The sequence below is a fragment of the Agrobacterium sp. 33MFTa1.1 genome, assembly GCF_004328495.1.
Taxonomy (GTDB): Bacteria; Pseudomonadota; Alphaproteobacteria; order Rhizobiales; family Rhizobiaceae; genus Agrobacterium; species Agrobacterium pusense.
Genome location: NZ_CP036358.1, coordinates 2,140,001 through 2,197,671, shown reverse-complemented (window position 1 = coordinate 2,197,671; position 57,671 = coordinate 2,140,001). Strand labels below are relative to the sequence as shown.

Sequence of the window (57,671 nt, the reverse complement as noted above, 5' to 3'; positions counted from 1 at the left end):
CGCGCCCGGCTTTTCCTGATGCGATCGGTGTCCGGCGATTTTTGCCCGTCACCGGGCGAAAAAATAACGCCGGGCTTTTGGCCCGGCGTTCACTGAACTCCAGCATCTCCGTTGGATCACGGCATGGGGTTGGGCATGTAGCCGGTAAAGCCGCTGATCTTCCAGCGTCCTTCATGCAGCCGGCAGTAATAAAGCGTCTGCCACTTCATGACGTCGAAACCGCCATCGGCCCTGCGAATTCCGCCGTCGAATTTCTTGCGAACCAGCGCGGTTTCGCCTTCCACTTCAATTTCCTCAAGCGTGGTGGTGGTGAAGATCGCATGGCGTGGGTCTTCAGCAAATTGCTGGGTTTGGAAATCCTTCGCCTGCCGCAGCCACTCGTCGCGATAGGCGGCAAGGGAGGGGAAAGACAGGCGCCAGTTGTCAGGATTTGCATCCCGACTGGCATTGATGCCGAGGAAGCCGTCTTCAACGAAATCATCCGCTACCCTGGACCAGTCGGCTGCAAGGAAAGCGTCGATGTCCCGCGTTACCAGCATCTCCCAGATGGAATGGCGGGCGCTGTCGGTTTCGGCGAAGGGGTTTTGGAAGGGATCGCGCATGATTCTGGTCCGTTGTTGAAATTATTTTCAGGAATTGGAAATTTCCCTGGTGATTATTGTTGGCATATGCTCATCTTCCAATCAACAGAGAAAACCGTTTTCATTTTGAGGATGTCAGGCGTGTCTTCGGGAGGACGGAACAACGGCGGCTCCCGGCTTTATTCGGTTGACGGGCGGCCTGGATTAGGGTGCATCGGAAACGGGGCCAAGCCTTAAGTTTTGGCGGAACGGAGACCGGTGAGCATGGATATTTTCGCAAGAATACAGGAAGACAGGGGACAATTCTCGCAATCGGAGCGGCGGATTGCCGATATTCTGGTTTCGGATTTCGAATTCGCCGTCAATGCGTCGATCATTGAACTTGCCGCCCGCGCCGAAGTGTCTCCGCCGACGGTGACGCGGTTCTGCCGCCGGCTGGGCTGCCAGAGCTTTTCGGATTTCAAGGTCAGTCTCGCCAAGACGGCCTATGTCGGTATCCGGTACCTCACCTCCGAACCGTCCAGCACCGGCCCCTCGGACGTCGCGGAAGAGGTGCTTGCCAAGGCTCAGGAAGCACTTTTCCTGTTGCACAGGACGCTCGATCCTGCCCTTGCCGATGAAGCGGCGATCAAGATCGCCAATAGCGGCATGATCTATGCCTTCGGCGCGGGCGGCAATTCCTCAATGATCGCTTCGGAAATCCAGAACCGGCTTTTTCGCCTGGGTTTGCGTGTCTCCACCAGTGCCGATCACAGCATGCAGCTGATGATGACCGCCGCGGCCCGAAAGGAGGACGTGATTATTGGCTCCTCCTTTTCCGGCCGCAACATGGAGCTGGTGAAGTGTTTCAGGCTGGCTCGCGAGATGGGGGTTACCACCATCGCGCTTACCCAGAGCGACACGCCGCTTGCCGCGGCCGCGGATATGGTGGTGGGTGTCAACGTGCCCGAGGGTAACAATATCTTCCGCCCGACTTCATCGCGCTACGCCTATCTGGCCGCCGTTGACGTTCTGGCGACGCTTGCTGCTTATCACCACCGGCAAAGATCGATGGTGACGTTGCGTCACATCAAGCAGCAGCTCGTGGAGCATCGCGATTCGGATGACAAGCAATTGCTCGGCGACTGAAGGTGGGATGATGAAAACGTGGGCTGCTCGGCCCGAGACCCCGCAACAGGGATCGTGAAACTTCAAGGGAGTTGCAGGAGATGAAGGACAGGAAAGACCAGCTCGCCATCGTGACCGGCGCGGCAGGTGATATCGGGCGGGCGATTGCCGCGGCGCTTTCTGAAAGCCATGCGAAGGTGGTGCTGGTTGATATCGATGCTGAAGCCCTTTCCAATGCGCTTTCTCTGCTTTCCGGATCCGGTTTCGTTGCAAAAACCTGCGATGTCACCGATCCTGCAGATCTTTCGAGGCTGGCGGCTGACGTCGCGGAGCTGGGCGATGTCGCGACACTCGTCAACAATGCCGGTGCCGCGAGGGCTGTCAGTCTGCACGACACGACCGCCGAAATATGGCGGCAGGACAATGCCCTTAATCTCGAAGCACCGTTTCTCTGCTTTCGCGCTTTTGAAGACGCGCTGAAGCGGACACAGGGTTCCGTTGTCAATATTACGTCGGTCAACGGCATGTCGGTTTTTGGCCATCCAGCCTATAGTGCGGCGAAGGCCGGATTGATCCACCTGACGAAACTCATCGCCGTCGAATACGGGAAATTCGGTATCCGTTCCAACGCTGTCGCGCCGGGCACCGTGCGCACCCAGGCGTGGGAGGCGCGGGCCGCTGCCAATCCCCAGGTCTTCGAGGAGGCGAAGCGCTGGTATCCGCTGCAGCGCATCGTGAAACCCGAAGACGTGGCGAATGCGGTCGCCTTTCTGGCGGGACCGCAGGCGGCGGCCATCAGCGGCGTGTGCCTGCCGGTCGATTGCGGTCTCACGGCGGGGCAGGCGCCGCTGGCCCGCACTTTTTCGCAATCCGAACACTACTGACCGAGCCCTCTCATAGGGTCAAATGCGCAATAAAGGGGAGCATCATGGCGCTCGCAAACTATCGTCTCGAAAATTCATGGCATCCACTGGCGGAATCCGCATCCGGAGGCTTCACCTTCACGCTGATCAATCTTTCCCGAGAGCCGCTGAGGGATTTCCGTATCGTTTACACGTCGCTGACGCGGACGGTAGACAAGCCGGTTTGCGGCAATGCGGTTTATCTGCGCCGTAACGCCAATTTCCATGAATTCGCGCCGCCTGCCGGTTTCGTGCTGGAACCCGGCAAATCCTGGCGTTTCACCGTCGATGGGTTGCTGAGGCCCGCCCGGCATCGCACGGATGGTGCAAAATCCGCCTATATCAGCCTTGCCGACGGCACGCATCGCGCCGTTGATGTCGGGGACCTGATGTTGGACGGGCGTCACAGCGAGCCGGCGCCGGTGCTGCTTCCAGAAGGCAAGCTTGTTCTGCCTTTTGCCATCCAGCCCTGGCCTGCCGAAATCGATGCCGAGCCCGGCGACGGCTTTCCCGTCGCGCTCTTCCCGTCGGAAGATGCCAAGGCCGATGAAGTCCTTGCGGTGGAAACCGTGCTTTCGCTGTTCCGCAGGCTATTTACCGTCGGGCACGTGCCCTTCAGCCTCGCCCCTGTGCATGAGGGAAAGGCCCTGCACTTCAAACAGCATAGCGGACTGGAGGCGGAAGGTTATCGCCTTTCCTTTTCCTCTGACTTTGTTGTCGTGGAATACTCGGCCGCTGCCGGGCTGCAGTATGGCCTGACGGTTCTGGCGCAATTGCTGCATGGCGCGCGTCTCGATCCAAGGTTCCGTTTTCCCGCGTCCGGCACAATCAGCGATGCGCCGCGTTATAGCTGGCGCGGCTGCCACCTGGATGTCTCGCGGCAATTTTATCCGACGCAGGATGTCGTGCGGCTCATCGATATTCTTGCATGGCTGCGCATGAACCGCTTCCACTGGCATCTGACGGATGATGAGGCGTGGCGTCTTGAAATCAAGGCTTATCCGTTATTGACCACGGTCGGCGCCACACGCGGCCCGGATGCGCCGCTTCTGCCGCAGCTTGGCAACGGCGCGGAACCGGTCTCCGGTTATTATACCCAGGACGATGTGCGCATGGTCGTTGCCCATGCTGCGGCGCTGAATGTCGAAATCGTGCCGGAAGTCGATATTCCCGGCCATAGTACGGCTGCCCTCGTCGCCTATCCGGAACTGACGGACGGGCAGGAAGCCCCTGACAGCTATCGCTCCGTGCAGGGATATCCTAACAACGCGCTCAATCCGGCCATCGAACTCACTTACGAATTCCTCGGCAAGGTTTTCGACGAGATGGTGGAGCTGTTCCCGTCTCGGCTCATCCACATCGGCGGCGATGAGGTTGCGGACGGATCCTGGCTCGCCTCGCCACTCGCCAAGGAGCTGATGGAAAAGGAGGGACTGGATGGTACTTTCGGTATCCAGTCCTATTTTATGAAACGCATTCAGGCCATGTTGCACGAGCGCGGCCGTCAGCTGGCCGGCTGGGACGAGGTTTCGCACGGCGGCGGCGTCGACCCCGCGGGAACATTGCTGATGGCGTGGCAGAAGCCGGAGGTCGGCCTTGAACTCGCAAGGCAGGGTTACGATGTGGTGATGACCCCGGGGCAGGCCTATTATCTCGACATGGTTCAGGACGAAGCCTGGCAGGAGCCGGGTGCCAGCTGGGCCGGCACCGTTCCGCCTTCTCACACCTACTCTTATGAGGCGATCGGTGATTTTCCAGAGGAGTTGAAGGAGAGGATGAAGGGTGTTCAGGCCTGCATCTGGTCCGAACATTTCCTCAACCGCGCCTATTTCAACCATCTGGTCTTCCCGCGGCTACCGGCCATTGCCGAGGCGGCCTGGACACCGAAGGCGCAGAAGGACTGGTTGCGTTTTGCGGCCATCGTTCCCTTTAGTCCGGTGTATTGAGGGGAAGGCGACATGCGTATTGCCGTTGGTGGAATCCATACCGAGTGCAGCACCTACTCGCCGGTGTTGATGGGACAGGAGGATTTTCGCGTCTTTCGCGGCGCGGAGTTGCTGGAGGCCGAATATTTCAACTTTCTCGCCGAAGGCGGAGCGGAGGTGCTGCCGCTTCTGCACGCCCGGGCGGTGCCGGGCGGTCCGGTGTCGCGCCCGGCCTACGACGCTTTCAAGCGGGAATTCCTCGAGCGTCTGAAAGCCTCATTGCCCTTGGACGGACTTTATCTCGCCATGCATGGCGCGATGAATGTTGAAGGCATGGACGATGCGGAGGGCGACTGGATTTCAAGCGCCCGCACCGTGGTCGGACCGGATGTCGTCATCTCCGCGAGCTACGACCTGCACGGCAATGTCAGCCAGACGATCATCGATCAACTCGACATATTTGCCGGCTATCGAACTGCGCCGCATATCGATGTGCGGGAGACGATGGTGCGCGCCTGGACGATGTTGATCAGGGCCCTGGAGACAGGGACAAGACCCGGTATCGCATGGGCGAAAATCCCCGTTCTGCTGCCCGGCGAGAAGACTTCCACGGAAGACGAGCCGGCCAGGAGCCTTTATGCTTTCCTTCCTGATCATGACGCCCGCCCTGGCATCTGGGATGCGAATTTCATGATCGGCTACGTCTGGGCGGATGAACCGAGAGCGACCGCTTGCGCCGTGGTGACGGGAACGGATAAAGCGGCCGCACAGGCAATTGCGGCCGAGATCGCGCAATCCTACTGGGACGCCCGGCAGGATTTTCATTTCGGTCCCGTGACGGAGCCACTCGCGAAAATTCTGGATATTGCGGAAACGACGACCACCCGGCCGATCATTCTGGCGGACACGGGCGATAACCCCACTGGCGGCGGGGTGGGCGATCGCGCCGATGTTCTGGCGGCGCTGCTTGCGCGTGACTGGCAGGGGGCATTGCTGGGCGGCATTACTGACAGGCCTGCGGTGGAAGCCTGTTTTGCGGCGGGCGAAGGCGCGATCCTTTCCCTGAAGATCGGCGGAAGTCTTGATCCGAGGAGCCCGTCCGTCACCGTTGAAGCCGAGGTTGTGACACTGGACGATCCCGGTGCGGCAGATCAGCGGCAGGCTGTGATCGCCATCGGCGGAATCACGGTCATTCTGGCGGCTCGTCGCCGGCCCTATCACATGATTTCGGATTTCACCCGTCTTGGCTTCAATCCGAAGGACGTGCGGCTTCTGGTGGTGAAATCCGGTTACCTGTCGCCGGAGCTCGCGCCGATCGCCAATCCCAACCTCATGGCGTTGACGGAGGGGGTAATCAATCAGGATATTGAAAATCTTCCCAATCGCCGTCGGGAGGGCGATTTTTATCCCTGGAAGCCGCACTTCGATTATGTCCCGAATCCTGCCCTTTCGGTCCGCTGGCGATGACAACGGTCCGGTAGCTTCAATCCAGCGATCCGGCTTTGCCGGATCATCTCAGGCGAACATCCATGCCGTCGGCTCTTTCCATCGTCATCAACAATCCGTCGATCCGCATCGGGGCGCTCGCCATCCTGTTCTTCGGATTTTCGAATGCGGCGACCGCGCCCTATCAGGCGGTGATCGGCATTCGCGAAATCGGGCTCAGCAACACCGTCTATTCGCTGCTGATGCTGTTTGCCGCCGTCATCAATGTCAGCGCCAGTGTGCTGATGGGCATCGTCGCTGACAGGCTGGGTGAATATCGCAAGCCAATGCTCTATATTGCGCTGTTCGGTGTCAGCGGCTACCTGCTGGTGTATCTCGCCGGTAATGCCACTGCCTTTGTGGCCTCCAAACTCGTGCTTTTGCCAATTTTCGGCGCGATGAATTCGCTGATCTTTGCGCATGTGCGCGCCGACGCCCGCAATCTTTCGACGGGCGAGATGATCGCGGTGAATTCCATCATGCGGGCGACGATCTCGCTTTCCTGGGTGCTGGTGCCGGGGCTTGTGGGGGTGTTTCTGGTGAATTCCGGAAACATGCTGACCGCGTTCTTGTTCTCGGGCATATGCGCGCTCGTCTGTTTTCTGCTGGTGGCCTTCTGCCTGCCGCGCGCCGCCACGCCCGCCTCGGCCAATACCGAAGCGCGTTTTGGTCTGCGCGCCTCGCTTGGTGAAATCGGATCGCGTCGGGTGCTACTTCGGATCGTCGCCATCGCATTGATCTGCTCGATGCTGCATTTGAACGATTCCGTGCGCTCCCTCATCATTACCGGGCAGGCCAAGGGTACGGTGGCCGATATCGGCATCGTCGCCGGTATCGTCGCCGCGCTGGAAATCGTTTTCATCCTGCTGTGGGGCTGGATAGAAAAGAAGGTGCCCCAGACGCTGACGCTTGCCGCGGGCGCACTGCTTTACGCTGTTTACCTGATCCTGCAGGGGCTCGCATCGGCGCCGTGGCATATCTATGCCCAGACCGTCATCAGCGCACTGGGGGCGGCCGCGATCATCAGCATACCCATCACCTACCTGCAGGAACTGATCGCGGACCGGCCGGGCCTCGGCAGTTCGCTGATCGCCGTCAATATTTTTCTTGGAGCGGGTTTGGGCGCCCTGATTTTTGCCCTTGGCACGCTCGTCTCCAATTATTCGGGAACGTCGATCCTCGGGGCGATCGTCGGGATTGGCGGGGTTTATATGCTCTACGCCCTTGATGGGATCGGTCGCCGCAGGTAACCGCCATCGAATGAAAGAGGCTATGATGATTCTCGAGATTTGCGTGGACGATGTGGCCGGCCTGGAAGCCGCAGTGAGAGGCGGGGCAGACCGTATCGAACTTTGCGCGGCACTGTCCGGCGGCGGGGTCACCCCGTCTGTCGGCTTTATGCACCGCGCTGCGGCTTATGGGTTGCCCGTCAGCGTGATGATCAGGCCACGTGCCGGCGATTTCGTTTTCACGCGTGATGAAGCGGATGTGATGAAACGCGATATAGATGCGGCGCGCGCCGCGGGCCTTTCCGGCGTGGTGCTCGGTGCATCGCGCGAGGACGGCTCCCTCGATCTCCCGCTGCTCGAAGAGCTGCGTCGTCATGCCAACGGTCTGGATGTAACGCTTCACCGGGCTTTCGATGTCGTTCCCGCCATGGATGAAGCCCTCGAGGCCGCCGTTGCGCTGGGCTTTTCCAGAATTCTCACTTCCGGCGGCGCACGTTCAGCGCTGGAGGGGGTGGACACTCTGGCCCGCTTGTCGGAGGTCGCTGCCGGGCGGATCACCATCATGCCGGGTGCCGGCGTGCGTCCGCAAAGCGTGCAGACGCTGCTTGACCGGCTTCTAATCACCGAAATCCACGCATCCTGTTCCGCCGTTCCTCACTATGATCCGGAAAGCCGCGTGGCGAAGCTCGGTTTCACCGGGGCGGGGCGCAAAGTCACGGATGAGGCAGCGGTGCGTGAACTAAAGGCGATCCTTACCGCTCATCATAAAGCCGATGCAGCGTCCTAGCCGTCCCGGCGGCGCCATCGAGATTGAGGTGGACCGTACCGGGTGGCGGCAGGACGAGTGCCGCCTTGATCGCTTCGGCCATGGAGGCTGGCGAAATATCTTTCTCTTCCAGCACATGGGCAAGCCCAAGCCCGGCCAGCCGCTCCGCACGGGCGCTCTGTTCGGTTTCACCGCCGGCCGCGAAAGGGATGAGGAGCGAACGGCATTTTGCCTGAAGAATATCGCAGACGGTGTTGTAGCCGGCCTGTGATACCGAAAGGCGCGCGCCGGCGAGCAAGCTCGCGAAATCCTTGCGGAAGCGGAAAACGGAGATATTTTCCGGTGCCGCAGCCAATATCGCATCGAAATCCGCCTGTGGCATATTGGGACCGGTGACGAGACACCAGCTCTTGATACCGTCCAGCAGCAGCGCGGCCTCAAGGGCGGCCCGGACAAGGGCCGCACCGACAGCGCCGCCGCCGGCGGAGACCACAATATCGAATTTCTCGACCGGTTCCGGCGGTGGAAGCGGGGCCACCAGGCCGGTATAGACAATACGCTGACGTATCTCGCTGGCGAGGGGAAAGGTATCTTCCAGCCGGGCGAAATCCGGGTCGCCGTGCACGAGCACGGCGTCGAAATGTTTCTTTACCAGCGAGACGGTTTCTTCATCCCGGCCCGGCTTGGTTTTTTCCTGCAAAATATCTCGCAGTGACGCCATGACGAGCGGGCGCGGTTCGCTATCCTCGATCTCATCGAGAAGCGGAAGCAGTTCGAATCGCACCTGCCTGCGGCCGAAGGGAAAAGCCTCGATGATGACGATATCGGGTTTGGCGCCATGATAGGCACCGATCAGCATATCGGTCCTGAGCCTCTTGAAGTCGTCATCCACCGGTTTGCCGGAACTGTCGACCAGGCCGGTAAAACTGCCATCGCTGACGGCAATCGGCGGCAATTCGACATGACGGATGCCTTCACCCGGAAAACCCGGGACAGGCGTTCCGCCCGTCACCAGAACCACGTTGAAGCCATCCGCCTGAAGGGCATTGGCGATGCGGCTGGCGCGGGCTATATGGCCGATGCCAAGAAGATGCTGGACATAAAAGAAAACACAGGGCCGCTTTTCCATCTCGGTCATGGTGTCTTTTCCCATTCGGTCTCGAAGAGCGTCTTGAGTTCGGCAATGCTGGTGCGATGATCGAAGGCGGTGCGCACACGGTTTTCGGCGGCGCTGCCAAGTCGCTGGCGCAATTGCGGATCGGTAATAGCCAAGCGCAGGGCTTCTGCGAAGGCCGCTGGATTTTCCGGCTCTGTGAGCAGGCCGTTTTCACCACTGACGAAGAACTCCGGAATGCCCGATATGTTGGTGGAGATGCAGGTCATCGCCTGGCTCGCAGCCTCGACCAGCACGTTGGGAAGACCGTCGCGGTCGCCATCGCTGGTGATGCGGCAGGCAAGGGCAAAGAGGTCCGCTTGCCGGTAATTCTCCAGCACCTGCTTCTGGTCCATGGCTCCCGTCCAGACGACCCTGTCGGAGACGCCAAGTTCGTCCGCGAGTTTTTTCAGCGCAGCCAATTCGTCCCCGCCGCCGATATGGGTAAAGCGCCAATGGATATTGCGTGGCAGCGAGGCGAGCGCGCCCAACAGAATATCGATTCCCTTTTTCTTGACCGCACGGCCGACACTCAAAATCCTGACCGGATCCTCGGCATCTGAACCGTCTCTCGCCGGCCGCGGCGTGTCGAAATGCGGGAAACGCGTGAGATCGAGGCCATGATAACTCAGATGCACGTTCTGCCTCACCCCGGAAAGGGTCTGCAGATGCCGAAAGCCGCCGGCAGTGCAGGTCACGGCCCACCGGGCGCTTTGCAGCTTGGCGGCAAGGTCACGGTCGCTGGAGGTCCAGATGTCCTTGGCGTGGGCCGAAATCGTCCAGGGCGTGCCCGTGATGAGATGGGTATAGGCCGCGACTGAGGCGGGCGTATGAATGAAATGCACATGCAGCCACCCGGCATCCTCCGGCCATTCATTGGCCAGCACGGCCGCCTGACCGAAACGGCGAAAGCGGTTGCGGCTGAGATCATGGGGCAGGTCGCTGAGAAACTGGCGAAGCGCCTTGGTGAAGCCCGGCTTTTTGCGACATACCCACAGGGCTTTCAGCACACGCAGAGGTTCCTCATGCAGATACTCCGGCAGGTAGGTGACGGGCGCGCGGATCTCATCATGAACGGGATGGCGTTTCTTATCCGTCGGCCGGCGCATGGACATGAGTTCGAGCTTCAGCCCGGCCTTTTCAAGCCCCAGCAATTCCTGGGCGATAAAAGTCTCGGACAGGCGCGGATAGCCCTTGAGGAGCACCACGATTTTTTTTGCATCAGTCACGTTGCGCGCGTCTCTTCTGAACGTTGGTTGCCGAGGCCGGGTTACGCGCTGAGCGTGATCGGCGTCTTGTCGCCCTCGGGCGGCAGCCATTCGGCAATCCTGCGTGATATGTTTTCCAACCCGTCGAGCTTCAGCAGGCACGAATTGACGGATGGCGGCGCGCGGTGCGGCAGGGCTTTGAGGGCGGCCGCCATCTTGGCGGGGTTCTCGGCATCTTCCGGCAGGAGCATGTCGAAAAGACCCAGCTCCGATGCGCGGCTGGCGCGGATAAGCTGCTCCTCCCGCGGCACCGTGCGGGGCACGACGAGTGCGGGTTTGTCGAAGGACAATATTTCGCAGACGGTGTTATAGCCGCCCATGGAGACCACGGCCTGCGCACCAGCGACGAGATCTTCCATACGATTGTCGAATTCGATGATTTCGATGTGCGGTATATCGGCCACGCTGCTCATGAAGCGCTGGCGCTGATCCGCCGGCATATAAGGGCCGAGCACGACCAGCGCCTTGTGCGTCAGCTCCGGGTCATGTCGGTAGGCGTTGATGACGTCATCGATCAATTCACTGCCGTCGCCACCGCCGCCTGTGGTGATGAGAAGATAATCGCCTTCCGGCCGATGCGCCGCGGTCTCCGCCTGTGTCTTCGATCTCTGAAGAAAGCCCACGAAATCCATCTTGTCGCGCACCGCCTGCGGAACGTCGAGCCCTGTCAGCGGATCGTGGAAATCCGGCGGGCCATAGACCCAGACATGGTCATAGAACTGGCCGATCTTGGTCATGACGTTGTTGCGCTTCCACTCCGCCTCGAGCAGCTGCGGCGCATCCATGACATCACGCAGGCCGATGACGAGCTTGGTGCCCTGTCCCTTGAGATAAGCGAGTGTTTCCTCCACCTCGCCGCGAAGGCCCATGGGCTCCTTGTCGACGATGAAGATGTCAGGCTGGAAGCTTTCGGCGGTATGGTAGATGATGGACCGGCGCATCTTCAGCGTTTCCTGAAGATCGATATGCCTGTCCATCGAGGTGTATTCGCCATTGCGTAGCTTGATGACGCTCGGAATTTTCACGAAATCGACGCGGGCGCGATAATCGAAGGCACCGGCAATGGTAGCCCCTGAAATGATGAGGACGTTGAGACCGCGATAATCCTCCACCAGGGCATGCGCAATGGTGCGACACCGCCGCAGATGGCCGAGACCGAAGGAATCGTGGCTGTACATGAGAATGCGCGCGTCGTTCAAACGGGAGCTCATGGGCCACACCTCTTTTTGCCTTTCACGATGAAGGCGGCTTCGGAAGGGCAGTTTATCAAGGTGTATTCCATTTTATCTGAAGGGGTCCGCAGCATCACGTAGTCCGTCACCGAAGAAATTAAAGGCCAGAATGACGAGAACGACAGGGATCGTCGGAATGAGAAGCCAGGGATATAGCGCAATGACGCTGACGCTGCGCGCCTCCGTGAGCAGAATTCCCCAACTTGTGATCGGGGGGCGCAGGCCGAGGCCCAGGAAGCTGAGCGCTGTTTCGCCAAGGATCATGCCCGGTATCGTCAGGGTGGCCGAGGCGATAAGATGGGACATGAAGCCCGGAATAAGATGTCGGCCAATGATACGCGGTGTGCCCGCTCCCATCAATTGCGCAGCCAAAACATAGTCTTCCTCGCGCAACGCCAGTAGCTTTGAACGCACGGCGCGCGCTAGCCCGGTCCAGTCCAGCATGCCGAGAATGATGGTGATGCCGAGATAAACGAGGATCGGACTCCAGGTCACCGGCATGATGGCCGCGAGCGCCAGCCACAGCGGAATGCTGGGAATGGATTGCAGGACCTCGATGATGCGCTGGACAATCAGGTCAAACGTGCCGCCGCGATATCCCGCCAGGCCACCGATCACAATCCCGAGAACGAAGCTCATGGCGACGCCGAGGAGGCCGATGGTCAGTGAAATGCGCGCGCCGTAGATGATACGGGACAGCACGTCACGCCCGAGGCGGTCGGTGCCGAGAAGAAACATTTCACCGCCTTCTGCCGGGCAAACGAGATGGGTTCTGCCCTCGAACATGCCCCAGAAACGATAGGTGTCACCCTTGCAGAAGAAACGCAGCGGCTGGATATCGGTCGGCACGTCCCGGTAGACACGCCTCAGATTTTCCATGTCGAGCGTCATTTCACGGCCATACACGAAGGGGCCGACAAATTTCCCGTCATTGAAGAGGTGGATGGCCTGGGGCGGGGCGTATATGTGTTCGATATTGCGTGTGTGGAGATTATAGGGGGCGAGGAACTCGCAGATCAGAATAGAAAGGTAAAGCACCACCAGAAAGGCGCCGGACCACACCGCGATCTTGTGCTGGCGGAACTGCCACCACATGAGCTTCAACTGCGAAGCTTTGCTGAAGGCCGCCATGCCAGACGTGTTGGGTTCGATCAGCGACGGGTCGAAGGGCGCGGTCGAGACATAGTGCGGCAGGGCTTCGCCGGGATTCGGAATGGATGAAGTCATTTGACGTTACCACCTCCGAAGCGGATTCTCGGATCGAGTATGGCAAGGGCGATATCCGACACCAGAACGCCGATCACCGTCAGGAACGCAAGGAACATCAGGAACGAACCCGCCAGATACATGTCCTGGCTTTGCAACGCCCGGATGAGCATGGGGCCGGTGGTCTCGAGCGACAGGACGACGGCGGTAATTTCCGCGCCCGATATGATGGCAGGCAGGATTGAGCCGATATCCGAGATGAAAAAATTCAGGGCCATGCGCAGCGGATATTTGGTCAATACCCTGAAAGGGTGCAGGCCCTTGGCGCGGGCGGTGACCACATATTGCTTCTGTAATTCATCCAGAAGGTTGGCGCGCAGGCGGCGGATCATGCCGGCCGTGCCCGCCGTTCCGATGATGAGAACGGGAATCCAGATATGCTCAAGGATCGACTTGAACTTCGCCCAGCTCATCGCCTGGTTCAGATATTCCCGGTCCATCAGATGGCCTATGGAGATGCCGAACCATATGTTGGCGAAGTACATCAGAATCAATGCCAGCATGAAGTTGGGGATGGCGATGCCGAGCAGGCCGAGGAAGGTGAGCCCGTAATCGCCCCAGCTGTATTTATGTGTGGCGGAATAGATGCCGATTGGAAAAGCCAGCAGCCAGGTAACAATGATGGTGACGAAGGAAACCAGAACCGTCAGCCACAGGCGATCTCCCACCACGTCGCTCACGGGTAGCTGATATTCGAAGGAATAACCGAAATCGCCGACAAGCATGCCGGTCGCCCAGCGGAAATAGCGGATCGGGGCGGGCTGATCGAAGCCGTAACGGACGCGCAGTTCCTCGATTTCGGCAAGATTTGCCGTTTCGCCCATGGCGCGCAGCTCAGCGACATAGCTTTCGAAATAATCGCCCGGGGGCAGTTCGATGATGGTGAAAACCAGCATCGAGATCAGGATGAGCGTCGGGATCATGACGAGGACGCGCTTCAGAATATACCGCAGCATATCAGGCGTCTCCGTCGTACCAGAAGCTATCCGGCATGTAGACGCCGAGATAGGAAGTGGGTTCATAACCGAAAAGCGCCTTTTCCGGCACGTTCCGCATGCGCTTGACATGGACGACGGGCTGCAGCGCGCCGTTGACGATGCCGATGGAAAATACCTGCTGCGTATAGACGCCAAGCATTTCCAGCCAGATTGCCTGACGTTCTTCCTCGGTGACGCTTCGACGCCATTTTTTCAGAAGATCAAGCAAATGGGCCGCTTCCGGCAGATCGGGCTCTTTGCCTTCACGGCCGCCGGATAGATAGTGAATCCCCCAGACCGGCCATTGCAACTGGTCGTCACCGGTGGGGGCAAGGCCGGAAGGCAGCATGTCGGCCGTTGGCACGCCGTTGTCCATACCCATCCACACCGACATCAGTACTTCTCCGCCCATGGCGCGCTTGCGGAAAACATCGCGCTGGGTGGGGCGGACAGAAACGGCAATGCCGATATGTCGCCAGTGATCCGTCACCAGCTCCATCACGTCTGTTTCGAGCGTGCTTTCGCCTGTCGTCTCGACAATGATATAGGCGGGTCGACCATCAGGCAGGAGCCGAAGGCCGGCATTGTCGCGCTTGTCGAGACCCGCTTCATCGAGCAGCCTGTTGGCCGTTGCGCGATCGAAAGCGCTCCAGGCGTCCGCAAATTCCTGCCGGTAAAGCGGGCTTTCCGGCAGTACGGTATCTGCGCTTTCCTTCGCGAGCCCGTAAAAACAGACCATGTTGATTTCGTGCCGGTTGATCGCGAGCGAGAGCGCGCGGCGCACACGCACATCCTGGAAAGCGCTGCGCCAGACCGGGTCGGCGCAATTGAGATTTGGCAGCAGCGCGATGCGCGAGCCCTGGGAGCGCTTGTAGAGGTTAACTTTCAGGGGGAAGCGCTTTTCAGCATCCTTCAGGAAAGTGTAATCAGCGAAATCGAGGCCGAAATATTGCAGGTCGCTATCGCCCGACGCCGTCTTGGCCGAGATGATGTCCGACGAGGTGACGTTGAGCAGGAAGCGGTCGAGATAGGGCAGTTGCAGGCCGTTTTCATCGACGCGGTGATAATAGGGGTTGCGTTCGAACACGAACTGTTCGGCCGGCGGCGCGGTGGTGTTACGCCAGGCATCGAGCGTTGGCAGATCCGGATTTTCGGGGCGCACCTGCCGCGACATCTTGATATGCAGCCCGCTCCAGTCGTCTGTCTTGTTTTTCTTGATCAGCTTGGCGAGCTTTTCCGCCGTCTGATATTTGATGTGGAACTGTTTCATATAGGCGGCAGGCAAGAACAGCCGCGCCGGCGAGGCGGCCGCCAGTTTCGCCAGAAAATCCGGATTGGGGCCGTCCCAGGTGTATCGCACGGTCAGCCGGTCAACGACCTCGATCTGGGGCGGTTTGCCATTGACCAGAAGCTCGATCGGCGGACCGCCCTTGTGGATTTCCTTATTGAGGGCAACATCTTCCCAGAAATAGCGGAAATCCTCTGACGTGAAATCACTGCCATCGGACCACTTATGGCCTTCGCGCAGCCTGAAGGTGAAGATGCGTTCTTCCTGTACGTCGTAGCTTTCCAGAATATCCGGATGAAGCTCGAATTTTTCGTCGTAACCGACAAGGCGGGCATAGCTGCTGATCGGCATCAGGCGAATGTCGCGCTGGCCGCCAATGAGCATACGTACCGAGCCGCCATGTTTCCCCGGCTCTCGGTCAAGTGCCTTCATGTCGATGACGCGCGGGTTTTTCGGCAGGCGCTCGGCGATGTCGGGCAATTCGCCCTTTTCGCGCTTTTCCTTGAAATAGGTGGGGTCGGTATAGGAGGCCCGCGCATAAGCCGGCACAAAGACGGAGGCCAAGAGAGCGAGAGCGGTGCGACGCGTGATCAAGGGCGAAGCTCCCGCATGTCGGCATTGCCGTTCGCAAGTACGAAATGGCCTTCCCCAAGATCGGCCGATACCATCTCGCCGTCCCCCTCGTCGCGGAACTGTTTGCCCCAGTCGAATTTGCCCGTCGCGCTGATCTTGCCGATGGTGCGGAAATCGAGCGGACGGTCGAGATCGGGGAAAGGCACGGCGGCCAGCAGGGATTTCGTATAGGGATGCACCGGAGCGCGCATCAGGATTTCCCGTGGCGCCAGCTCCACGATGCGGCCCTCGCACATGACCGCCACGCGATCGGCCATATAATCCACCACCGCAAGATTATGCGAGATGAAGAGGTAGGTAAGCCCGAGATCCTGCTGCAAATCTTTCAGCAGATTGAGAATTTGCGCCTGCACGGAAACATCGAGAGCGGAGACGGGTTCGTCGCAGATCAGCAGTTCCGGGCCAAGCGCGAGGGCTCTTGCAATGCCGATACGTTGTCTTTGCCCGCCCGAAAAACTGTGCGGATAACGGTTCAGCGCGCTTTCCCCAAGCCCGATGGCCCTGACGAGATTGCGCACTTTTTCGGAGCGATATTTCGCATCACCCCGACCGTGGATTTCCAGCGGCTCGCTCAGGATGTTTCCCACGGTCATGCGCGGCGATAGCGACGATATCGGGTCCTGAAAGACCATCTGTATCTTCGACCGGAGCTCTTTCAGGTCATCGTCCCGGGCGTTGAGGACATCGATATCGCCCTGCGGACGGTGGAAGGTGACGGAACCCTGATCCGGACGAACGGCGCGCATGAGGATTTTGCTGACGGTTGTCTTGCCGCTGCCGCTTTCGCCGACCAGTCCCAGACATTCTCCACGACGGATCTCAAAGCTGACGCTGTTTACCGCTTTGGTTGCGCTGGCGTCACCTTTGCGGAACCAGCTCGATTTGCGCGTCGTGAACGTCTTGCTGATATTGTCCACGGTCAAAAGCGGACCAGGGGTTTTGTTGACCGTCGCGGTCTTCTTGCCCACCAGGCTTTCATGGTCGACGTTGATTTCGCGTAGCGCCTTCAGCCGCTCGCCCGGCTTCATGTCGAAATGCGGAACGGCTGCCATCAAACCCTTGAGATAGGGATGGGCTGGCGATTTGAAGATATCATCGACCGTGCCGGCTTCCATGATCTCGCCCTGATAGATCACGGCAACCTCATCTGCAATGTTCGCCACCACGCCGAGGTCATGGGTGATGAGCAGCATGCTCATATTCAGCCTGCTCTGCAGGTCACGCAGCAGCTTGAGGATTTGCGCCTGAATGGTCACATCAAGCGCCGTCGTGGGTTCGTCGGCGATCAGAAGCGCGGGACGACAGATCAGCGCCATGGCGATCATGGCGCGCTGGCGCATGCCGCCTGAAAGCTCGAAAGGATACATGTTCACGACCTTCTTCGGGTTCGAAAACCCGACGAGATCGAGTGTCTCATACATTTTTTCCGCACGTTCCGCCGGCGAAAGGATGCTGTGGATTCTGAGCGCCTCGTCAATCTGGTTGCCGATGGTGTGCAGCGGCGAAAACGAGGTCATGGGCTCCTGAAAGATCAGCCCGATGCGGTTGCCACGGATGGCGCGGATTTCGCGGCCGTCTTTGGGCAATTGCAAAAGATCGACGGGACCGCCCGCAGTGTTTTCCGGATCGGTGAACAGCACGCGGCCATTCACACGAGCGGTCTTGGGATGGATGCCCATGATCGTCTGGCCAATGACGGATTTTCCGGAGCCGGATTCACCGACCAATGCGGTTACTTTTCCCGGAAGAATGCGGAGGCTCGCCCCCCTGACTGCATCGATCGTTCCACCCATGAGAGAAAACGAGACCTGCAGATTTTCGATACGGAGCAAATCTGCGCCTGCGCTCATGCCAAAGGGTTCCTTGCCGCCTCTTTATCGTTGCCTTGTGACAATTGCTCGGGAGGGCTTAAAGCAACGTTATCGCAGGGTTTGTTGTCTGTCTATCCTTCTGAAACATCGAATTCTTTAGCAAATTTGAAGCCGGCTTCCGAAATGCTGCGACTTGCCCCACCGCGCTTGTTTCGTAATATGCTGACGGGAGCTTTCGAACGAGGATCCATGTCCGACAAGAAATATTACGACGCCAAGCTGAACGATGCGCGTCAGTTGCAGAATAACGGCCAATATGCTGAGGCGAACGCGCTTCTCTTATCGCTGGTTGCAGCAAAGGACGGGCATCTGATGGGAGAGCAGACGGTGCTCGGCCTGCCGCGCCGGCTGCATGCCGCACGGCTGCGTCTTGCCAAGGCCGAAGGCGATATGGTCGCGAAGATCGGATATCAGTATACGCTGGTGCCACCCCCGCAGGTGCTGGAAAAATATGCGCGATTTTCCGTGGAAGAACGCCGCACAATAAACCTCAAAAGCCGGGAGGATGTGCCGAGGCTCATTCATCAGATATGGATTGGTGAGAAATCGCCGCCCATGTCGGTCGAGGCCTGGGCTGCCCATGCGCTGAAGCACGGCTACGATTATCGCCTTTGGCGGGAAGCCGATCTTGAGCGGGAAGGGGTTTTTGCGAATAGCGTCTTTAACAGGATGCTGAGCGAGGGCGACTATCCGGGTGCTGTTGACGTCGCCCGCTACATCCTGCTCGAGCGGTTCGGCGGCATCTATCTCGACTGCGACTGGTATCCGGCGCGCGACGACGTGAGTTTCGATTCATTCCTTCCCCTTGCGGGTCTCACGGTGTTTGATGAAAAAACGCCGCGGAATACCGGACAGGGAAGTATGCTTCTCGCTAATTCCTTCATTGCCGCTCCAGCTGCGCATCCGGTCTTTCGCAAGATGCTGGCCGCCTTTCCCGACATTCTCGAAGAAATGCCGCGCGCGCCGGCGTGGTGGTCCACCGGGCCGTTGATTTTCACCGTCATTGCCCGGCAGGGAAGCATCAGCCTTGCACCGGCAGCGTTTGTCGCGGCATCCGTTCCGGACCGAACGCCGTTTGATACAGTTGATGAGATCAGGCGGGATCTGGCCAAGGATGCCGGCGGGCTGCTGATCGCCTGGAAATCATGGTGAGATTGCTTCGACGAGGTCTTTAGAGGAGCACCAGCGTGCTGCGCGGTGCCGTGCGGTCACCTCGAAAAGCCGCCGGAGGAAATGCCAGACGGTGTCATCATGCACGAGATGATGGGTAAGGATGCCGATTGTGCCGCCTTCCTCGGCAGCGCGCAGGATGCGGGCCGCCGTCTCGGCAAACAGGACATCGTGGTCACGGCCGCCGCGGCTGCCATGCCAATCGATCACATCCACATGCGTATTCAGACATGGCGGCGCTGTGTCCTTCTCCGGACCGAAAACGGAGAGGGCCCGATATCCAAGCCTTGTCAGTTCCCTCACTATATGGGCGTCGATGCGGTTCCACGGGGGCACCAGCATGGGCACGACACGCGGTCCATGCAGATCGTAGAGTTTTTCCAGCCCGGACTGCAGCTCGTCGAGAACGAGGGGAAGTTCCCGGTGGAGGCCAAGCTCCTGTTTCTTTTGTCCATCGCCGGCGTAATTGGTATGCGACCAGCCGTGAACCGCCACCTGGGCAATGTCCGAGGCATCCAGATGCTGCGCGAGCCTGCGGGTCGTCGTTTCGGGAATGACCGCGAGGGTGACCGGAACCGAGAAACTTTCGCAAAGATCAAGCAGGGTATCGAGTGCCCCCGTCGGGTCCACTGCATCGTCGTCCCTGAGCCACAGATCGGCCGAAATGCCGCGACGTCCGCATTCGTCCAGTGCTGCGACGAGTTTTTCGAGACTCATGATCTTCGTGCCTTTGCTTGCATCAAAATATCGTTCAGCTTGGTTGCGGCATTTTCCAGAGACCGCTCATGCATGACGAACCGGCGGGCTGCTTTTGCCAGTTCCTGTCGCCGCCTGTCGTCGTAAAGCAGGGCCTTGATCGCATCGGCATAAGCGGCACTATCATTTTCAGGTGTCAGTAATCCGGTGGCGCCAGATTTTACGACTTCGGGAACGCCCGCCACTTTTTCGGCGATGACGGGCAGGCCGGCCGCCTGTGCTTCCAGATAGGCAAGGCCGTAGGCCTCGCCGTGACCCGGCCAGACATAAATGGCAGCTTTCGAGAGAAGCGCTGCGATCTCGTCTGCGGCTTTTTGCCCGTGCCAGACGAGGCGATTTTCAGGGAAGCCGCTGAACATGGCTTGCACCGCCTCGCGTTCCGGACCGTCGCCAACGATCTCAAGTGTCCAGTCTAGGTCTTGTGGTAGCAGGGCGAGAGCGTTCGACAGGGCGCGATAGCTCTCGAGTTTGTCGCCCGCCCTCATCATGGCGACGGTGATGAGCCGTGTCCGTTTCGGCTGGGGAACAACCTTGAGAAAGGGCGCGGGGTCGATGAAAGGCGGGAGCATCGCCCATTGAAGCCCAGGAGAGGCCTGTACGAGCCCTTCGCGATCCCGTTCGGTGAAGCAGATATTGACTGCGGCTTCGTTCAACGACGACAACAACCCGTCCTGCACTGCCTGCCAGCCCATGGCGTTGCGCTTTGGTGAATAGGATGCTTCGGCGGTGACGTAGGATATATTGAAACGGCTGGTGAGTTCCGGTCCGAGCAGGTCTGGAGCCTTGTAGTACGGGTGATAACAAAACCACAGGTCCGGTGCGCCGTGCAACCGCCAGCGCTCCGCAATAGTCTCTACTTCACGTTCGGCCCGGTCGGCGAGGGACGACCGCTCGGGATCATCCGGCTGTCTAAGGAAGCTTCGCAGCTCGGACGCGACAAAAACCTCATGGCTACCCATTGCCATCGCCTGCATCAACAGGCGGGCCATCAACCGGTCGCCGGAAGGAACGGGGTGGTTGGGTGCTTTGAGCGGCGAATAAAAGGCGATCTTCATGCGGATGGTTGTGCGTTGGTCGTGCCTCTGGCGTCAACCGGAATTTGAAGGTGTGGAGCCTTGACAGCCTCGCCATTCTTGGCCAACTGAAAGACATCTTTTGCACATGCGCGGAGCGTGACACGCTTTGACTTCTCCAGACATTTCCCAAGCCCTGCTTTCCAGCATTGAGAACAAGAGCGCCAAAGCGGGCGTAATCGGCCTCGGCTATGTGGGCCTGCCCCTTGCCATGACGATCGCCAGAGCTGGTTTCAAGGTTGTCGGTTTCGACATCGACCCCGGTAAAATTACTGCGATAGATGCGGGTCAGAGCTATATCGAGGCGGTTTCGGATGCCGTGCTCGCAGGAGCCAGGCAAAATGACGGCTTTGTTGCCACATGCGACTTCTCCAGACTGGCCGAGTGTGACGTGATCGCCATCTGCGTACCGACGCCGCTGACGAAGTATCGCGAGCCAGACCTTTCCTATGTCGAGAAGACCTGTCACGACATTGCCGCGCATCTGCGCAAGGGGCAGCTTGTGGTGCTGGAATCCACCACCTATCCCGGCACGACCGATGGGATTGTGAAAACCATTCTGGAGAGCACCGGTCTCGTCTCAGGTATCGATTTCTTCATCGGCTTTTCCCCCGAGCGGGAAGATCCCGGCAACCGGGACTTTGAGACGTCGACCATTCCGAAGGTCGTTGCGGGTGACGGCGAGGCCGCTGGGCAGCTGATGGCGGCTTTTTACGGATCGGTGGTCAAGAAAATCGTTCCGGTCTCGACCAATGCGACGGCGGAGGCCGTGAAGATTACAGAGAATGTCTTCCGCGCCGTCAATATTGCGCTCGTCAACGAACTTAAGGTCGTCTACGAGGCCATGGGTATCGATATATGGGAAGTCATCGATGCGGCAAAAACCAAGCCGTTCGGTTTCATGCCATTTTATCCCGGCCCCGGTCTTGGCGGTCACTGCATACCGATCGACCCTTTCTATCTCACTTGGAAATCTCGCGAATATGAATTGCCAACGCGGTTCATCGAGCTTGCAGGTGAAATCAACACCGGCATGCCGCGCCACGTTGTGGGGCGGGTTGCGGAAGCGCTCGACATCCATTCCGGCAAGGCGCTCAGCCGCTCGAAGGTGCTGGTCGTCGGTCTCGCCTACAAGAAAAATGTGCCCGATATTCGTGAAAGCCCTTCATTGAAGCTCATCGAGCTTGTTCAGGAGCGCGGTGGCGAAGCGGCCTATTTTGATCCGCATGTGGCCGAAATCCCGAAGACACGGGAATACAGCCACCTGATGGGCATGAAGTCCGTCTCCTGGGACAGGCAGTCCATCAGCGCTTTCGATGCTGTTCTGGTTGCGACCGACCATGACAATGTGGACTATGCCGACCTTGCCGAATGGGCTCCGCTGATCATCGACACGCGAAACGCCTTCGCGCGCCGGGGCATTTCCGCAAGACACATCATCAAGGCCTGATAACGGACGGATCATGAGCAGACTGGACAGTTTCATTCGCCGGTTGACCGCGCAGCGTGACATTCTCAATCATGTCGCCGCCAATCTTGATATGCCGCATGAGGGTGCGCTCATGGAAATCGGCCTTGGAAACGGGCGAACTTTCAATCATCTGCGGGAACTGTTTCCGGGGCGCAGGATCATTGCGTTTGACAGGGCCATGGGTGCCCATGCTTCGTCCGTTCCGGCAGACGAAGACCTGGTGATCGGCGAGATATCGCAGACCGCTCCCGCATTCGTCGGTGCGGAAGCGGCAATGGTGCATGCCGATATCGGCACGGGCTATCCGGAAAAAGATGCGATCACATTGACATGGTTGCCCGATCTCGCCGCCGGCATGCTGGCGAAAGGCGGCGTCGCTGTCAGCGGTCTGCCTCTCGATCATCCCCTGCTGAAACCGTTGCCGGTTCCGGAGAGCGTGCCGACAGACCGTTATTTTCTCTATCGCAAGATATAAAAGATCGGTCCGGCCGCAAACTTCCGGGTCCTGTCACAAATAGCGTTCGCTCTCTTCCTCCGAGAGTAGAAACACCTTCATTTGTGAGTTTCGACCGCGAATGGAGACCTGTTCGCTTCTGAGATCGGCAATATCCTGTCCCGCCTGTATGATGGCCGGTTCGGAGACCACGATTGCGGCGCCAAATTCCTTGGCTTTGGATTCAAGCCTGCTTGCCACGTTGACGGTATCGCCAATGGCCGTCAGCGTTTTGGCAGCCCCATATCCCATGACCCCGACGATGCTCGGACCTGCGTGAATGCCAACCACCACCTCAAGACGCACGGCGAATTGTTTCTCCAGCCCTTCGTTCAGGATCGCAATATCCCGCAATATGATTGCTGCCGCCTTCATGGCATTGCGACAGGCGTGCTGGCTGTCGTCGCCTAGTCCAAAAAGCGCCATGGCGCCGTCACCGATAAATTTGTCGAGATGGCCCCCCGCCTGTTCGACGGCCTGGCCGACGATGGTGAAATAGCGGTTCAGGAGAAAGACGACATCGTAGGGCAGCTTCGCTTCCGACAAAGTCGTGAAATTGCGTAGATCGCAGAAGAGAATGGCGATCTCCTCTTCTCGGCCCGGCCGGGCCGGCTGGGCGTCCGCCGGCAGGTCACTGTGCTGGGGCGGTGAAACCAGAAGGGCAACGCCGAGATCATGGGTGGGACGCAGCTGGCAGCCGAGCCGCACATCCGAATCGGCATGGATGCGTCTTAATGTGGTTTGCTCGATGTCTCCGGGCGGAGGGAGCTGCCCCTTGCTTTCCATGACTCTCACCCGGCAGGTCGAACATCGTCCTTTACCGCCGCATACGGAATAATGCGGGATGCCTGCCAGACGGCTGGCTTCCAGAATGCTGAGTCCCGCCGGCACGCGCGCCTGCGCACCATGTTCGTAGCGGATTTCGATGGCCGTCAACCGCTGTCGCCAGCTTCTTACACCGCGCATCGCGAAGACCAGCATCACCGCGCCGGCAAAAATCGCCTCTGTCGTCCCGGTGATAAACCGGATTCGTGTTTCCATCTCCCGCTGCAGCGGAAGTTCGTCTCTCTGAACGATCGTGTCGCCCAGTCCCGGAGGAAGCGCATATTTGCGGTCGACTTCCTCGAGCCAACGGCCGGCATCGCTGAAGCCCAGCAGCGCCAGAAGCGGCAGCATCACAGCTATGGTCATGAAGATGCCGGCGATTTTCGGGTACCAGTCGCGATAACGCAGCCAGAAATAGAGGCCGATACATCCGTGTATCCAGATGACGATCAGGGCGAGACTTTGCCACGCGCCTCCCACGGGATTGTTGATCCAGAGCCGGCGGACGACGGTATAATAACCGATGTCGATGCCGTAGAGCATGTGCGACACGCGGATGTTCACTGCATGGCTCAGAATGAGGAAGGGGATCGACAGGCCGAAGATGACCTGAAGCGCTTCACGAAGCGGCATGCGCAACGTTCGACGCTGGTAAAGCGAGCGCAGGACCAGGCTGACATGCACCAGGACCGATCCGTAGAAAAGCAGGCTGCTAACAGGGTTGAGCCAGATGAGGCTGAACCATTTTCGAGCCCGTTCGGCGGTGTCGATGGAAATGAGCGCAAGGGAATGATTGAAAAGATGCGAAAAGACAAAGGCAAATATAATCAGGCCGGATAAAATCCGGGCGCGTCTCAAACTGGTTTCCGAAAAGAAACGGATCATGCAAATCCCATCGTGAGGTCGTTCGGCCCAGAATCATCAGTCGGTCGATCGTCGCGTCTTTAGTGCATGACATCTCGTGGCAATATCGTGGAGCAAACGAGCGGCGATGGTCAATTATGCGTGTTTAAGTACCCGAAGCCACCAATGACTGGTGAGGCCTCTTCAGATTTCCGGTCAAATAGTCACGCGAAGTCAAAAACACCATGACGGCGGCTATCAGATTTCGATGACCTGACCGTCCATGGCTGCGAATGCGCCGCTGAACAGGGCTTTCGCCTGTTTTTCGATCATGTCCAGCTCTTCGTCGCTGCGGCTTGGGGCATGATGGATGAAACCGACATTTTTCGCATCGGCCAACTGGGCGAGGCGGATCGCCTGCTGCCAGGACGAATGGCCATAGCCGCGATAAAGGCCCATCTCGTCATCGGTAAACATGGCGTCATAAAGGAAAAGATCGGTATCCCGGATGAGATCAAGCACAGTTTCGTCGATGCCGCCGGGCTCGTGTTCGGTATCGGTGATGATGGCGAGGGACTTTCCCTCCCAGTCCAGCCGGTATCCGACGGCGTTGCCAGGATGGTTCAGCATGCCGGTTCGGATCGAGAGGCCCGGATGAACGTCTAGGGTATCACCGGGCATGAAATCCCGCGTGTCGATTTTTGCGCAGCAAATTTCCAGCGGCACGGGAAACCAGGGCGGGCTCATGAAGTCCTTGAGCATTTCCCGTGTCGTCATGGTGCCCGCGAGATGACCCGACCAAATCGAGACGTCATTGCAGCTATTATAGAATGGCTTGAAATAGGGAAAACCGACAATGTGGTCGTAGTGGCAATGGGAGAAGAAAAGATCGACGTCGGTAACCCCTTCCGCCCGAAGCGCCATGCCTGCGGGATGAAGTCCCGACCCCGCATCGAACAAAAGAACATGGTCGCCGCATCGAACCTCGATGCAGATGGTATTCCCACCGTATTTTCGGAAGTTTTCACCTGAAACAGGAAGCGTTCCCCGCGCCCCCCAGATCTTCACCCGAAAATTTCTGTTACTTTCCCGACCCGCAGTGTCGGAATTGAACGCCATGACACACCCCAATGACAACGGAATCTTGCACGCTTTCCTCCCATGAAGCCCGTTGTCTCTATAGATCTTATTTCCCGCCCTTTTTGGGCGGATGCCTTTACCCCTTATTCAGTCAGCATTTCATTTATATTGCAATAGTACGACATTTATTTTTCCAATATCGACCGCCGGGGGAGCATAGAATTGCCGCTTATGTTCTGGCGTTTGTCCTGGCTTTGCTGAGTTCAGCCGTCGTCTGGGTGAGACGTTCGGCCAGAACGCGCATGACCTTGATAGTGATATCGGGGAAATCGGACATCAGCTTGAAGAATTGTTCCTTGCCGATCCGAAGAGCTTCCACATTGGTGGAGGCGCGGACGGTGGCGGTTCTGACGCTGTCGCAGAGAATTGCGATTTCCCCGACGATGGCGTTGCCCGTCATTTCCGCCACTTTCAAAGTACCAGAGGGAGAATCGACAAGAACATCAACCTTTCCGGTCAGCAGCACATAGGCCGCGTCGCCGACGTCACCCTGCCGGAACAGCACGTCGCCGGCGTGATAGGAAACGCGGTCCGATGCGAATGCGAGCAGTTTCAACTTGGAGGGTTCCATTTCGGAAAAAAACGGCACCCTTTTCAGCATCTGAATTTCGTCTTTGAACAGCATTGCCTTACCCTGTTATTGTTCCACCTCGGTCACATTCTTGGAATTATGTCGCGACCATCTCCTTGAATGTACCGTTTTCCTCGACCAGAGTCTCGTAACTTCCGTCAGCGGTGATCAGCCCCTGATGAACAACGATGACCCTCTCGAACATGCGCGAGAGGTGCGCATTCGACAGAACCCATATGATCGAGGGGTTATTGTTGTTCTGTTTCAGGAGTGTGATGACCCGTTCAACAATTTCTTCCTGCTGTCTCGGGTCGAGGCCCGGAAGCGGGCGGTTGAAGACGTAAATGTCGGATTTCCGGATCAGCGCCCGTGCCAGATTAAGCTTCTGGCGCTGTAGCGGGCCTAGTCGTTTGCCGCCTGCACCCAGATTGAAATCCAGACCCACCGCCAGCACCCGTTCGTAAACGCCCTGCTTGCGCATGACGTCAGCAACGATGCGGGTGATGCGCCTTGAAGCATCGGTGTAGCGGTGGCTTACCTTGCCAAAGAGGATATTATCCAGAAGACTGGTGGCGCTCATGTATTTGGTCGGATCGTAGATTTCGATCACGTTTTTCAGACTGTCGGGCAGCTTCTCATGGAACATGTGCCGGACCTCGACGATGCGGTTCATGATTTCCGGCGTCAGCAGGCCGAAACGCTGGCGGGGCTCGATATAGAAGAAGCTCAGCCGCAGCATCGCGCGTTTTTCGCTTTCATTGGCCTCGTCGAAATTCCGGCCCTGAAGGCGTTGCAGCATCTGCTGATAGACCGGAATATCGTCAGGCGTCATGAAGGTGAGCTGCTGGAAGAAGGGGTGATCCCCCGGCAGATCGGCGAAGATTTCCACGATGTTCTCGGCGATCGTGTAGCCCATTTCGAACAGGGTTTTGACCAGGCCGGTCTCGCGCATCAAAGAGCGGAAATAGTCGCTTTCGATGACCGTCCTGATTGACTGGGACGAGTCCCGCATGGTGCCGAAAAGCAGGTTTTCGCCGACCGTCGCCTCGCTATTGTAGCTCTCCAGCTCGAAAGGCGCGATCAGGCCGCTCAGATTTTCCTTTTCCAGCTCGGCGCGCAGGACATGTCGCAATTCAACGATCCGGGCGGCGAGATGCAGGTCTGTCAACGGGTCGATCGACGATCGCAGGGCGAATTCCAGAATATCCTGCGACAGTTCCACACTGTCGAGAACAGCTAGAATGGCCTGTATGAGATTTTCCGGTTTGCCGTCGCCTGCCGGACTCGAAGCATAATCGATCCATTCGCTGTTGATGTCGATCAGCGGATTGCCGGCCATCTTCGCTTCACGGATTTCCCATTTGCGATGGTCCAGCGCCGCGCCCTCATAGTTTTTCTCTGCAAGCGGCGCGTGTTTGAGACCGTATAGCAGGTTGTCCTTCAGGCTGGCATGGAAGAAATAGCTGTCCGAGGACACGTAGGAGATGCGCCGTCCCGTCAGCGATTCCGGCAATTCCAGAATGTCGACGTCGTTGATGCTGATCTTGCCTGAGCTCGGCCAGAGCGTGCGGCCTATCGCATCCGCCAGTGCCTCGCCTCCGGCACCACCGACGATGGCGATAACCTCACCCGGCTCCATCTTGAGGGATGCCTGTTCCAGAAGCCGGCTGCCGCTATCGTCTTCGAGCGTCAGATTGGCGACGACGAGCGGTGCGCTGATGGCTGCGACGGCACCGGGAGAAAGTTTCTGCACCTTCTCGTCGATCATGTTCGGCGCATCGAACTGTTCGAAGACCTGCTCGTACTTTACCTGCACATCCTGCCGGGCCTGATCCCAGTCGATCAGCTCCTTCAGCGGCCCTGGCAGTTCCTTATAGGCGTTGATGACGGCGACCAGCTGCCCCACATCGAGGCTGCCCTTCAGGGTCAGATATCCGCCCAGCGCATAAAAGAAGAAGGGGGTCAGCTGGGCAAGGAAGTTGTTGATGAATTTGACCAGAAACTTCCACTGGTAGAGATCGTAGCGAATCTTGAAGATGTCGCCGAGGCGATGCGAAGCATCCGCACGCTCGTAATTGGACGTGTCATAGGCATGAATCGTGCCGATGCCGTCGACCATTTCACCGATACGTCCGGCGAGCTGGCGTGCACTCAGCTGCCGCTGACGGCCGAGTTCGATGAGGCGGCGGCGCATCTTGGGAATGATGCCGACCTGAATTGCCGCCATGAAGGCCGCGATCAGGCCGAGCCAGAAGTTCTGCACGAGAATGAAGAAGAGGGCGGAGAGCGCCTGGCCGCCGAGAAGGGCCGGCTGCACGAAGGCGTCGCCGGTAAAACCGCCGAGCGGCTCTACCTCGTCCTTCACCATGCTGGAGATTTCTGCACCCTTCACCCGTTTGAAATGGCTGGGCGGAAACCTCAGGATCTTGTCGATAAGTTCGAAGCGAATACGCCGCAGAAGCCGTTCGCCAAGCCGGCCCTTGTAGGTATTGATGTAATATTTGAAGAGCCCATTGATGATAACAAGCGCAAGGAACGTCAGGCTGAGCGCCATCAGCATCGACATGCGGTTGAGCTCAAGCCCCGGGAACAGGGTCACGGTGCCCCAATAGGGGATATCGACCGTGAGATGCATGAAGAGCTGGGTTGCATTCGCTCCTTCGAAGCCGTCTCCCTGAATGGGGCCGTTGACGATCTGCTTGGGCAGGTCGAAGGCGAGGAAATAAGGGATCATGGACAGGGCGACGATCAGCAGGATGAAAAGCTGCTGCCGCTTGGTATGCGACCAGATGTAACGCGTAAGGCTTTGTTCCATATAAAACTTCTATGACCTGTCGGGGCGGGCCCGGCGTGTTGGTTTGCGCGGTGTCTAGATGATCCGGCGGCCGGGTGGCGCAACCTCCTCCTGCAAATAGGTATGTGACTCGCTATTTATCAGCATATTCAAGCGGTTTCGAGAAAAATAGCGGCTCAAACGCGACCTGTCGCCACGCGAAGCCATTCTGTCTGCATCGCATGCGTTTTCGTCGATCCAGACGACATGGTATTTTTAGGATTCTCTAATGTTATTGTTTTTATTGTAGAACAGGCATTAAGACACTTCGGTATAATGATCCCGTAATGGTTGAGCCCGACGCTGGCGCAATGGTGGCAAGGTCTATGGCAATAGATATTTCAGAGCATACAAGCAGCAATTCTTCCCTCGATGCATTATTGCTTTCCGGCATCGCGGCGGACGGCACGATCGCCCGTCCGGTTTCCTTTGACGGGCTTGCGGGTATTTTTCATCCGGCACGCCAGGACTTGCGGCAGGAACACGCCGTTCTTTTTGTCAGCCCGTGGGGCATGGAGGAGCTTTGCAGCCGCAAGTTCCAAAGGGTTCTGGCCGAACGGCTTGCGGCTTGCGGGGTCGCCAGCCTGCGGTTTGACTATCTTGGCACCGGAGATGCACTTGATCCGGAAGATGCGAGCCGCGTGGCGGACTGGCTTTCCGATACGCGGGCGGCGCTGAACTATCTCAGGCGCCTCTCCGGATGCTCGGGCGTGGTCGTCATCGCCCAGGGCCTCGGTTGCCCGATCGCTGCGGAGGCGCTTGGCGGAGCCGCCAGCTCCATGGCGTTTCTGGCACCCGTCGTCTCAGGACGTGCCTATCTGCGCGAACTGGCGATGTGGTCTTCGATGATCGACGATGGACTTGGCCTGCGTGCCAGCCAACGCATGCCACAGGCTGGTGCAATCGCCGGCATGGCGATGCCAGCCGGTGTGGCCGATATCGTCAAGAAGATCAATCTTTCGAATCTCGATGCCGCTCCGGCTCGCCGCATTCTCGTTCTGTCGAGACCGGGCCGCGTCACGGACGGTGATTTCGCCACACACCTCACCGCAATCGGCGGTGAGGTGGAGGAGGCCGAATTTTCGGGCTATGACGATCTCGTTTCCAGTCCCACGCTGTCGAAAATATCGGAAAATGTGGTGAGCCGGCTGGTGGGCTGGGTCTCTTCTCAGACACAGGCCTCAGGCTCCGCGGCCTGCCCGGCTGATTTCGTCATCAACGCGGCGCAGCGCGGTCAGGGTTTTTTCGAACAGCCGGTGCAGTTTGGTGAGGGCGGGCGACTTTTTGGCGTTTCCTGCACACCGCACGACCGGCGTGCGGTCTCCTCGGTTCTGCTGCTCGGGGCGGCCTATGACCGGCACGCGGGCTGGGGCAGGCTTTCGGTGCAGATCGCCCGGGCGCTTGCCCGGGAGGGCGTCGCTTCCCTCCGTTTCGATGCGGCCAACATTGCCGATAGTCCGCCGGTAAAAGGCGTGCCGGATCAGGTTCTTTACGATGCCGCGCAGAATGACGATGTGTCCGCCGCGCTCGATTTCCTCGAACGGGGCAGCAATGGTCCGTTCATCGCGGCGGGCCGATGTAGCGGCGCATACCTTGCCTTTAATGGCGCGCTTGTCGATGGCAGGATTGAAGCGGTGGTTGCCGTGAACCCGGTTGTCTTCCACTGGCGGAAAGGCCGTTCGGTCGATGAGGCGTTGCACAAGCGGCCCCGCTCCTTTGGGGAATACAGTCAGCGCTTTCGTCAGGGCGCCACGTTCAAGCGTCTCATCAGCGGCGATGTGGATGTTGTCAGTGCCGGATTGAATATCGTCAAGGCGACGATGAAGAAGCTTTCGACAAAAACCGCGAGGCTGTTCCGCCGTGGCAGCGAGGAAGGACGGGCCGTATACCGCGCTTTCGATCTGCTGAAGGCAAAAGGGACTGCCGTCAATCTGCTTTACAGCGATAATGATGATGGTCTTGAGCATTTCCGCTATTATTTCGACGCCGACGGGCAGGGGCTGTCCGCCTATCGAAATGTGTCGCTGACCATCATCCCCGATGCCGACCACAACCTCTCCACGCCTGATGCGAAGAGAACCTATATGGAGACCGTGACGCGCGTGGCCCTAAAAGGAAAATCGCCGCCTGGACCCCAATGACACCACGTCACCGGAAGGAGGCGTCTGAGATCCTGCGGTCTCCGGCACAAGGCCGATCTTTCTGCTCTCGCCGGGGGCAAGGTGGAACCAGTTTTCCGAAGCGCGGTAACCTTCTGCGGCAACATGGACAGACTGCGCCAGACGGTCAGTGCCGATCTCAAGCGACCAGATATCGTTGTTTTGGCTGATGGCGACCTGGAGGTTTGCCGCGTGCAGCGCCTTTTTCCGGCCGAGCGGAAAATGGAATGCATCAGCAATGACTTGTCCGGTCGCAACGTCGCGAAGCCGGGCCACCGTGACATCATGGGACGGCGGGCCGAAACGGTAAGTGTAGGTCGTATCGAAAAACGCCCCGAACAGATCAGTCGCGGCAATCGTCTGGCTCTGTCGCGATGACAGCGTGATCGACCGCTTGGCATGAACGACGGGCTGGGCGCCGTCGCGCAGGCAGGTGAGTTCGAGCATGCTCTCGAAGGTGTCGCCGGTCTCGTTGATCAGCTGAATGTCCAACCCGTTCGTGCCCTCGTCGAGCAGATTGACTTGGACGGGGCGAAACGCCCTTTTCAGCGCATGCCAGACGGATTTCGGCCTGCCGGTGGCATCGATGATACCCCAGCCTGCACCGGGAAGGAGGTCCTGCAGGGTCCAGACAAGAGCGCCCTGGCAGGATGAACCGCTGCGCCGCCATTCGGCGAAAGTCGCCTCCATGACTTCGGCCGTCGCGGCCCGGGACATGTCGAGATAAAGACCGCCGTCTTCTCGCCGCAGAACGTCCGGTTCGACATCGTAAAGCAGCTTCAGATAGTGATCGCGAACATCCTCGAAATCCCAGGAGGCGCCGCGATCGCGCGGTGCATGCGCTTTCCACCGTGGATCGTGCACGGCCACGCCGGGTAGATACCTGTCCAGCGTTTCCTGTTCGGGAACATTGGCGAAGGCCAGGCACTCGGCGGCAAAGCGCAGACCGGCGCGACGCGCATCTTCCAGCGGACGGCAATAGGCGCCGACGCCGTAATAATGGCCGACCCCGGTGTTCGGAAAAAAGGGCAATGCGCCGCCGGAGGGGGAATTGGCGACATAGGCCGCGTCAGGCCGCTTGTCGGCAAGAAGTTCCGGCAGAACCTCTTCGGTCAGCGTTCCCTTCCATATCTGTTCCGGAAGGCCGAGCATCGCGCCCTGCTGGTACATTTCACTGCCACCGCAAAAAATGGCGAGCGATGGAGAAAGCGCGGTGGCTTCAAGGAACTGCGAGATTTCCGTGACGATGTGCTGGCGCAGACTCTCGTCCCTTGCCGGATAATCGAAATTGGCGAGCATGGCGTCCTGCCAGACCATGATGCCGAGTTCGTCGCAAAGTGCGAAGAATTCCGGGGTCTCATAGGTCATGGTGCCGCCGATGCGGATCATGTTCATGCCCGCTTCCGCTGCTTTTCGAAGCCATGGCTCGTAGTCCGGCCTCATTCCCGGCAGGTGCACGATGTCCGCCGTCGTCCAGACCGCGCCACGACAGAACACCGGTTGACCGTTCACCCTGAGGCCGAAACCTTTACCGTCGTCGCCGTGATCGATCTCGACCTGCCGGAAACCCGTGCGTGCAAGGCGATGTTGCGTGCCGTCCAGCTCAAGAACGACGTCATGCAGAGTTGGCCTGCCATGCGTGTGTGGCCACCATTGTTCCACATCAGTTATGCGCAGTTCGCCGGAAAGTGTGCCGCCTTCGTCTAGAGAAAGATCGGCGCTGTGACCGGCGCAGCCAAGCTTTGCCGACTTTATCGGGCGGTTGCCTTGCAGCGCGATGCTAACCCTTCCCGTTCCGGCCCCGTCCAGCGAAGATTGCAGCGTGCAGAGAATTCCGTTCTGCCGTATCAGGCTGATGGGTCGCCATGGGCCGGCGGCGTGTATTTCCGGGCACCATCCAGGCATATAACCCAGTGCAGTGGTGCGGATCAGCCGCAGCCCCTGCGTATTCATCATTTGCGGCCGCCAGCGAGCGCGGGGACCGGTTTTTTCAAGTCGGGGTGCCAGCGCTCTGAAGCAGATCGCGAGTTCATCCGCACCCGTCAGTTCCACAGGCACTTCCAGTCTTTCAAACATGCTTTGGCTTGCCGCGATCAGCTCACCGTTGAAGAAGATCTCCGCGATGGTGGAAAGACCGTCGAAGCGCAGGGTGGCACGCTCCCGGACATCGGAAATCATCGTCAGCCTGTACCAGGCGTCCCTGTCATTGAGGGGCGTCGGAGCGAGGCGGTCGAACTTTTCAGCGGCTTCCAAAGCCTGCGCCACGGTTCCGGGAACGGAGACATGGAGGCTTTCGAGCGAGGCGGGAATATCGGAGGGCGTTTCATAGGCATCGGCGGGCGTCAGCGCCAGCGTCCAGCCTTCGCTCAGCAATTCCTCGCTTTCACCCGGAAGATAGGTCCTCACGCGGCCTCGCTGGCATCAGACAGTTTTTTGCCAAGGCTTTGCATCAGACCATCCCATGCATCCGCGGCCGGATCGAGAACGGTGGCCAGCGCATCGAATTTGCGGCGGGTGACGGCGCGCGCAAGCTGGAACTGCACGGTCTTGGCAACCTCGGAGATTTTTAGCGCGTGGTTCTTTGCCTCAGAAAAACTATCCGCGTCCAACCATTCGAAGTGGCTTGCCGCCAGTTCGAAATTGGCACCTAGTTGGCGTAGCGTATTGAACGCGTATTTGTGGAAAAACCCGAAGGGCCGGTCTGCGACCTTTTCCACCTGTGCCGGAAACACCTTTGCAAAGGCCCGGACCGGGTTGGAGGAAGGTCGCCGGGAAAAATGAAACTTCAGGAGCCGTTCGGCGGTCTTGCGAACATGCGCCGGTGAAGGATTGCCGTCCGCGAATTTCGCAAATTCCGTATAGGGCAGGAAAGGCGGGTCGGTTTCAGCCAGATGATGCTGGAAAAGCCCGTCAAAGTCCTCGCCGGAGAGATGGAAGAAGCCGGCATTGTGAAAATAGTCGAGTTCCCGCTTTTCGAGATCGAGCCGGTTGATGGCGATCGTGGTCTTGCCGTGTTCCTTGCGGTAGCCCACCCCATGGGTATCGGGCATATGGAAACTGTCCATCTCGATCAGACAGATGCGGCCGCGTTCCAGCTGCGCCTGGATGTGGTTTTCCACCTTATCGAAGATCGCAAGCTCGGTGGCGCGAACGCCATAAAGGGCTTCGAGGTCTTCCAGCGGCACCTTGAAGAAGGTGAACTGGTCGCCTTCGAAGTCCTGCGTCAGGGTGAAACCGAACATGGCTTCCGGGGATAAGCCTTTCGAGGCCAGCACCTCGATCCATAAATCAATATAGCAATTGGTTTCCGGCCACATTCTTTCGGAAGAATGAAGCGGATGCTGCACATAGTTTTTGGGATCGAGACCGGGAAAAATCTGCTGCATGGATAATCAGCCCCAGAGTGTTTCCACGACTTTCGCAGGCCATTTCTTCACGTCGAGACCGTGATGGGCAAACAGTGCCAGCGCGATGCGTTCAAGGCCGAAACCGACGCAGGCGGTGTGGGCGACATCGCCATTATCGAGGTTCAGACCCCATTTCTGGCCGAAGGCGTCCTGATGGTAGTTAAAGCTCATGCAGGCTGTCGGGCTGGTCGTTGACGTGACCGGGATCAACAGTTCGAATTTCAGGTTCTGGTCGCGCTGGTTGTTGGCGAGCATCTTGCCCGCGCGGCCGAAGAAAGGATCGTTGGCGATATCGATGGTGACATCGAGCCCCACCGCTTTCATCATCTCAACGCCGCGATCCATCCAGGTCTGGCGGAATTCGGTGACGTTGGCCTCGGTGCCCATGCAGACATATTCGCGCATGCGGAAAAGCTGCTGGCGGGCCGGATCCTTGGAGGGCTCGTGGCGGAAGCAATAGGACTGGATGTCATAGAGACCGCCGCCGGCAGGCAGCGCGCCGCGCTTGGCGATCGTTGGATAAAGCGGGTAGCAGGCCGCTGGCGTCAGTACGATATCGGTTGCTTTCTGATCCTTGGTCCAGTCGCCGCCCTCATCCATGGTCTTCAGCAGGCTGACATGGTCCAGTTCGCAGCCGCAAAAGGAATGGACCGTGCCGGCGAGCTGCGGGAAGCTCTTCATGTAACCGCTTTTTTCGAAATAGGCGCGGTTGATGCCGGGCGGGAAACGGATCGCTTCAGCGCCATCGGCGCCACCGGTGCGGTCGATCAGCCGCTCGAAGGCGGCAATCACGTCCTCGAACTGGCCGCTGCGTCCATAAAGACCGTCCACACCCGTTTCAATCAGCAGGCCTTCTTCGAACAGTCGATCGAGGAACGATGTTTGCATGTCCATGGTCTTATCCCAAGAGGCTGGTGTCCTGCCTGTGAACCAGCAGGAGATTGGCGGAATTGCCGAGAATACGGTCGTTGGAAATCATCAGACGGGCGGAATGCGCGTCGCGCAGATGCCGGCCGAGGCTGTAGGGCGTGCCATTCTTGTAGCCCATGATGCCGCAGACCAGCATGGCGTGGTCGATGATCTCGAGAATGGTTTCCGAAGAGCAGATTTTCACATTGTTCATGGCAACCGCAAAGGCCATCGACATCAATTTTTCCGGATCGCTCTTGGTGTCCTCGTAGGCCTTGATACCGGCTATGATGTTGGATTTCACCACCTGCAGCTTGGTGGAAACCTCGGCAAGGCGGATCGCGCCGGGAGGAGCCGTTCCGGGCGACTTGCGGGCCGCAGCTCTGACAAAAGATTGGGCGCGCAGCACCGCATCCGACGCGATACCATACCAGACGGCGCTCCACAGCAGATGCGAGCTTGCAAGCATGGATTGTGCAGCGATTTCTGCGAAAGGCTTTGGGAAAATCTGCGCCGCCGGCGCTTCGCCGCGGAACAGGAAGCCGTCCGAACAGGTGCCACGCATGCCGAGCGTATCCCAGACATGGGTCTTCTCAAGCGTATACTGTTTTTTCAGGAAGACGGTCATTACCTGATCGGCGGGCGCGGCATCCTTGTGGGCGCGCGACGTAATCAGGATCGCATCGGCGTTGCTTCCATAAGAAATGACCGTGGCGTCCTTCTCCAGCCGGCAGCTATCACCTTCGACTTCGATTGCGCAGATGGAGTTACGCAGATTGCCGCCGATGCCGCCTTCGGTCGTGGCGGAACCGAGCAGAAGCTGTTCGCCGGCGACGCGGCGCATGAAGTCCGCGTGCCATGCGCTCGCCTCTCCATGTTCCACAAGGCTCGACAGTTTGATGTGGTGCATGGCGAAAATCATCGCCGTTGCCGAACAGGCCTGCCCAAGCCGGGCGCAGATATCGGCGATTTCCTGAAGGGAGGCACCTTCGCCGCCCAGCAGTGAGGGGACCTGTATGCCGAGCAGACGTTCCTGCCTCAATGCATCAACGGCTTCCTGCGGAAAGCGGCCGGTGACATCCACCTCGTCCGCATATTTGGCGGCAATTGCCGCAACACGGCCCGCGCGCGCGGACAGCGTTTCATCCTGCGGCGCGACGGTGACGTTCATCAGGCTGCCTCTTTACCATCGAGAATGAGTTTAACAGTGTCTTCAATGGCCTTGATGCTGGCGAAAGACTTGCGGTTCAGCAGATTGTCCGGGAATTCGATATCGAATGCTTCTTCGATGCCGAGCATCAATTGCACCGATGCAAAGGAAGAAAGGCCCGCCGCGTAAAGATCGGCTTCATCTGCAATCGTATCGACGGGGGTTGGAAGCTGGCCGAATTTTGCCAGTATTTCACGTATAGTCGCATTCATTCCGACGTATCTCCCATGAATTTCACATCAGGATGGTTTGTGCTTATGGTTACGTTGCAAACGATAATATTCGCCTAAACCGTTAGGTTAATTACAACTAACGGCAGCATGCGCCATTCCCGCACCTTTGCCAAGCATGGATCGCCGGTCTTGACAAAAGCCTAAGGGTGTTTTTTGCTGGGGCCATTCACCAGGGGTGTCCCGTCAAGGGGCTGAGATTCTGCTTTCATGCGCAGTGACCCGTTGAACCTGATCCAGTTCATACTGGCGTAGGGACGGTGCAAAGACCTGATGTCGGGCGGCGCATGGCGCCGCGTTTCGGCACACAGGTATTTTCCATCATTCCGGCTCGAACTGGGTCTCCACTGTTAAACTTTGGAGCCTCAAGATGAATATCGCTGCCAAGACTATACCGCTCGTCGTTACAACCGGCCCGCATGCCGCCTCCACGAAAATCCATAAGCCGGGCGTTTTGCATCCGCATATCCGCGTACCGATGCGCGAGATCGCAGTGCACCCGACGGCGGGCGAGCCGCCGGTCACGGTTTATGATTCCTCAGGTCCCTATACCGACCTCAACCATCCGGTCCTGATCGAAAAAGGTCTGCCGCGTCTGCGTCATGACTGGATCGTCGCGCGCGGTGATGTCGAGGCTTACGAGGGACGGCACGTCAAACCGGAAGATAATGGTTTCGCCACCGGCGAACGCCTGACGCCTGAATTTGGTGTACGTCATCAGCCGCTGAAAGCGACGGCGGGCAAGGCGGTGACGCAACTTGCCTATGCGCGGGCGGGCATTATCACGCCCGAAATGGAATTCATCGCCATTCGCGAAAATCTCGGGCGCGAGGCAGCGAAGGAGAAGCTCGCGCGTGACGGTGAGAGTTTCGGCGCGCATATTCCTGATTATGTCACGGCGGAATTTGTGCGTCAGGAAGTGGCGTCGGGCCGCGCCATCATTCCAGCCAATATCAACCACCCTGAACTTGAGCCGATGATCATCGGCCGCAATTTTCTCGTCAAGATCAATGCCAATATCGGCAATTCCGCCGTCACCTCCTCAATGGCGGAAGAGGTTGAGAAGATGGTCTGGGCGATCCGCTGGGGTGCGGATACGGTCATGGACCTTTCAACCGGCCGCAACATCCACAATATCCGCGAATGGATCATCCGTAATTCGCCGGTGCCGATCGGCACCGTGCCGCTTTATCAGGCGCTGGAGAAGGTGAACGGCATTGCCGAAGACCTCGATTGGGAAGTGTTCCGCGATACGCTGATCGAGCAGGCGGAGCAGGGTGTGGATTATTTCACCATCCATGCCGGCGTGCGGCTGCATTACATCCCGCTCACCGTCAACCGCGTCACCGGCATCGTCTCACGCGGCGGCTCGATCATGGCCAAGTGGTGTCTGCATCACCACAAGGAAAGTTTCCTCTATGAGCATTTCGACGAGATTTGCGACATCTGCCGTGCTTACGACGTCTCCTTCTCGCTGGGCGATGGCCTGCGTCCCGGCTCGATCGCTGACGCCAATGATGCGGCGCAGTTTGCGGAGCTGGAAACGCTGGGTGAGTTGACGCAGATCGCCTGGGCAAAGGATTGCCAGGTGATGATCGAAGGCCCCGGCCACGTGCCGATGCACAAGATCAAGGAGAATATGGACAAGCAGTTGAAGACCTGCGGCGAAGCGCCCTTCTATACGCTTGGGCCGCTGACCACGGACATTGCGCCCGGTTACGACCACATCACGTCCGGCATTGGTGCTGCAATGATCGGCTGGTTCGGGACCGCCATGCTCTGCTACGTTACGCCGAAGGAACACCTCGGTCTTCCGGATCGTAATGACGTGAAGGTGGGTGTCATTACCTACAAGATCGCTGCCCACGCCGCCGATCTCGCCAAGGGGCATCCGGCCGCGCAAGTGCGGGACGACGCGTTGTCACGTGCAAGGTTCGAGTTCCGCTGGGAGGATCAGTTCAACCTGTCGCTCGATCCCGATACGGCTCGGTCCTTCCATGACGAGACGCTGCCGAAGGAGGCGCACAAGGTTGCGCATTTCTGCTCCATGTGCGGACCGAAATTCTGCTCGATGCGGATTTCCCACGACATCCGCGCCGAGGCGCAGAAGGAGGGGCTTGAGGCCATGGCCGCGCGCTTCAAGGAAGGCGGTGAGCTTTACATGCCGCTTCCGACGCCTGCGAATGCCGAATAAAATGCACGTCCTTGTCAAGGGAACGGGGGTCGCCGGTTTGACGGCGGCCTTCGAACTGGCGCGGAGGGGCGTTGTTGTCGAGGTGTCGGAGCGCAATGCCGAGCCTTCTCGTGGAGCGTCGTTTTATGCAGGCGGCATGCTGGCGCCCTGGTGTGAGCGCGAAAATGCGGAGGAAGCGGTCCTGACGCTTGGCAAGGTGGCGCTTGACTGGTGGGACGAGGCAACTCCCGGCCTTGTGGTTCGCAATGGCACGCTGGTCGTCGCGCCAGCACGCGACAGGGTAGAGCTCACGCGTTTCGCATCGCGGACCAGCGGTTATCGCTGGGTGGATGAGGGCGAGATCGCCGCTCTGGAGCCCGATCTTGCGGGTCGCTTCCGCTCCGGGCTCTATTTCCCGGGCGAGGGGCATCTCGATCCGCGTCTCGCGCTGAAATCGCTACATGAGCGGCTTTCTATCATGGGTGTGCGGTTCCACATGGGCATCCCTGTCGATGAACGATTGTTCGACCGGGCGGTGGACTGCACCGGAGCTGCAGCAGTGGAAGAAATTTCCAACCTACGCGGCGTGCGTGGAGAGATGATCTACCTTGCTACCTCGGAGCTATCCCTCTCCCGTCCCGTCCGGCTGTTGCATCCGCGCATTCCGCTTTACATCGTCCCGCGCGAGTCTGGCCGCTTCATGGTGGGCGCCACGATGATCGAGACGGAGGATGCCGGGGCCATTTCCGTCCGTTCGATGATGGAGTTCCTGAATGCCGCCTATGCCGTGCATCCGGCTTTTGCCGAAGCTCGGATCATCGAATCCGGCACGGGTGTGCGTCCTGCTTATCCCGACAATCTCCCCAGGGTCATGCAGGACTGCCGGACCATTTTCATCAACGGCGCGCACCGGCACGGCTTTCTGCTTTCTCCGGCCATGGCGCGGCAGGCGGCTGACATCATTCGCCAAACTCTCTCAGAAGGAACAGAATCATGAAACTTCTTGTCAATGGCGACGAGCTTGATCTCGCCGCCGAGACGCTGGCCGGCCTGCTTGCCAGCCTCGAATACGAAGGCGATTGGCTGGCGACGGCGGTGAATGGCGAACTGGTGCATTCGGAAGAGCGCGCCGATTATCAACTGAAGGATTTTGACCGCGTCGAAATTCTCTCGCCGATGCAGGGAGGCTGAGCCATGCTGATGCTTTATGGCCGTGAGGTCTCGTCCCGTCTTCTCCTTGGTACGGCGCGGTACCCATCCCCCGCCGTGCTCGCGGATGCGGTCCGGGCCAGCAACACGGATATTCTGACGATTTCGCTGCGCCGGGAAATGGCGGGCGGCAGGAAAGGCGGGCAGTTTTTCGAACTGATCCGCGAACTGGATCGAAACGTCCTGCCGAATACGGCTGGCTGCCACACCGCCAAGGAAGCTGTGCTAACGGCAAAGATGGCGCGCGAGGTGTTTCGCACCAACTGGATCAAGCTGGAGGTCATCGGCCATCACGATACGCTGCAGCCCGATGTCTTTGCGCTTGTGGAAGCCGCGAAAATCCTCTGCGACGATGGTTTTGAGGTCTTTCCCTATACGACCGACGATCTGGTCGTCGCCGAGAAGCTGCTGGAGGCGGGCTGCAAGGTTTTGATGCCGTGGTGCGCACCGATTGGTAGCGCCATGGGACCGCTCAATCTGGTGGCGCTGAAATCCATGCGGGCGCGTTTCCCCGACATACCTTTGATTGTTGATGCCGGTATCGGCCGCCCGTCGCATGCAGTCACCGTAATGGAGCTTGGATACGATGCCGTTCTGCTCAACACGGCGGTGGCGGGGGCGCGGGACCCGGCCGGCATGGCCGAAGCTTTTGCTCTGGCGATAGAAGCCGGCCATCAGGCATATATTTCCGGACCGCTGGAGCCGCGGGACATGGCCGTTCCCTCGACGCCCGTGATCGGGACTGCGGTTTTTTCCTGATCGCGGCTCGTCGCCGACCTCAGGCGTGTCACGTTTTGCGTTGACAGTGCCTGATGGTGGCGGGATACCGGGAGAAAAGGGAAAAGGCATGGCGGCACTCACCAATCTTCTGACTGACATAGACGGCGTTTCGGTCGGCAGTGTTACCGATCTTTCCCTTGGCTCCGGTGTTACGGCGATTGTTTTTGAAAAGCCCGCCATTGCCTCAGGTTCTGTTCTGGGCGGTGCGCCTGGCGGGCGTGACACGGGCCTGCTCGACCCGGCGATGACGGTTGAAACCGTGGATGCCTTCGTGCTGTCGGGCGGCTCGGCCTTTGGGCTTGATGCGGCAGGCGGCGTTCAGGCCGGGCTGCGCGAGATCGGCCGCGGCCTTCAGGTCGGTTCCACCCGCGTACCCATCGTGCCGCAGGCGATCCTCATGGATCTTCTGAATGGCGGCGACAAGGACTGGGGTTTGCATTCGCCCTATCGAGACATGGGATATGCGGCTTTCAAGGCGGCGCGTGCGGCGCATTTCGAACTCGGGACGGTCGGTGCGGGGACGGGAGCAACGACCGCGACCTTCAAGGGAGGGCTGGGGTCGGCAAGTGCTGTCAGTTCCGGCGGATATAAAGTGGCGGCTATTGTCGCCGTCAATGCGCTTGGCTCGGCAACCCTCGGTGCGAGCCGGCATTTCTGGTCTGCTCCGTTTGAGGTGGCGGATGAGTTTGGCGGAAGCGGGTTTCCGCAACGGTTTGAGCCTGAAAATACCGCCTTGCGCCTCAAGGGGGTCAATCTCACGGCAACGACCATCGGTACGGTGGTGACGGATGCCGCACTCACGAAAGCGCAGGCACATCGCCTTTCCATCATGGCGCATGACGGGTTGGCCCGCGCCGTTCTGCCCGCCCATTTGCCGAGTGACGGTGACACCATGTTCGCGGCCGCGACGGGCGAGAAGCCGCTTGAGGGCGGCGTTCATTTCGCCGAACTTTGCCATCTTGCCACCATTGTGATGGCGCGGGCCGTGGCGCGTGGCGTCTATGAGGCGACGGCCTTGCCGGTGGATGGAGCGCAAAAGGCCTATCGCGATCTTCATGGACGGAGCCTTTAACCGATGAGTGAGGCTCTTCCGCCACTGAAACCTGTCCTTCGCATTGATTTTCCGCCCGGACAACGCCTCGGCCACGGCAAGATCGAATTGATGGAACTGATTGTCGAGACCGGCTCGATTTCCGCCGCCGGGCGGGCGATGGACATGTCATATCGCCGCGCGTGGCTGTTGGTGGATGCGCTGAACCATATGTTTCGACAACCGGTTATCGAATCGCAGCGCGGCGGCAAACAGGGCGGCGGGGCGGCGCTGACCGTCTTCGGCACCGAATTGCTGGCGCGTTATCGCGACATGCAAATGCGGATGAACGAAGCCCTACATCAGGATATCGACTGGCTGGAGGCCAACCGCAATCCTGATGCTGCTCTCAATAGGGATCGATAGCCGCTGACTTTATGATTGCATGCACCGGTTTTCCGGGTTCCAGCTGCAACCTTTCGCGAGAGAGGTCTGTGATGCGCGACTGGATGATGTCACCGCCGCAATCCACCTGAACCGTGACCATGGCGTCTTCGCTCACTGAAACGTTTGCGACACGGCCGTTGAGAATGTTGAGCGCGCTCAAGCCTTCAGGTTTTACGGTTGCAAGCATTACATCGCGTGCGGGTATGAGCACGCGCACCGGGCTGCCGCATATTCCGCTTTTTGCCGGAACGTGAAGCAGCATGGTTTTTAGCTTTACGGCGGCAAGCCCATGCCGCTCGTCGAAGCTTTCAATGCGCCCGGAAAGAATGCTGCCCGCCTCGCGCCTTTCGAGATGGGTGCTGAAATCGGGTCTTGCCAGCACTTCGGCGGCTTTTCCCTGCGTTTCCACCGTTCCGTCGTTCATAACAACGATGCGATCGGCCAGACGGGCGACCTCGTGGATCGAGTGGCTGACATAGACAACAGGGATTTTGGTCTCGTCCCGCAGCCGTTCGAGATAGGGAATGATCTCCGCTTTCCGCTGTTCGTCCAGCGAGGCGAGCGGCTCGTCCATCAGCAGCAATCTGGGTGAAGAAAGCAGGGCGCGGCCGATAGCCACACGTTGCTTTTCGCCGCCGGAAAGTTTGTTCGGGCGTCGGTGCAGAAGATGGCCAATGCCGAGCATGTCGATGATATTGTCCCGATCGGTGCCCGTGGTTTTATTCGCATTGAACCACCCGCCGTAGTTCAAGTTTTGGGCGACGCTGAGATGCGGGAAGAGCCGCGCTTCCTGAAAGACATAACCGAAATGGCGTTTGTGCGCCGGCAGAAACAGTCGTTTTTCGCTGTCGGTCAGCATTTTGCCATCAAGTGAAACCTGTCCATCATCCGGCCGCAGCAGGCCGGCGATGATGCGTATTATTGAAGTTTTGCCGGAGCCCGAGCGCCCGAAAAGCGCGGTCACTCCGCCTTCGGACGTGAATGACGCGTCAAGTTCGAAGGCGCCAAGACGGTGGCGGATGGAAACCGAAAGCGTCATTCCATGCTCATCCGTTTGCCGATTACGCGGGCCAGCAATTCCGAGACGAGCAGAGCGAGCATGGAAATCGCAACCGAAACGATTGTAAGCCGCAGCGCACCGGCGTCGCCGCCCGGGACCTGCGTGAAGGTGTAGATGGCGGCGGACAATGTCTGCGTTTCGCCCGGAATGTTCGAAACGAAAGTGATGGTCGCGCCAAATTCGCCCATGGCCTTTGCGAAAGCGAGAATCATGCCGGCGATGATGCCGGGCAGGGTCAGTGGCAGGGTAACGGTGAGGAACACCCAGAGCGGATTGGCCCCCAATGTTCCCGCCGCCTCTTCCAGCTTGCGATCCACCGCTTCGATGGAAAGGCGGATGGAGCGCACCATCAGCGGAAAGGCCATGACAGCGCATGCGAGAGCTGCCCCCGTCCACCGGAAGGAGAAGACGATGCCGAACCAGCTGTCGAGAAATTGTCCGATGGCGCCCCGGCGGCCGAAAAGAACCAGCAGCAGAAAACCGGTTACGACAGGCGGCAGGATAAGCGGCAGGTGGACGATGCCGTTGAGGAGAGACTTGCCCCAGAAGCGGCCGCGCGCCAACGCCAAGGCGATGAGAATGCCGAACGGCAGGCTGGCGAGCATGGCAACGGAGGACACCCACAGGCTGAGCCTGATCGCCGTCCATTCTTCAGGGCTGAGTGTCCACCAATGCAACGCCATATCCCGTAACCGTCATCTCTTGCGGCCCCTGGGCCAGGGAAAGCAGTTTATTTCAAGACCGTGAAGCCCTGTTTTTCGAAGAAGGGCGTTGCCTTTTCGGACTTCAGGAAATTCAGATAGGCTTTTGCCGCCGGCGATTTTGCCTCCGAAAGAATGGCCACGGGATAGATGATCGGCGGATGGCTGTCTCCAGGGAACGTGCCGACGATCTTCACACCGGGATCGGCAGCCGCATCGGTTTGGTAGACGATGCCATAGGGCGCCTCTCCGCGCGAGACGAGCAGCAGGGCGGCACGCACGCTTTCCGCGCCGGCGACCTTTTGTTCGACCGACGACCAGACGCCGAGTTTTTCCAGCGCGGCCTTGCCGTATTTGCCGGCGGGTACGGAATCCACCGCGCCCATGGCCAGGCGGCCGTCACCTACCAGAGCCCCAAGATCAAAGCCCTGCTTGATCTCGACCGGCTTGGCCTTGTCGGCGGGAGCGACGAGAACGATGCGGTTGCCTAGAAGATTGGAGCGGCTGTCAGCGTTGATCAGCTTCTTTTCAGCGACATGATCCATCCATGCAAGGTCGGCGGAAATAAAGATATCCGCTGGTGCGCCCTGCTCGATCTGCTTGGCGAGCGCTGAACTTGCGGCATAAGAAGCCGCCGCTTCATTACCGCTTTCCTTCGCCCACTCGGCGTTGATGCCGTCCAGTGCGTTTTTCATGCTGGCTGCGGCAAACACCGTGACTTTTTCGGCGGCATGGGCCGGAACGGCTGCAAAGGAGGCCGCCAGCCAGAAGGACGTCACTGTGGCGATGGTTTTGAAGAAGCTGCGACGCAAAAGTCTCATGGTGTGATGCCCCGGTACGAGATATTCATATGAATATATCGATAGGCCTATCGCGCATTCATTATATTTTCAAGGATATATCGAAGGATGACAAAATTCCCGGGGTTGGGGGGCTTCCAACCTCAGTTCTCTGCTTGCAACAGGAATGCATGGGATGAGCGTCTGCGCCACGGGAGTGTCTTTTCAGACCGAAGATTTGGGCTGACTGAAACGCCGTGACAGCTGTGGGGGATGGCAAGCACACAAGAAACGGCAAAGGTCGTAATCAGATATCGGGCCCAATGTTTCTGTCGGACCGTAAGTCGGATCAAAAACGCTCGCCGGCGAAATGGGCTATCTGTGCACCTGCTTCGTAATAGGCTTCCTTCAGAGCCCTGAAGGGCTGCGCTTTTGGTTCCGTTAAAGGCAAAGGCAATTCCGCTTCGGTTATCTCACCGAGAACATGCTGTGCAATGACTTTGCCGAAGGCCGTGCCCGGTGCGATGCCGCGGCCATTATAGCCTGAAAAGCCGACGACATTTTCGGCGAATTTGTGAAAGCGGGGCACGGCATTGTCGGTCATACCGATCTGGCCGTACCATTCACACTCGAACTCGGTATCCCCAAGCTGCGGAAAAAGCCGCTTCAACGACCGTTTCGCCCAGGCGCGGTGAATGGCGGCACCCGTGCCGCGCAGCGCCCCGACACTGCCGAAGACCAGCCGGCCAGCCTTGTCCATGCGGAAGGATGAGAGAATTTCCTTCGTGTCCCAGCAGCCCTCGCGGCCGGGGAGGATGCTTTTTTGCAGATTGTCGCCGAGAGGTCTGGTCGCGAAGTTGAAATAGGGCAGATAAATCTGTTCATCGCGAACGACCTGCCACGGTCCCGTGCTGTAGGCTTCGGTCGCCACCACGATCCATTTGGCAGTTACCGATCCGTTTGGCGTCTTCACGACCCATTGTCCACCGTTGCGTTCGGTGGCTACCACGGGGCTATCCGTATACAGCCGTGCGCCCGCCTTCTGCGCGGCGGCGGCGAGACCGCGAACATAGGCGAGCGGCTGAATTGTGCCTGCGCGGGTATCCAGAAGTGCGCCGGAATAGGCTGTCGTGCCCGTGCGTCTGGCCGTTTCCTCTGCATCGAGAACACGAACGGGCGCGCCCCTTTCGGCCCATTGTTCGCAGCGTTCGCGGATTTCACGGAGCCCTTTTTCACCAACTGCGCAATGCAGCGTTCCGTTTTTTTCGATCTCGCAGGGAATTGCGTGTTTTTCCACCAGGTCTCGCACGAGAAGTGGCGCATTGCCCAGAAGGCCGAGAAGCCGCTCGCCGTAAGTTTCGCCCAGCACGCCAGGCAATTCCTTCGGCATGACCCACATGCCGCCATTGACAAGGCCGACATTGCGCCCCGCGCCGCCGAAGCCGATTTTCCTGGCTTCGAGCAGGGCGACATTTATGTCCCGTTCGGCGAGGTGGAGCGCCGCAGATTGCCCGGTGAAACCGCCACCGACGATAACGACATCGGCAGCCACGGAGCCTTTTAACGCAGCGGTTGCGGGTGGCTGCGGCGCGGTCTTTTCCCAGAGGCCGTGCGAGCGGGGGTCATTATACATCGTTCCACCATGTCCGGGCGAGTTCATTTGGTTTTCGTATGAGTGACAAGCCCTTGTTTATAAGACTTTACAAGCCTCGCCGCCTGTTGAATATCGACATATCGTCAAGAGTTCATTCCATGAGGGAATATGGTTCTGCCGCCTCGCCGTTTTTTGCCGTCGCTTTCGCTACTCGCGGCATTCGAAGCCGCTTCGCGCACCGGCAGCGTTACCGCAGCTGCGCGGGAGCTCGGCCTGACCCAGGGTGCCGTCAGCCGGCAAATCCTGGCCCTCGAAGAACAGCTCGGGGCGGCGCTGTTCCTTCGCGAGCGACAGACGATCCGGTTGACAAGGGCAGGGGAGGGTTATGGCCGGGAAATACGCGAAGCCCTGCGGCGCATATCGACGGCTTCCCTCAATCTGCGCGCCAATCCGGATGGCGGCACGCTCAATCTCGGGGTGCTGCCAAGCTTCGGCACACGCTGGCTCGTGCCGCGCCTACCCGCTTTTATCGCACGCCACCCGGGTATTTCCGTCAATCTTCTGACGCGGTCTTCGCTTTTCGATTTCAAGACTGATACGGTCGATGCGGCGATTCATTTCGGCTTGCCGCACTGGCCGGGTACCGAACTTGTTTTCCTGATGCACGAAAAGATCGTTGCCGTATGCAGCCCCGCTTTCAAAACGCGACACCGATTTTCAACGCCTGATGATCTGCTTCATGTGCCGCTACTCCACATGACAACCCGACCCGATGCCTGGGAGCAATGGTTTCGCAGTCACGGCGTGGTATTCGACAATGTACACGGCATGCTTTTCGATCAGTTCACCACCATCGCCGAAGCGGCGAGCGCCGGTCTCGGTGTGTCGCTCATTCCTGCTTTCATGATCGAAGAGGAGTTGCGAAGCGGCCGACTTGTCGCGGCCGTTGCCGGCGAGGCGGAAAGCGAGGAGGCGTATTATCTCGCCTGCATGCCGGATCGCGCCGGTTACGCGCCGCTTGAAAGCTTTCGGCGCTGGATCGTTTCCGAGGCAGGAGGTGGAACCGGCGTCGAGGCCGGCGAGTTTTCCGCTTAAACCCTTGCGCGGTCTTGCAAGAACGATGCGGCTCAGCCAATAGTGCGCCGTGATGCGTGGCGCAGAGCCGTGCCTTGAAAGTTTCAATACGGGAGATGTCCGTGAAGCCCATTTTTGTTCAGCTTCAATGCGAGCCCGGCAAGACCTATGATGTCGCCGACGCCATCTATAAAACCGAACTGGTGTCCGAACTTTATTCCACCAGCGGTGAATATGATCTTCTGCTGAAAATCTATCTTCCGCAGGAAGAGGATATCGGCAAATTCATCAATCAGAACATCGTCAATATTCCGGGCATCGTTCGTTCGCTGACAACGCTGACCTTTACGGCCTTCTGATAACAATTTGAGAGTCTGCGACGGCCTCTCATTCTGCCCGTCCCGGGAGCCTGCCAGCTCAGCTCCTTGTCGGAACAAGGAAATGTGGGAGGCTTAGGCGCGTTTGCGAATTTCGCAAAAACCTGCATAGGCAGACCTATTAAAGTGGAAGGCGGTGTCTTGCAGGCAGGACTGTCAGCCAAAGGAAAAGCGCGCCGCCGGCCCACAATGTCGGGTCCGATATGGGGCGCGCTTTCGTTTTGACGGTTTTGTAAGCGGGCGATGGCTTTCGCGCATCAGGCTACCGCGGCCAGGTTCCGATTACGCACGAGGTCGCGAATCGCGATCCGCACATCGTCCGCACTGTCGAACTTCTGCTCGTCCAGATCGTGAACGTGGAACTTCACCGCAATAAACTTCAGCCGGTCGTTGTCCGGGATGACGATGCCGACGGGCTCGCCGGCGAATTCAATAACTTGCTTCTGCATAGATAAACTCCCGCTGTGGCTACTTCTCACAGCATGTTGTCGAACTGATTTTCAGGAAATTGAGACTGTTAAGTCACATTCGACAGCAGCGGGAACACGTGGATTTAAATCCAGCATTCCAGGATTCAAGACCAAGGATTGCGTTGATGCGATTGTATTTTGACATGACACACTCCCTGTATTGGTGTTGATCCGGAATCAGGAGACTCGTTCTCCAGTTCCACACTGATAATCCAGACCAGCACTAAAATCAATGCTGATTGTTATAGGTAGAATATTTTTCTTTATGATGACAGGAGAGGGGCGGAATTGTGAAATTTTTGTTTCCGCTTGGGGCCGGCTTCAAAAGGCCCGGCGCAACGGGCTTTTTTAGCTTTTTTTAATCGTGTCCGGATGGCTGCGGCGGATAAATATGATCGTTTCCGTTGAAGTCAGATATTGAAAAACGGCCGTCCCGGGTCTTTTCAGCCGCATTTCCGCCAATGGGCGCCTTGCCGTGGCCGCCGGGTATGTCGAGAACATAGGTCGGTTGGCAGAGACCGGAGATGCGTCCGCGCAAGGCAGACACGATTCGCTGCCCTTCTTCTATCGACAGGCGGAAGTGGCTGGTGCCGGGCGCCAGATCGGGGTGGTGAAGATAATAGGGCTTGATGCGGGTCTCGACGAATGCCCGCATCAGTTCGGCAAGAATCGCCGGATCGTCGTTGACACCTTTTAAAAGCACGGTCTGGCTGACCATGGCGATCCCCGCGTCAATGAGGCGTCCCGAGGCTAGTCTTGCGGCGTCGCCGAGTTCCCGCGCGTGATTCGCATGCAGGGCAACATAAGTCGTCTTGCCGCTGGATTTCAGCGCGTCGATCATCGCTTCATCGATGCGATCGGGATCGACTACGGGCACACGGGTGTGGAAGCGGACGATCTTCACATGCGATATGTCTTTCAGTCGTTGCATCAGATCGAAAAGTCGCCGTGGGGAGAGCACCAAGGGATCGCCGCCGGTGAGGATGACCTCCCAGATCGCCGGGTCCGCCTTTATATAGTCGAACGCGGCGTCCAGCTGCTGAGGGCTCATCATGCCATTACCCTGCGGCCCGACCATTTCACGGCGAAAACAGAAACGGCAATAAACAGGGCATATATGCACCGCCTTTAAAAGAACCCGGTCCGGATAACGGTGAACGATGCCATACACGGGGCTATGGGCGTCATCGCCTATCGGATCCTCCCGCTCTTCGGCAAGATGGATAAGCTCGGCCGCATCCGGCACGAACTGCCGGGCGATGGGATCGTTCGGATCGCCGAGGTCAATCAGTTCGGCAACCGCTGGCGTGATAGCCAGTGCGTAACGCTGCGTGACCGGCCGCAGGCTGTCGAGTGCGCCGGCTTCGATCAGCCCTGCTTCCAGCAGTGCCTCCGGTGTCTTGATGGTCTCAGAGCCTGTCATCGTCCGTATTCCACAACCGGGGCCCACATGACGAGATCGATGCGGGGTGCGCCTGTGGCCAGCATCACCAGCCGGTCGAAACCCAGAGCTATGCCGCTTGCCGGCGGCATGATGGCGAGCGCAGCCAGAAAATCCTCGTCCAGCGGATAGGTCTCGCCATAGACACGCTGCTTTTCCGCCATCTCCGTTTCAAAACGCCGCCTCTGCTCGGCAGCGTCGGTCAATTCACCGAAGGCATTGGCAAGTTCCACGCCGCAGGCATAAAGCTCGAAACGTTCCGCCACGCGCGCATCCCTCGGGGATCTGCGGGCGAGGGCTGCTTCGCTTGTCGGATATTCATCGAGAATTGTCGCGCGTCCGAAGCCAAGTTCCGGCTCGACCCGTTCGACGATGACACGGCTGAACATATCCGCCCAGGTATCATCCTCGGCCACCCGGATGCCGGCACTGGCGAGGCTTGCGGCAAGGTGCCGGCTGTCGGTCTCGCCGTCTCCGCTGATTGTGGCCAGAAGGTCGATTCCGGCATAGCGTTCGAAGGCCTCAGCGACACTCAGGCGTTCGGGCTCGAGAAAGGGATCAACGCTGCGCCCGCGATAGGAAAAATGTTTCGTACCCGTGGTTTCGGCCGCGAGAGCGAGAAGAGTGGCGCTGTCCTTCATCAAGCTCTCATAGGTTTCGCCTGCGCGATACCATTCCAGCATGGTGAATTCGGGGTGGTGCAGCGGGCCCCGCTCCCGGTTCCTGTAGACATGGGCGAAACAGGAGATGCGTTTTTCACCCGCGGCAAGCAGCTTCTTGCAGGCGAATTCCGGAGACGTGTGAAGATAAAGCGGCACGGCGTCGCCGCCCGGCGTCACGCCTTCAGTGGCAAATGCGTGGAGATGTGCCTCGTTGCCTGGCGAGATCTGCAGGGTGGCGGTATCGACCTCGAGAAAATCGGCGCGGGCGAAATAGCCGCGAAAGGCCGACTGGACGGCGTTGCGGCCAAGCAGGAAGGCGCGACGGTCGGCATGGACGTCGGGCGTCCACCATGGCGACATTGTTTCGTTGCTTGCGCGCATCGTTCTTCGTTTCCGTCTTCTGTCCCGCCCCGGATTGCGGATAAACAGGCTGCAAAACACCTGGTTGCGTTATTTAAAGCGGTTCCGGGGCGAAAACCGCTAGGTACTCTTCCGCGAATTGCTGTAGAAGGCTGGCAATCCGTGCGGATTTAAGGTAGTTGCGCCCCAGAAAAAAGACAAAACGTCTGCCGGGGCTGGTGCTGCCGCGCAGTCCTTTACGACGCATTTCATCGAGTTACAAGGAAGTCATATGGTCAAGGTTATCGCCTCATCCGTCCGCAAGGGCAATGTTCTCGACGTGGACGGCAAGCTTTACGTCGTTCTCACCGCGCAGAACTTTCATCCCGGCAAGGGCACGCCGGTCACGCAGGTGGACATGCGCCGCATCGTCGATGGCGTGAAGGTCTCCGAGCGCTGGCGCACCACCGAGCAGGTCGAGCGTGCTTTTGTTGAAGACCTGAACTTCCAGTTTCTCTATGAAGATGGCGAAGGCTTCCACTTCATGAACCCTGAGAATTACGATCAGGTCGTGGTGGATGCGGAGACGATGGGTGACCAGAAGGCCTATCTTCAGGAAGGCATGACCTGCGTTCTTTCCATCCACGAAGGCAATCCGTTGGCTGTCGAACTGCCGCGCCACGTCACGCTTGAGATCACGGAAACCGAGCCGGTCGTAAAAGGCCAGACGGCGTCTTCTTCTTACAAGCCCGCCATTCTTTCCAACGGGATCCGCACCATGGTGCCGCCGCATATCGATGCCGGCATTCGCGTGGTCATCGCGACGGAAGACAATTCCTACGTCGAGCGCGCCAAGAACTGATCCTGGCGATCGAGTAGACAAAAAAGCACCGGTTCCCGGTGCTTTTTTTATTCCATGCCGCGAATAACAAAAAGCCCGCGTCGAGACGCGGGCTTTTTTGTCTTTTCGGGCTGTTGATTACATGCCCTTGGCCGCCGTAACGGTCGGGCCTGCCGGCTTCTTCGGCGCGGTCGTCTGGCCAAAGGCATAACCGCCGCCCAGCGCCACGTTCAGCGACACATAGTCCTGCGCGGTCTGCTGGATCGCCGTGGCAAGGCTTGCCTGTGCGGCGGAAACCTGACGCTGCGCATCGAGAACGTCGAGCAGCGAAGAGGCACCGTCGCGGTAGCTGGCGGTCGAGAGCTGCAACGCTTCCTGGTAGGAAGCGACCGTCTTGCGCAATGCGTCGGCGGTGCGCTGGTCGCGATTGACTGCGGCAAGGGCGTTTTCAACCTCTTCTACGGCGTTGAGGACCGTCTGCTTCCATGCGAGATATTCTTCGCGCGCCTGCGAGTTGGCGAGGTCGATATTGGCGCGAATGCTGCCGCCATCGAGGATCGGAAGAACAAGGCTCGGGCCGAAGGACCAGCTGTTTGCCGTACCTCTGTTGCCGCCGCTGACGAAGTTGTAGCTCGGGGTGATGGCGCCGCCGAGTTCAATGCTTGGATAAAGCTGCGATTCGGCAACGCCGATCTTTGCCACGGCTGCCGCAAGTTCACGCTCGGCGACGCGGATATCCGGACGATTGCGAATGAGATCTGCCGGAATGCCGGTGCGTGGCACACTGCGGGCCACGGGCTGACGCGCGCCCTTCTGCAACTCGGCGATCAGCGACGAAGCTGGCAGGCCGAGCAGCGTGGCGATGCGGTGCGCCGCCTTGCGGAAGTTGGTTTCGAGGCCCGGTATGTCGGACAGGGTGGAGTTGACCAGACCTTCGGACTGGACAACGTCGAGCCGCGAAGCCGCACCGGCTTCAAGCTGAAGCTTGGTCAGATCCAGTGTTTCACGGCGGGAAGCCAGGTTATGGCGGGCGATCGCCAGACGCTCCTGATAATAGCGCACGTCGATGTAAGCCGAGGCAACCGAGGAAATCAGCGTCAGGCGCTGAACGTCGACGCTTGAATAAGCCGCATCGAGCGATGCATTGGCGCTTTCCGTGGCGCGACGGTAGCGGCCGAAGAGATCGAGCAGCCAGGAAACGCTGAGGCTGCCGGAAGAGACGTTGGTGACAGGAACGTCGCGGTAGCTGCCCTTCGTTTCGCTGGTCGTGTGGCTGCCATTGGCGGTCAGGCTGGGCAGGCCGCCTGCGCCGGCTGAGATCACGTTGGCTTCAGCCTGGTTGATACGCTCTATGGCCTGCATCACCGTCAGGTTCTGCTTCAGGCCGGTAGCAACGTAACCGTTCAGGCGGCTGTCATTGAAGGCTGTCCACCACGCAACGGTGCTGATGTCGCCGTTACTGGTTTTTCCGGCTTCCGCAAACTTTCCCGGCAATTGGATTTCCGGTGTCTTGTGGTCGGGTCCGACAACGCAGCCTGAGAGCAGCAGCATTGTCAGGGGAAGAGTAGCGCGAATAGACAGCATATAATTTTCCCAATTCTCTGGTTGGCTTACCGAGCGCGGCTTGGTGAAAAATGGGCTGCGCGGTCGATCTGCCGTAGAAACGTGCAATTGCCAAATCGGCAACATTTCTAGCAGCGTATTAACGGTTGGCACAGCCCATTTTTGTTTTGTTAACGCCTTGAAAGGCGACGAATGATGACGAAAAAGGACGGAACGAAGAAAATTCCGAGCAGTGTTGCAGAAAGCATACCACCCAACACTCCAATCCCGATTGCATTTTGGGCGGCTGAACCCGCACCGGTTGCGATTGCGAGAGGCACAACACCGAGGATGAAGGCCAGCGATGTCATGATGATCGGCCGCAGGCGCAGCTTCGCGGCCTCCAGTGTCGCTTCCATGAGACTCAGCCCGTGCTCCTGTCTCTCCTTGGCGAATTCGACGATCAGGATCGCATTCTTTGCCGCGAGGCCGATGGTCGTCAGCAGGCCCACCTTGAAGTAGACGTCGTTCGACTGGCCGAAGAAATGCGCCGCGGCCAAGGCGCCGAGGACACCCACCGGCACGGCCATGATGACCGAGAAGGGGATGGACCAGCTTTCATAAAGGGCGGCAAGGCAAAGGAACACGATCAGCACCGAGAGCGCATAGAGCATCGGTGCCTGTGAGCCGGAAAGGCGTTCCTGATAGGAGATGCCCTGCCACGCGACCGTGTAACCGCCCGGCAGGCTCGCCGTCAGCCGTTCCATCTCGTCCATGGCATCACCGGAGGCTACGCCGGCGCCGGCAGTGCCTTCGAGCGAGATGGCGCCCGTGCCGTTAAAGCGCGCCAGAGACGGAGGAGCGTTGATCCATTTCACCTCGCTGAAGGAGGAGAATGGCACCATCTCGCCGCTGGTGTTGCGGGCATACCAGAACTTGAGATCGTCCGGCTGCATGCGGTAAGGCGCGTCGCCCTGGACATAGACGGGCTTGAGTTCACCGTTGAGGGTGAAGTCATTGACGTCACGACCGGCGAAGATCGTCGACAGCATCAGATTGACAGAGGAAAGATCGACACCCATTGCCCCCATCTTCTCCTGATCGAGGATGATCTTCATCTGGGTTTCGTTGTCCTGGCTGTCGCTTCGAAGCGAGCTGATCTTCGGATTGCCGGTGGCAAGCGCAATCAGTTCCTTGGACGAAGCGGTCAGGGCATCGGTGCCGTTGCGGCCGCTATCCACGAGATACATCGAGAAGCCGCTCGATGTACCCATGCCCTGAATGGCCGGCGGCAGAAGCGGGAAGACCTGGGCATCGCGGAAACCGAAGAAGGTGCCCATGGCGCGCTGGACGATGGCACCCGCGTGCTGGTCGGGAGCCGTTCGCTCGGCGAAATCCTTGAGTTTGGTGAAGACGATGGCGTTGTTCTGGCCCGAACCACTGAAGCTGAAGCCGAGAACGCCGAAAACCGATTCGACATTGGCGGCTTCCTTTTCGCGGAAGTAGTTTTCAACCTGCTTCACCACCTCATTGGTTCGCTCGATATTCGAACCGGTCGGCGTCTGGATGATGGTCAGGAGCACGCCCTGGTCTTCCTGCGGCAGGAACGAGCTGGGGAGCTTGCTGAAGAACCAGACGCAGCCGCCGATGACGATTGCGAAGATGATCATGACGCGCAGGGGCCGCTTCAGCAGATAACCGATGGAGGACACGTAGCCGTCCGTCGTCTTGCCGAAGCCGCGGTTGAACCACGCGCCCGGCCCGCGCTGCTTCTTGTGATGGTCGATCGGCTTCAGCATGGTGGCGCAGAGCGCCGGCGTCAGCACGATGGCGACTACGGCCGAAAGCAGCATGGCCGAAACGATGGTGATCGAGAACTGGCGGTAGATGATGCCCGTCGATCCGCCGAAGAAGGCCATCGGAATGAACACGGCGGTGAGCACAAGCGCGATACCGATGATGGCTCCGGTGATCTCACCCATCGACTTCTCGGTGGCCTCGACCGGCGACAAACCCTCCTCCGACATGATTCGTTCGACGTTTTCGACAACGACGATGGCGTCGTCAACGAGCAGACCGATGGCCAGAACCATGGCGAACATGGTGAGCGTATTGATGGAATACCCGGTGAGCGCGAGAACGCCGAAGGTGCCGAGAAGCACGACCGGCACGGCGATCATCGGAATAAAGGTGGCTCTGAGGTTCTGCAGGAACACCAGAAGCACGACGAAGACGAGGATGATCGCCTCGATCAGCGTATGCACCACTTTTTCGATCGACAGTTTCACGAACGGCGTCGTGTCATAGGGATATTCGATCGCGACGCCTTCAGGCAGCGAACCTTCGACGTTGGTCAGGGCAGCTTTTACACGCGCCGCAGTGTCGAGCGCGTTGGCACCCGTGGCAAGGTTGACCGCGAAACCGGCCGAAGGGCGGCCATTGGAGCGGGAATCGCCGCCATAGGTTTCCTGGCCGATTTCAATACGGGCAACATCGCTGAGGCGGACGGTTGCGCCATCCTTTTCGACTTTCAGGATGACCGATTCGAAGTCGGCGACAGTGGTGAGCTGGCTCTGCGCCGTCACCGTCACGTTGAGCTGCTGACCCTTGACGGCGGGAACGGCACCGAGCGAACCGACCGAAACCTGGGTGTTCTGGCTTTCGATGGCGCCGGTGACGTCTGCGGTGGTCAGCTGGTATTTGTTGAGCTTGAAGGGATCCAGCCAGATACGCATCGCATATTCGGAGCCGAAGACATTGATGCTGCCCACGCCTTCCAGGCGCTTGATCTGGTCTTCGACACGCGAGGAGAAGACGTCGCCGAGATCGGCCGAATTGCGCTTGCCGTCGGTGGAGATCAGTGCACCAACCATCAGAATGCTCGATGTCGAGCGGCTGACCTGGATACCCCGCTGCTGCACGGTATCGGGCAATTGCGACTGGACAAGCTGCAGCTTGTTCTGCACCTGAACCTGCGCGATGTCAGGCAGGATGCTGTTACCGAATGTCAGCGTCACTTCGGAACTGCCGGTCGAGGACGACGAGGTCATATAGGTGAGGTCATCGAGGCCGGTCATGCCGTCCTCGATGATGGTTGTCACCGATTTTTCCACGGTCTCGGCGCTGGCGCCATTGTAGGTCGCGCTGACGCGGACCGTTGTCGGTGCAATGTCGGGATATTGCGAAATGGAGAGAGTCCAGATCGCAAGGGCGCCGCCCAGCATGATGACGATGGCGATAACCCATGCAAAAACAGGGCGCCTGATGAAGAAATGGGCCATGGCAGTCCTTGCCTTACCTTTTACGAGCTTCGACCGGAGGTCTCGCGCTCATGCTTATTTCGAAGGCGCGGCGGCAGGCTGAGCCTGCTGCGGCACAACGACGATACCCCGATCGTCAATGGTCACTTCCACCGGCGCCACGGTTGCGCCGTCCGCGATCCACTGGAAGCCGTCGACGATGAGCTTGTCGCCATCCTTGACGTTTTCCGTCACCAGCCAGGCGTTGCCCGACTGCTGGCTGGAAGGGAAGGTGCGGGTTTCCACCTTGTTTTCCGCTGTCACGAATTTTGCCGTCAGCTCGCCATTGGCGTTTCGGCTCGCCGCGCGCTGCGGGATACGGAAGCCCTTTTCCTTGCCGATGGTCAGCGTGGCGCGAACATAGGTGCCGGGAAGCAGGAGATCGTCCGGATTGTCGAAGAGGGCGCGGATGGAGAAGGTGCCTGTCGTTTCGCTCACCGCCATGTCAGACATGTCGATCTTGCCGTCATGCTTATATTCGGTGCCATCTTCCAGTGTCAGATGAATGCCGGTCTCTTTCGTGTCGCCACCAAGTTGACCGGACGATATCGCCTTTTTCAGACGCAGGAGATTGGTGCTGGATTCCATCAGGTCGATGTAAATCGGATCGATGCGACGAAGCGTTGTCAAAGCGGTCGTCTGGTTCGCGGTCACCACGTTGCCGATGCTGAAGGCCGTTGCGCTGGTAATGCCGTCGAAGGGTGCACGGACCTTCGTGAGATCGAGATTGATCTCCGCCGTTTCCAGCGCCGCCTTGGTCTGGGCCACATCGGCCTGCGCCTGCAGCAGCGTCACCTTGGCGTTTTCATATTCGATCTGGGTGGCACCGCTGTTAACCAGCCGTTCGTACCGGGCAAGGTTGGCTTCGGCGCTCGGGACACTCGCTTCCGCCTTCGCCACGTTTGCCTTGGCCTGCGCCACTTCCGCCAGATAGGTATTGTCTTCGATCTGGTAGAGAACGTCGCCCTGCTTCACCTCGCTGCCTTCCTTGAAGGGAATTTCACGGATGATGCCGGTGACCCGCGGCCGGATTTCAGCCGTCTGGAACGCGCTGGCGCGGCCGGGCAGAACAGTGGTCAA

At 58.8% G+C, this 57,671-nt stretch carries 47 protein-coding genes, 1 pseudogene and 1 riboswitch (1 of these 49 cut by a window edge); of the genes and pseudogenes, 19 read left to right on the top strand and 29 right to left on the bottom strand.

Annotation, left to right across the window (positions count from 1 at the left end; translation table 11 throughout):
• Positions 1-116 precede the first annotated feature (116 nt).
• Positions 117-602 carry a hypothetical protein gene (locus EYD00_RS11080; protein WP_004443720.1) on the bottom strand — a complete coding sequence of 162 codons (486 nt, stop codon included), beginning with the start codon at positions 600-602 and terminating at the stop codon, positions 117-119.
• A gap of 243 nt (positions 603-845) precedes the next feature.
• Between EYD00_RS11080 and EYD00_RS11075 the strand changes: the two genes are divergently transcribed.
• From EYD00_RS11075 to EYD00_RS11050, 6 genes are all read left to right on the top strand, one after another.
• A complete protein-coding gene (locus EYD00_RS11075) occupies positions 846-1,709 on the top strand; it encodes a MurR/RpiR family transcriptional regulator (RefSeq protein WP_004443719.1) in 864 nt (287 codons plus the stop codon).
• Positions 1,710-1,789: 80 nt separating this feature from the next.
• Positions 1,790-2,572, top strand: coding sequence for an SDR family oxidoreductase (locus EYD00_RS11070; protein WP_004443718.1), 783 nt, complete (start codon positions 1,790-1,792; stop codon positions 2,570-2,572).
• A gap of 44 nt (positions 2,573-2,616) precedes the next feature.
• Positions 2,617-4,536, top strand: a complete 1,920-nt coding sequence (locus EYD00_RS11065; RefSeq protein ID WP_004443717.1) for a beta-N-acetylhexosaminidase — start codon at positions 2,617-2,619, stop codon at positions 4,534-4,536.
• Between the two features lie 12 nt (positions 4,537-4,548).
• A complete protein-coding gene (locus tag EYD00_RS11060; RefSeq protein WP_004443714.1) occupies positions 4,549-5,982 on the top strand; it encodes a M81 family metallopeptidase in 1,434 nt (477 codons plus the stop codon).
• A 62-nt stretch (positions 5,983-6,044) separates the two neighbouring features.
• Positions 6,045-7,250, top strand: coding sequence for an MFS transporter (locus EYD00_RS11055; protein WP_004443711.1), 1,206 nt, complete (start codon positions 6,045-6,047; stop codon positions 7,248-7,250).
• Positions 7,251-7,275: 25 nt separating this feature from the next.
• Entirely contained in the window at positions 7,276-8,016 is a 741-nt protein-coding gene (locus tag EYD00_RS11050) for a copper homeostasis protein CutC (RefSeq protein WP_004443708.1), read from the top strand.
• Here the strand turns inward: EYD00_RS11050 and EYD00_RS11045 are convergent.
• The 7 genes from EYD00_RS11045 to EYD00_RS11015 form a co-directional block, all read right to left on the bottom strand.
• Positions 7,982-9,133 (bottom strand): glycosyltransferase family protein, encoded by a 1,152-nt coding sequence (locus tag EYD00_RS11045; protein ID WP_004443706.1) that lies wholly within the window; start codon positions 9,131-9,133, stop codon positions 7,982-7,984. The genes EYD00_RS11050 and EYD00_RS11045 overlap by 35 nt on opposite strands.
• A complete protein-coding gene (locus EYD00_RS11040; protein ID WP_004443705.1) occupies positions 9,130-10,377 on the bottom strand; it encodes a glycosyltransferase family 4 protein in 1,248 nt (415 codons plus the stop codon). Before EYD00_RS11040 ends, EYD00_RS11045 begins: the two co-directional genes overlap by 4 nt.
• A gap of 41 nt (positions 10,378-10,418) precedes the next feature.
• Positions 10,419-11,627 (bottom strand): glycosyltransferase family protein, encoded by a 1,209-nt coding sequence (locus tag EYD00_RS11035; RefSeq protein WP_004443703.1) that lies wholly within the window; start codon positions 11,625-11,627, stop codon positions 10,419-10,421.
• 72 nt (positions 11,628-11,699) lie between these two features.
• Positions 11,700-12,875: an ABC transporter permease gene (locus EYD00_RS11030; RefSeq protein WP_004443701.1), complete on the bottom strand. Its 1,176-nt coding sequence runs from the start codon at positions 12,873-12,875 to the stop codon at positions 11,700-11,702.
• On the bottom strand, positions 12,872-13,870 hold the full coding sequence (locus tag EYD00_RS11025; RefSeq protein ID WP_004443698.1) for an ABC transporter permease: 999 nt from the start codon (positions 13,868-13,870) through the stop codon (positions 12,872-12,874). The genes EYD00_RS11030 and EYD00_RS11025 overlap by 4 nt, the downstream gene beginning before the upstream one ends.
• Position 13,871: 1 nt before the next feature.
• Positions 13,872-15,773 carry an ABC transporter substrate-binding protein gene (locus EYD00_RS11020; RefSeq protein WP_004443696.1) on the bottom strand — a complete coding sequence of 634 codons (1,902 nt, stop codon included), beginning with the start codon at positions 15,771-15,773 and terminating at the stop codon, positions 13,872-13,874.
• Complete coding sequence (locus EYD00_RS11015) at positions 15,770-17,662, bottom strand: ABC transporter ATP-binding protein (RefSeq protein WP_004443693.1); 1,893 nt, start codon at positions 17,660-17,662, stop codon at positions 15,770-15,772. Before EYD00_RS11015 ends, EYD00_RS11020 begins: the two co-directional genes overlap by 4 nt.
• A gap of 210 nt (positions 17,663-17,872) precedes the next feature.
• Between EYD00_RS11015 and EYD00_RS11010 the strand changes: the two genes are divergently transcribed.
• On the top strand, positions 17,873-18,835 hold the full coding sequence (locus EYD00_RS11010) for a glycosyltransferase family 32 protein (RefSeq protein ID WP_004443690.1): 963 nt from the start codon (positions 17,873-17,875) through the stop codon (positions 18,833-18,835).
• Here the strand turns inward: EYD00_RS11010 and EYD00_RS11005 are convergent.
• Both EYD00_RS11005 and EYD00_RS11000 read right to left on the bottom strand, forming a co-directional pair.
• The gene (locus tag EYD00_RS11005; protein ID WP_004443687.1) at positions 18,827-19,570 is read right to left on the bottom strand and encodes a polysaccharide deacetylase family protein; all 744 of its coding nucleotides are present in this window, start codon (positions 19,568-19,570) and stop codon (positions 18,827-18,829) included. The genes EYD00_RS11010 and EYD00_RS11005 overlap by 9 nt on opposite strands.
• Positions 19,567-20,664, bottom strand: coding sequence for a glycosyltransferase family 4 protein (locus tag EYD00_RS11000; protein WP_004443685.1), 1,098 nt, complete (start codon positions 20,662-20,664; stop codon positions 19,567-19,569). Before EYD00_RS11000 ends, EYD00_RS11005 begins: the two co-directional genes overlap by 4 nt.
• Positions 20,665-20,791: 127 nt before the next feature.
• On the opposite strand from EYD00_RS11000, the gene EYD00_RS10995 reads away from it, so the two are divergent.
• Both EYD00_RS10995 and EYD00_RS10990 read left to right on the top strand, forming a co-directional pair.
• Positions 20,792-22,132, top strand: coding sequence for a nucleotide sugar dehydrogenase (locus tag EYD00_RS10995; RefSeq protein WP_004443682.1), 1,341 nt, complete (start codon positions 20,792-20,794; stop codon positions 22,130-22,132).
• A 13-nt stretch (positions 22,133-22,145) separates the two neighbouring features.
• Entirely contained in the window at positions 22,146-22,628 is a 483-nt protein-coding gene (locus EYD00_RS10990) for a class I SAM-dependent methyltransferase (protein ID WP_004443681.1), read from the top strand.
• A gap of 33 nt (positions 22,629-22,661) precedes the next feature.
• On the opposite strand, the gene EYD00_RS10985 is transcribed toward EYD00_RS10990, so the two are convergent.
• From EYD00_RS10985 to EYD00_RS10970, 4 genes are all read right to left on the bottom strand, one after another.
• Complete coding sequence (locus EYD00_RS10985; RefSeq protein ID WP_004443680.1) at positions 22,662-24,356, bottom strand: adenylate/guanylate cyclase domain-containing protein; 1,695 nt, start codon at positions 24,354-24,356, stop codon at positions 22,662-22,664.
• 216 nt (positions 24,357-24,572) lie between these two features.
• Entirely contained in the window at positions 24,573-25,274 is a 702-nt protein-coding gene (locus EYD00_RS10980) for an MBL fold metallo-hydrolase (RefSeq protein WP_034500134.1), read from the bottom strand.
• A gap of 349 nt (positions 25,275-25,623) precedes the next feature.
• Entirely contained in the window at positions 25,624-26,079 is a 456-nt protein-coding gene (locus tag EYD00_RS10975) for a cyclic nucleotide-binding domain-containing protein (protein ID WP_004443676.1), read from the bottom strand.
• 43 nt (positions 26,080-26,122) lie between these two features.
• A complete protein-coding gene (locus EYD00_RS10970; protein WP_004443674.1) occupies positions 26,123-28,840 on the bottom strand; it encodes an ABC transporter ATP-binding protein in 2,718 nt (905 codons plus the stop codon).
• Positions 28,841-29,184: 344 nt separating this feature from the next.
• Here EYD00_RS10970 and EYD00_RS10965 point away from each other — a divergent pair, with 344 nt between their 5' ends.
• Positions 29,185-30,999: an alpha/beta hydrolase family protein gene (locus EYD00_RS10965; RefSeq protein ID WP_004443671.1), complete on the top strand. Its 1,815-nt coding sequence runs from the start codon at positions 29,185-29,187 to the stop codon at positions 30,997-30,999.
• On the opposite strand, the gene EYD00_RS10960 is transcribed toward EYD00_RS10965, so the two are convergent.
• Genes EYD00_RS10960 through EYD00_RS10940 form a run of 5 tightly spaced genes read right to left on the bottom strand, consistent with a single transcriptional unit; the run spans position 30,967 to position 36,755 of the window.
• Positions 30,967-33,423, bottom strand: a complete 2,457-nt coding sequence (locus EYD00_RS10960; protein WP_004443667.1) for a glycoside hydrolase family 2 protein — start codon at positions 33,421-33,423, stop codon at positions 30,967-30,969. The genes EYD00_RS10965 and EYD00_RS10960 overlap by 33 nt on opposite strands.
• Entirely contained in the window at positions 33,420-34,403 is a 984-nt protein-coding gene (locus tag EYD00_RS10955; RefSeq protein WP_004443665.1) for a DUF1839 family protein, read from the bottom strand. Before EYD00_RS10955 ends, EYD00_RS10960 begins: the two co-directional genes overlap by 4 nt.
• A gap of 6 nt (positions 34,404-34,409) precedes the next feature.
• Positions 34,410-35,318 carry an amino acid--[acyl-carrier-protein] ligase gene (locus EYD00_RS10950; protein WP_004443662.1) on the bottom strand — a complete coding sequence of 303 codons (909 nt, stop codon included), beginning with the start codon at positions 35,316-35,318 and terminating at the stop codon, positions 34,410-34,412.
• Positions 35,319-35,322: 4 nt separating this feature from the next.
• A complete protein-coding gene (locus EYD00_RS10945; protein ID WP_004443659.1) occupies positions 35,323-36,504 on the bottom strand; it encodes an acyl-CoA dehydrogenase family protein in 1,182 nt (393 codons plus the stop codon).
• Positions 36,504-36,755 (bottom strand): acyl carrier protein, encoded by a 252-nt coding sequence (locus EYD00_RS10940; RefSeq protein WP_003504852.1) that lies wholly within the window; start codon positions 36,753-36,755, stop codon positions 36,504-36,506. The genes EYD00_RS10945 and EYD00_RS10940 overlap by 1 nt, the downstream gene beginning before the upstream one ends.
• A gap of 182 nt (positions 36,756-36,937) precedes the next feature.
• Positions 36,938-37,049: riboswitch (TPP riboswitch) on the top strand.
• Between the two features lie 94 nt (positions 37,050-37,143).
• Here EYD00_RS10940 and thiC point away from each other — a divergent pair.
• From thiC to EYD00_RS10910, 6 genes and pseudogenes are all read left to right on the top strand, one after another.
• Positions 37,144-38,967, top strand: coding sequence for a phosphomethylpyrimidine synthase ThiC (gene thiC / locus EYD00_RS10935; protein ID WP_004443642.1), 1,824 nt, complete (start codon positions 37,144-37,146; stop codon positions 38,965-38,967).
• Position 38,968: 1 nt separating this feature from the next.
• Positions 38,969-39,971: pseudogene (gene thiO, locus EYD00_RS10930) on the top strand (glycine oxidase ThiO).
• Positions 39,940-40,137: a sulfur carrier protein ThiS gene (gene thiS / locus EYD00_RS10925; protein WP_004443639.1), complete on the top strand. Its 198-nt coding sequence runs from the start codon at positions 39,940-39,942 to the stop codon at positions 40,135-40,137. Before thiO ends, thiS begins: the two are co-directional and overlap by 32 nt.
• Before the next feature lie 3 nt (positions 40,138-40,140).
• Entirely contained in the window at positions 40,141-40,914 is a 774-nt protein-coding gene (locus EYD00_RS10920; RefSeq protein ID WP_004443635.1) for a thiazole synthase, read from the top strand.
• A gap of 88 nt (positions 40,915-41,002) precedes the next feature.
• Complete coding sequence (locus EYD00_RS10915) at positions 41,003-42,007, top strand: P1 family peptidase (RefSeq protein WP_004443632.1); 1,005 nt, start codon at positions 41,003-41,005, stop codon at positions 42,005-42,007.
• A 3-nt stretch (positions 42,008-42,010) separates the two neighbouring features.
• Entirely contained in the window at positions 42,011-42,391 is a 381-nt protein-coding gene (locus tag EYD00_RS10910) for a winged helix-turn-helix domain-containing protein (protein ID WP_004443629.1), read from the top strand.
• On the opposite strand, the gene modC is transcribed toward EYD00_RS10910, so the two are convergent.
• The 4 genes from modC to EYD00_RS10890 all read right to left on the bottom strand — a co-directional run bounded on the left by modC (position 42,375) and on the right by EYD00_RS10890 (position 46,585).
• Entirely contained in the window at positions 42,375-43,451 is a 1,077-nt protein-coding gene (gene modC, locus EYD00_RS10905; protein WP_004443627.1) for a molybdenum ABC transporter ATP-binding protein, read from the bottom strand. The two genes, EYD00_RS10910 and modC, sit on opposite strands and share 17 nt — an antisense overlap.
• Positions 43,448-44,155 carry a molybdate ABC transporter permease subunit gene (gene modB, locus EYD00_RS10900; protein WP_004443624.1) on the bottom strand — a complete coding sequence of 236 codons (708 nt, stop codon included), beginning with the start codon at positions 44,153-44,155 and terminating at the stop codon, positions 43,448-43,450. The genes modC and modB overlap by 4 nt, the downstream gene beginning before the upstream one ends.
• A gap of 47 nt (positions 44,156-44,202) precedes the next feature.
• Entirely contained in the window at positions 44,203-44,994 is a 792-nt protein-coding gene (gene modA / locus EYD00_RS10895; protein ID WP_004443622.1) for a molybdate ABC transporter substrate-binding protein, read from the bottom strand.
• A 307-nt stretch (positions 44,995-45,301) separates the two neighbouring features.
• Positions 45,302-46,585 carry an NAD(P)/FAD-dependent oxidoreductase gene (locus EYD00_RS10890; RefSeq protein WP_004443619.1) on the bottom strand — a complete coding sequence of 428 codons (1,284 nt, stop codon included), beginning with the start codon at positions 46,583-46,585 and terminating at the stop codon, positions 45,302-45,304.
• A 129-nt stretch (positions 46,586-46,714) separates the two neighbouring features.
• On the opposite strand from EYD00_RS10890, the gene EYD00_RS10885 reads away from it, so the two are divergent.
• Positions 46,715-47,641 carry a LysR family transcriptional regulator gene (locus tag EYD00_RS10885; RefSeq protein WP_004443617.1) on the top strand — a complete coding sequence of 309 codons (927 nt, stop codon included), beginning with the start codon at positions 46,715-46,717 and terminating at the stop codon, positions 47,639-47,641.
• A 101-nt stretch (positions 47,642-47,742) separates the two neighbouring features.
• On the top strand, positions 47,743-47,979 hold the full coding sequence (locus tag EYD00_RS10880; RefSeq protein WP_003521320.1) for an Lrp/AsnC ligand binding domain-containing protein: 237 nt from the start codon (positions 47,743-47,745) through the stop codon (positions 47,977-47,979).
• Positions 47,980-48,254: 275 nt separating this feature from the next.
• On the opposite strand, the gene EYD00_RS10875 is transcribed toward EYD00_RS10880, so the two are convergent.
• From EYD00_RS10875 to epmA, 3 genes are all read right to left on the bottom strand, one after another.
• A complete protein-coding gene (locus tag EYD00_RS10875) occupies positions 48,255-48,446 on the bottom strand; it encodes a hypothetical protein (RefSeq protein ID WP_003492264.1) in 192 nt (63 codons plus the stop codon).
• Positions 48,447-48,825: 379 nt separating this feature from the next.
• Positions 48,826-49,890, bottom strand: a complete 1,065-nt coding sequence (locus EYD00_RS10870; protein WP_004443612.1) for a lysine-2,3-aminomutase-like protein — start codon at positions 49,888-49,890, stop codon at positions 48,826-48,828.
• Positions 49,887-50,951 (bottom strand): EF-P lysine aminoacylase EpmA, encoded by a 1,065-nt coding sequence (epmA, locus tag EYD00_RS10865; protein ID WP_004443610.1) that lies wholly within the window; start codon positions 50,949-50,951, stop codon positions 49,887-49,889. Before epmA ends, EYD00_RS10870 begins: the two co-directional genes overlap by 4 nt.
• 250 nt (positions 50,952-51,201) lie before the next feature.
• On the opposite strand from epmA, the gene efp reads away from it, so the two are divergent.
• On the top strand, positions 51,202-51,771 hold the full coding sequence (gene efp, locus EYD00_RS10860; protein WP_004443607.1) for an elongation factor P: 570 nt from the start codon (positions 51,202-51,204) through the stop codon (positions 51,769-51,771).
• A 117-nt stretch (positions 51,772-51,888) separates the two neighbouring features.
• On the opposite strand, the gene EYD00_RS10855 is transcribed toward efp, so the two are convergent.
• The 3 genes from EYD00_RS10855 to EYD00_RS10845 form a co-directional block, all read right to left on the bottom strand.
• Positions 51,889-53,334: an efflux transporter outer membrane subunit gene (locus tag EYD00_RS10855; RefSeq protein WP_022556884.1), complete on the bottom strand. Its 1,446-nt coding sequence runs from the start codon at positions 53,332-53,334 to the stop codon at positions 51,889-51,891.
• Positions 53,335-53,483: 149 nt separating this feature from the next.
• Positions 53,484-56,573 carry an efflux RND transporter permease subunit gene (locus tag EYD00_RS10850; RefSeq protein ID WP_004443603.1) on the bottom strand — a complete coding sequence of 1,030 codons (3,090 nt, stop codon included), beginning with the start codon at positions 56,571-56,573 and terminating at the stop codon, positions 53,484-53,486.
• 54 nt (positions 56,574-56,627) lie between these two features.
• Positions 56,628-57,671, bottom strand: partial view of an efflux RND transporter periplasmic adaptor subunit gene (locus tag EYD00_RS10845; RefSeq protein WP_006699119.1) — the 3' portion only. The gene runs 159 nt beyond the window's last position; 1,044 of the gene's 1,203 nt are visible here — the last part of the coding sequence; the start codon falls outside the window, past its right edge; it ends in the stop codon at positions 56,628-56,630.

Excerpts from the sequence above, each read along its gene's own strand:
- EYD00_RS11080 (WP_004443720.1), bottom strand. The coding sequence starts at position 602 with ATGCGCGATCCCTTCCAAAACCCCTTCGCCGAAACCGACAGCGCCCGC.
- EYD00_RS11075 (WP_004443719.1), top strand. The coding sequence starts at position 846 with ATGGATATTTTCGCAAGAATACAGGAAGACAGGGGACAATTCTCGCAA.
- EYD00_RS11070 (WP_004443718.1), top strand. The coding sequence starts at position 1,790 with ATGAAGGACAGGAAAGACCAGCTCGCCATCGTGACCGGCGCGGCAGGT.
- EYD00_RS11065 (WP_004443717.1), top strand. The coding sequence starts at position 2,617 with ATGGCGCTCGCAAACTATCGTCTCGAAAATTCATGGCATCCACTGGCG.
- EYD00_RS11060 (WP_004443714.1), top strand. The coding sequence starts at position 4,549 with ATGCGTATTGCCGTTGGTGGAATCCATACCGAGTGCAGCACCTACTCG.
- EYD00_RS11055 (WP_004443711.1), top strand. The coding sequence starts at position 6,045 with ATGCCGTCGGCTCTTTCCATCGTCATCAACAATCCGTCGATCCGCATC.
- EYD00_RS11050 (WP_004443708.1), top strand. The coding sequence starts at position 7,276 with ATGATTCTCGAGATTTGCGTGGACGATGTGGCCGGCCTGGAAGCCGCA.
- EYD00_RS11045 (WP_004443706.1), bottom strand. The coding sequence starts at position 9,133 with ATGACCGAGATGGAAAAGCGGCCCTGTGTTTTCTTTTATGTCCAGCAT.
- EYD00_RS11035 (WP_004443703.1), bottom strand. The coding sequence starts at position 11,627 with ATGAGCTCCCGTTTGAACGACGCGCGCATTCTCATGTACAGCCACGAT.
- EYD00_RS11030 (WP_004443701.1), bottom strand. The coding sequence starts at position 12,875 with ATGACTTCATCCATTCCGAATCCCGGCGAAGCCCTGCCGCACTATGTC.
- EYD00_RS11025 (WP_004443698.1), bottom strand. The coding sequence starts at position 13,870 with ATGCTGCGGTATATTCTGAAGCGCGTCCTCGTCATGATCCCGACGCTC.
- EYD00_RS11015 (WP_004443693.1), bottom strand. The coding sequence starts at position 17,662 with ATGAGCGCAGGCGCAGATTTGCTCCGTATCGAAAATCTGCAGGTCTCG.
- EYD00_RS11010 (WP_004443690.1), top strand. The coding sequence starts at position 17,873 with ATGTCCGACAAGAAATATTACGACGCCAAGCTGAACGATGCGCGTCAG.
- EYD00_RS11005 (WP_004443687.1), bottom strand. The coding sequence starts at position 19,570 with ATGAGTCTCGAAAAACTCGTCGCAGCACTGGACGAATGCGGACGTCGC.
- EYD00_RS11000 (WP_004443685.1), bottom strand. The coding sequence starts at position 20,664 with ATGAAGATCGCCTTTTATTCGCCGCTCAAAGCACCCAACCACCCCGTT.
- EYD00_RS10990 (WP_004443681.1), top strand. The coding sequence starts at position 22,146 with ATGAGCAGACTGGACAGTTTCATTCGCCGGTTGACCGCGCAGCGTGAC.
- EYD00_RS10985 (WP_004443680.1), bottom strand. The coding sequence starts at position 24,356 with ATGATCCGTTTCTTTTCGGAAACCAGTTTGAGACGCGCCCGGATTTTA.
- EYD00_RS10975 (WP_004443676.1), bottom strand. The coding sequence starts at position 26,079 with ATGCTGTTCAAAGACGAAATTCAGATGCTGAAAAGGGTGCCGTTTTTT.
- EYD00_RS10970 (WP_004443674.1), bottom strand. The coding sequence starts at position 28,840 with ATGGAACAAAGCCTTACGCGTTACATCTGGTCGCATACCAAGCGGCAG.
- EYD00_RS10965 (WP_004443671.1), top strand. The coding sequence starts at position 29,185 with ATGGCAATAGATATTTCAGAGCATACAAGCAGCAATTCTTCCCTCGAT.
- EYD00_RS10955 (WP_004443665.1), bottom strand. The coding sequence starts at position 34,403 with ATGCAGCAGATTTTTCCCGGTCTCGATCCCAAAAACTATGTGCAGCAT.
- EYD00_RS10950 (WP_004443662.1), bottom strand. The coding sequence starts at position 35,318 with ATGGACATGCAAACATCGTTCCTCGATCGACTGTTCGAAGAAGGCCTG.
- EYD00_RS10945 (WP_004443659.1), bottom strand. The coding sequence starts at position 36,504 with ATGAACGTCACCGTCGCGCCGCAGGATGAAACGCTGTCCGCGCGCGCG.
- EYD00_RS10940 (WP_003504852.1), bottom strand. The coding sequence starts at position 36,755 with ATGAATGCGACTATACGTGAAATACTGGCAAAATTCGGCCAGCTTCCA.
- thiC (WP_004443642.1), top strand. The coding sequence starts at position 37,144 with ATGAATATCGCTGCCAAGACTATACCGCTCGTCGTTACAACCGGCCCG.
- thiS (WP_004443639.1), top strand. The coding sequence starts at position 39,940 with ATGAAACTTCTTGTCAATGGCGACGAGCTTGATCTCGCCGCCGAGACG.
- EYD00_RS10920 (WP_004443635.1), top strand. The coding sequence starts at position 40,141 with ATGCTGATGCTTTATGGCCGTGAGGTCTCGTCCCGTCTTCTCCTTGGT.
- EYD00_RS10915 (WP_004443632.1), top strand. The coding sequence starts at position 41,003 with ATGGCGGCACTCACCAATCTTCTGACTGACATAGACGGCGTTTCGGTC.
- EYD00_RS10910 (WP_004443629.1), top strand. The coding sequence starts at position 42,011 with ATGAGTGAGGCTCTTCCGCCACTGAAACCTGTCCTTCGCATTGATTTT.
- modC (WP_004443627.1), bottom strand. The coding sequence starts at position 43,451 with ATGACGCTTTCGGTTTCCATCCGCCACCGTCTTGGCGCCTTCGAACTT.
- modB (WP_004443624.1), bottom strand. The coding sequence starts at position 44,155 with ATGGCGTTGCATTGGTGGACACTCAGCCCTGAAGAATGGACGGCGATC.
- modA (WP_004443622.1), bottom strand. The coding sequence starts at position 44,994 with ATGAGACTTTTGCGTCGCAGCTTCTTCAAAACCATCGCCACAGTGACG.
- EYD00_RS10890 (WP_004443619.1), bottom strand. The coding sequence starts at position 46,585 with ATGTATAATGACCCCCGCTCGCACGGCCTCTGGGAAAAGACCGCGCCG.
- EYD00_RS10885 (WP_004443617.1), top strand. The coding sequence starts at position 46,715 with ATGGTTCTGCCGCCTCGCCGTTTTTTGCCGTCGCTTTCGCTACTCGCG.
- EYD00_RS10875 (WP_003492264.1), bottom strand. The coding sequence starts at position 48,446 with ATGCAGAAGCAAGTTATTGAATTCGCCGGCGAGCCCGTCGGCATCGTC.
- EYD00_RS10870 (WP_004443612.1), bottom strand. The coding sequence starts at position 49,890 with ATGACAGGCTCTGAGACCATCAAGACACCGGAGGCACTGCTGGAAGCA.
- epmA (WP_004443610.1), bottom strand. The coding sequence starts at position 50,951 with ATGCGCGCAAGCAACGAAACAATGTCGCCATGGTGGACGCCCGACGTC.
- efp (WP_004443607.1), top strand. The coding sequence starts at position 51,202 with ATGGTCAAGGTTATCGCCTCATCCGTCCGCAAGGGCAATGTTCTCGAC.
- EYD00_RS10855 (WP_022556884.1), bottom strand. The coding sequence starts at position 53,334 with ATGCTGTCTATTCGCGCTACTCTTCCCCTGACAATGCTGCTGCTCTCA.
- EYD00_RS10850 (WP_004443603.1), bottom strand. The coding sequence starts at position 56,573 with ATGGCCCATTTCTTCATCAGGCGCCCTGTTTTTGCATGGGTTATCGCC.